General features: G+C 74.2%; 48 protein-coding genes and 2 riboswitches (2 of these 50 cut by a window edge). Of the genes, 18 read left to right on the top strand and 30 right to left on the bottom strand.

Features of this window, described 5'->3' with window-relative positions:
- The 5 genes in view from ACLFMI_RS09655 to ACLFMI_RS09635 are tightly spaced (at most 21 nt apart) and all read right to left on the bottom strand, a layout consistent with a single transcriptional unit that may run on beyond the window.
- Window positions 1-318 carry the start of a 5-oxoprolinase subunit B family protein gene (locus ACLFMI_RS09655; protein ID WP_410947421.1) on the bottom strand. It extends 555 nt beyond the left edge of the window, so 318 of the gene's 873 nt are visible here — the first part of the coding sequence; its start codon is at window positions 316-318; the stop codon falls past the left edge of the window.
- A complete protein-coding gene (locus ACLFMI_RS09650; RefSeq protein WP_410947420.1) occupies window positions 315-1,700 on the bottom strand; it encodes an acetyl-CoA carboxylase biotin carboxylase subunit in 1,386 nt (461 codons plus the stop codon). The genes ACLFMI_RS09655 and ACLFMI_RS09650 overlap by 4 nt, the downstream gene beginning before the upstream one ends.
- Before the next feature lie 10 nt (window positions 1,701-1,710).
- Window positions 1,711-1,956, bottom strand: a complete 246-nt coding sequence (locus ACLFMI_RS09645) for an acetyl-CoA carboxylase (RefSeq protein WP_410947419.1) — start codon at window positions 1,954-1,956, stop codon at window positions 1,711-1,713.
- Window positions 1,957-1,969: 13 nt separating this feature from the next.
- Window positions 1,970-2,692 carry a 5-oxoprolinase subunit PxpA gene (gene pxpA / locus ACLFMI_RS09640; RefSeq protein WP_410947418.1) on the bottom strand — a complete coding sequence of 241 codons (723 nt, stop codon included), beginning with the start codon at window positions 2,690-2,692 and terminating at the stop codon, window positions 1,970-1,972.
- A gap of 21 nt (window positions 2,693-2,713) precedes the next feature.
- Window positions 2,714-5,113 carry a xanthine dehydrogenase family protein molybdopterin-binding subunit gene (locus ACLFMI_RS09635; RefSeq protein ID WP_410947417.1) on the bottom strand — a complete coding sequence of 800 codons (2,400 nt, stop codon included), beginning with the start codon at window positions 5,111-5,113 and terminating at the stop codon, window positions 2,714-2,716.
- A gap of 124 nt (window positions 5,114-5,237) precedes the next feature.
- On the opposite strand from ACLFMI_RS09635, the gene ACLFMI_RS09630 reads away from it, so the two are divergent.
- Entirely contained in the window at window positions 5,238-6,791 is a 1,554-nt protein-coding gene (locus tag ACLFMI_RS09630) for a PucR family transcriptional regulator (RefSeq protein ID WP_410947416.1), read from the top strand.
- A gap of 149 nt (window positions 6,792-6,940) precedes the next feature.
- On the opposite strand, the gene ACLFMI_RS09625 is transcribed toward ACLFMI_RS09630, so the two are convergent.
- The 4 genes from ACLFMI_RS09625 to ACLFMI_RS09610 all read right to left on the bottom strand — a co-directional run bounded on the left by ACLFMI_RS09625 (window position 6,941) and on the right by ACLFMI_RS09610 (window position 11,931).
- A complete protein-coding gene (locus tag ACLFMI_RS09625; protein WP_410947415.1) occupies window positions 6,941-9,001 on the bottom strand; it encodes a serine/threonine-protein kinase in 2,061 nt (686 codons plus the stop codon).
- 144 nt (window positions 9,002-9,145) lie between these two features.
- Window positions 9,146-9,685 carry a MarR family winged helix-turn-helix transcriptional regulator gene (locus tag ACLFMI_RS09620; RefSeq protein ID WP_410947414.1) on the bottom strand — a complete coding sequence of 180 codons (540 nt, stop codon included), beginning with the start codon at window positions 9,683-9,685 and terminating at the stop codon, window positions 9,146-9,148.
- Window positions 9,686-9,737: 52 nt separating this feature from the next.
- Window positions 9,738-11,222: a glycosyltransferase family 39 protein gene (locus ACLFMI_RS09615; protein WP_410947413.1), complete on the bottom strand. Its 1,485-nt coding sequence runs from the start codon at window positions 11,220-11,222 to the stop codon at window positions 9,738-9,740.
- A gap of 16 nt (window positions 11,223-11,238) precedes the next feature.
- Window positions 11,239-11,931 carry a DUF3159 domain-containing protein gene (locus tag ACLFMI_RS09610; protein WP_410947412.1) on the bottom strand — a complete coding sequence of 231 codons (693 nt, stop codon included), beginning with the start codon at window positions 11,929-11,931 and terminating at the stop codon, window positions 11,239-11,241.
- A 199-nt stretch (window positions 11,932-12,130) separates the two neighbouring features.
- Here ACLFMI_RS09610 and ACLFMI_RS09605 point away from each other — a divergent pair, with 199 nt between their 5' ends.
- The 3 genes from ACLFMI_RS09605 (at window position 12,131) to ACLFMI_RS09595 (ending at window position 15,826) form a co-directional block, all read left to right on the top strand.
- The gene (locus ACLFMI_RS09605; RefSeq protein ID WP_410947411.1) at window positions 12,131-12,874 is read left to right on the top strand and encodes a helix-turn-helix domain-containing protein; all 744 of its coding nucleotides are present in this window, start codon (window positions 12,131-12,133) and stop codon (window positions 12,872-12,874) included.
- Between the two features lie 167 nt (window positions 12,875-13,041).
- On the top strand, window positions 13,042-14,910 hold the full coding sequence (gene asnB, locus ACLFMI_RS09600) for an asparagine synthase (glutamine-hydrolyzing) (RefSeq protein WP_410947410.1): 1,869 nt from the start codon (window positions 13,042-13,044) through the stop codon (window positions 14,908-14,910).
- Window positions 14,911-14,995: 85 nt separating this feature from the next.
- Window positions 14,996-15,826, top strand: coding sequence for a DUF427 domain-containing protein (locus ACLFMI_RS09595; protein WP_410947409.1), 831 nt, complete (start codon window positions 14,996-14,998; stop codon window positions 15,824-15,826).
- Between the two features lie 38 nt (window positions 15,827-15,864).
- Here ACLFMI_RS09595 and ACLFMI_RS09590 read toward each other — a convergent pair whose 3' ends face one another.
- The 3 genes from ACLFMI_RS09590 to coaA all read right to left on the bottom strand — a co-directional run bounded on the left by ACLFMI_RS09590 (window position 15,865) and on the right by coaA (window position 18,528).
- A complete protein-coding gene (locus ACLFMI_RS09590) occupies window positions 15,865-17,058 on the bottom strand; it encodes an erythromycin esterase family protein (RefSeq protein ID WP_410947408.1) in 1,194 nt (397 codons plus the stop codon).
- 3 nt (window positions 17,059-17,061) lie between these two features.
- Window positions 17,062-17,532 (bottom strand): MarR family winged helix-turn-helix transcriptional regulator, encoded by a 471-nt coding sequence (locus ACLFMI_RS09585; RefSeq protein WP_410947407.1) that lies wholly within the window; start codon window positions 17,530-17,532, stop codon window positions 17,062-17,064.
- 66 nt (window positions 17,533-17,598) lie between these two features.
- Complete coding sequence (coaA, locus tag ACLFMI_RS09580; RefSeq protein WP_410947546.1) at window positions 17,599-18,528, bottom strand: type I pantothenate kinase; 930 nt, start codon at window positions 18,526-18,528, stop codon at window positions 17,599-17,601.
- Window positions 18,529-18,833: 305 nt separating this feature from the next.
- On the opposite strand from coaA, the gene ACLFMI_RS09575 reads away from it, so the two are divergent.
- The 3 genes from ACLFMI_RS09575 to ACLFMI_RS09565 are packed head-to-tail and all read left to right on the top strand — an operon-like array spanning window position 18,834 to window position 22,119.
- Window positions 18,834-20,195, top strand: a complete 1,362-nt coding sequence (locus tag ACLFMI_RS09575) for a hemolysin family protein (RefSeq protein WP_410947406.1) — start codon at window positions 18,834-18,836, stop codon at window positions 20,193-20,195.
- Complete coding sequence (locus ACLFMI_RS09570; protein WP_410947405.1) at window positions 20,192-21,244, top strand: hemolysin family protein; 1,053 nt, start codon at window positions 20,192-20,194, stop codon at window positions 21,242-21,244. The genes ACLFMI_RS09575 and ACLFMI_RS09570 overlap by 4 nt, the downstream gene beginning before the upstream one ends.
- On the top strand, window positions 21,241-22,119 hold the full coding sequence (locus ACLFMI_RS09565; RefSeq protein ID WP_410947404.1) for a 3-methyladenine DNA glycosylase: 879 nt from the start codon (window positions 21,241-21,243) through the stop codon (window positions 22,117-22,119). The genes ACLFMI_RS09570 and ACLFMI_RS09565 overlap by 4 nt, the downstream gene beginning before the upstream one ends.
- A 111-nt stretch (window positions 22,120-22,230) precedes the next feature.
- Here the strand turns inward: ACLFMI_RS09565 and ACLFMI_RS09560 are convergent, their stop codons facing one another.
- Window positions 22,231-22,428: a hypothetical protein gene (locus tag ACLFMI_RS09560; RefSeq protein ID WP_410947403.1), complete on the bottom strand. Its 198-nt coding sequence runs from the start codon at window positions 22,426-22,428 to the stop codon at window positions 22,231-22,233.
- Between the two features lie 151 nt (window positions 22,429-22,579).
- On the bottom strand, window positions 22,580-24,355 hold the full coding sequence (locus ACLFMI_RS09555) for a P-loop domain-containing protein (RefSeq protein WP_410947402.1): 1,776 nt from the start codon (window positions 24,353-24,355) through the stop codon (window positions 22,580-22,582).
- A gap of 224 nt (window positions 24,356-24,579) precedes the next feature.
- Between ACLFMI_RS09555 and ACLFMI_RS09550 the strand changes: the two genes are divergently transcribed.
- Window positions 24,580-25,668 (top strand): DUF368 domain-containing protein, encoded by a 1,089-nt coding sequence (locus tag ACLFMI_RS09550; protein WP_410947401.1) that lies wholly within the window; start codon window positions 24,580-24,582, stop codon window positions 25,666-25,668.
- 287 nt (window positions 25,669-25,955) lie between these two features.
- Here the strand turns inward: ACLFMI_RS09550 and ACLFMI_RS09545 are convergent, their stop codons facing one another.
- From ACLFMI_RS09545 to ACLFMI_RS09535, 3 genes are all read right to left on the bottom strand, one after another.
- Complete coding sequence (locus ACLFMI_RS09545; RefSeq protein WP_410947400.1) at window positions 25,956-27,701, bottom strand: acyclic terpene utilization AtuA family protein; 1,746 nt, start codon at window positions 27,699-27,701, stop codon at window positions 25,956-25,958.
- A 94-nt stretch (window positions 27,702-27,795) separates the two neighbouring features.
- Complete coding sequence (locus tag ACLFMI_RS09540; RefSeq protein WP_410947399.1) at window positions 27,796-29,169, bottom strand: MFS transporter; 1,374 nt, start codon at window positions 29,167-29,169, stop codon at window positions 27,796-27,798.
- A 130-nt stretch (window positions 29,170-29,299) separates the two neighbouring features.
- A complete protein-coding gene (locus ACLFMI_RS09535; protein WP_410947398.1) occupies window positions 29,300-29,956 on the bottom strand; it encodes a TetR/AcrR family transcriptional regulator in 657 nt (218 codons plus the stop codon).
- 155 nt (window positions 29,957-30,111) lie between these two features.
- Between ACLFMI_RS09535 and ACLFMI_RS09530 the strand changes: the two genes are divergently transcribed.
- Together ACLFMI_RS09530 and ACLFMI_RS09525 are read left to right on the top strand one after the other, a co-directional pair.
- Window positions 30,112-31,056 (top strand): shikimate dehydrogenase, encoded by a 945-nt coding sequence (locus ACLFMI_RS09530; protein WP_410947397.1) that lies wholly within the window; start codon window positions 30,112-30,114, stop codon window positions 31,054-31,056.
- Window positions 31,046-32,986 (top strand): sugar phosphate isomerase/epimerase and 4-hydroxyphenylpyruvate domain-containing protein, encoded by a 1,941-nt coding sequence (locus ACLFMI_RS09525; protein WP_410947396.1) that lies wholly within the window; start codon window positions 31,046-31,048, stop codon window positions 32,984-32,986. The genes ACLFMI_RS09530 and ACLFMI_RS09525 overlap by 11 nt, the downstream gene beginning before the upstream one ends.
- Before the next feature lie 10 nt (window positions 32,987-32,996).
- Here the strand turns inward: ACLFMI_RS09525 and ACLFMI_RS09520 are convergent, their stop codons facing one another.
- Window positions 32,997-34,379 (bottom strand): chloride channel protein, encoded by a 1,383-nt coding sequence (locus tag ACLFMI_RS09520; RefSeq protein WP_410947395.1) that lies wholly within the window; start codon window positions 34,377-34,379, stop codon window positions 32,997-32,999.
- Between the two features lie 72 nt (window positions 34,380-34,451).
- The gene (gene gcvP / locus ACLFMI_RS09515) at window positions 34,452-37,343 is read right to left on the bottom strand and encodes an aminomethyl-transferring glycine dehydrogenase (RefSeq protein ID WP_410947394.1); all 2,892 of its coding nucleotides are present in this window, start codon (window positions 37,341-37,343) and stop codon (window positions 34,452-34,454) included.
- Between the two features lie 35 nt (window positions 37,344-37,378).
- Window positions 37,379-37,493, bottom strand: a riboswitch (glycine riboswitch).
- A riboswitch (glycine riboswitch) is annotated at window positions 37,494-37,590 on the bottom strand.
- An 82-nt stretch (window positions 37,591-37,672) separates the two neighbouring features.
- Between gcvP and ACLFMI_RS09510 the strand changes: the two genes are divergently transcribed.
- Window positions 37,673-37,969: a YiaA/YiaB family inner membrane protein gene (locus ACLFMI_RS09510; RefSeq protein ID WP_410947393.1), complete on the top strand. Its 297-nt coding sequence runs from the start codon at window positions 37,673-37,675 to the stop codon at window positions 37,967-37,969.
- A 34-nt stretch (window positions 37,970-38,003) separates the two neighbouring features.
- On the opposite strand, the gene ACLFMI_RS09505 is transcribed toward ACLFMI_RS09510, so the two are convergent.
- From ACLFMI_RS09505 to ACLFMI_RS09485, 5 genes are all read right to left on the bottom strand, one after another.
- Entirely contained in the window at window positions 38,004-38,627 is a 624-nt protein-coding gene (locus ACLFMI_RS09505; RefSeq protein WP_410947545.1) for a MerR family transcriptional regulator, read from the bottom strand.
- Between the two features lie 200 nt (window positions 38,628-38,827).
- Window positions 38,828-39,304, bottom strand: coding sequence for a bifunctional nuclease family protein (locus ACLFMI_RS09500; RefSeq protein ID WP_410947392.1), 477 nt, complete (start codon window positions 39,302-39,304; stop codon window positions 38,828-38,830).
- Window positions 39,305-39,575: 271 nt separating this feature from the next.
- Window positions 39,576-40,028: a glycogen accumulation regulator GarA gene (gene garA / locus ACLFMI_RS09495; protein ID WP_410947391.1), complete on the bottom strand. Its 453-nt coding sequence runs from the start codon at window positions 40,026-40,028 to the stop codon at window positions 39,576-39,578.
- Between the two features lie 163 nt (window positions 40,029-40,191).
- Window positions 40,192-40,584: a glycine cleavage system protein GcvH gene (gene gcvH / locus ACLFMI_RS09490; RefSeq protein WP_410947390.1), complete on the bottom strand. Its 393-nt coding sequence runs from the start codon at window positions 40,582-40,584 to the stop codon at window positions 40,192-40,194.
- Between the two features lie 9 nt (window positions 40,585-40,593).
- Window positions 40,594-41,322 carry a CDP-alcohol phosphatidyltransferase family protein gene (locus ACLFMI_RS09485; protein ID WP_410947389.1) on the bottom strand — a complete coding sequence of 243 codons (729 nt, stop codon included), beginning with the start codon at window positions 41,320-41,322 and terminating at the stop codon, window positions 40,594-40,596.
- A gap of 80 nt (window positions 41,323-41,402) precedes the next feature.
- On the opposite strand from ACLFMI_RS09485, the gene ACLFMI_RS09480 reads away from it, so the two are divergent.
- The 4 genes from ACLFMI_RS09480 to ACLFMI_RS09465 all read left to right on the top strand — a co-directional run bounded on the left by ACLFMI_RS09480 (window position 41,403) and on the right by ACLFMI_RS09465 (window position 45,372).
- A complete protein-coding gene (locus ACLFMI_RS09480) occupies window positions 41,403-41,939 on the top strand; it encodes an OsmC family protein (RefSeq protein ID WP_410947388.1) in 537 nt (178 codons plus the stop codon).
- A 387-nt stretch (window positions 41,940-42,326) separates the two neighbouring features.
- Window positions 42,327-43,217 carry an MEDS domain-containing protein gene (locus ACLFMI_RS09475; RefSeq protein WP_410947387.1) on the top strand — a complete coding sequence of 297 codons (891 nt, stop codon included), beginning with the start codon at window positions 42,327-42,329 and terminating at the stop codon, window positions 43,215-43,217.
- Window positions 43,218-43,264: 47 nt separating this feature from the next.
- The gene (locus ACLFMI_RS09470; RefSeq protein WP_410947386.1) at window positions 43,265-44,215 is read left to right on the top strand and encodes an ATP-binding protein; all 951 of its coding nucleotides are present in this window, start codon (window positions 43,265-43,267) and stop codon (window positions 44,213-44,215) included.
- 251 nt (window positions 44,216-44,466) lie between these two features.
- Window positions 44,467-45,372 (top strand): AfsR/SARP family transcriptional regulator, encoded by a 906-nt coding sequence (locus ACLFMI_RS09465; RefSeq protein WP_410947385.1) that lies wholly within the window; start codon window positions 44,467-44,469, stop codon window positions 45,370-45,372.
- Between the two features lie 97 nt (window positions 45,373-45,469).
- On the opposite strand, the gene ACLFMI_RS09460 is transcribed toward ACLFMI_RS09465, so the two are convergent.
- Together ACLFMI_RS09460 and fgd are read right to left on the bottom strand one after the other, a co-directional pair.
- On the bottom strand, window positions 45,470-46,258 hold the full coding sequence (locus ACLFMI_RS09460; protein WP_410947384.1) for an enoyl-CoA hydratase/isomerase family protein: 789 nt from the start codon (window positions 46,256-46,258) through the stop codon (window positions 45,470-45,472).
- Window positions 46,255-47,259 (bottom strand): glucose-6-phosphate dehydrogenase (coenzyme-F420), encoded by a 1,005-nt coding sequence (fgd, locus tag ACLFMI_RS09455; RefSeq protein ID WP_410947383.1) that lies wholly within the window; start codon window positions 47,257-47,259, stop codon window positions 46,255-46,257. Before fgd ends, ACLFMI_RS09460 begins: the two co-directional genes overlap by 4 nt.
- 314 nt (window positions 47,260-47,573) lie before the next feature.
- On the opposite strand from fgd, the gene recQ reads away from it, so the two are divergent.
- The 3 genes from recQ to ACLFMI_RS09440 all read left to right on the top strand — a co-directional run bounded on the left by recQ (window position 47,574) and on the right by ACLFMI_RS09440 (window position 51,137).
- On the top strand, window positions 47,574-49,382 hold the full coding sequence (gene recQ / locus ACLFMI_RS09450; protein ID WP_410947544.1) for a DNA helicase RecQ: 1,809 nt from the start codon (window positions 47,574-47,576) through the stop codon (window positions 49,380-49,382).
- Window positions 49,383-49,452: 70 nt separating this feature from the next.
- The gene (locus ACLFMI_RS09445) at window positions 49,453-50,034 is read left to right on the top strand and encodes a DinB family protein (RefSeq protein WP_410947382.1); all 582 of its coding nucleotides are present in this window, start codon (window positions 49,453-49,455) and stop codon (window positions 50,032-50,034) included.
- Between the two features lie 98 nt (window positions 50,035-50,132).
- Window positions 50,133-51,137, top strand: coding sequence for a fatty acid desaturase family protein (locus ACLFMI_RS09440; RefSeq protein WP_410947381.1), 1,005 nt, complete (start codon window positions 50,133-50,135; stop codon window positions 51,135-51,137).
- A 33-nt stretch (window positions 51,138-51,170) separates the two neighbouring features.
- Here the strand turns inward: ACLFMI_RS09440 and ACLFMI_RS09435 are convergent, their stop codons facing one another.
- The 4 genes from ACLFMI_RS09435 to ACLFMI_RS09420 all read right to left on the bottom strand — a co-directional run.
- Window positions 51,171-53,426 carry a HelD family protein gene (locus ACLFMI_RS09435; protein WP_410947543.1) on the bottom strand — a complete coding sequence of 752 codons (2,256 nt, stop codon included), beginning with the start codon at window positions 53,424-53,426 and terminating at the stop codon, window positions 51,171-51,173.
- Between the two features lie 268 nt (window positions 53,427-53,694).
- Window positions 53,695-56,067, bottom strand: a complete 2,373-nt coding sequence (locus tag ACLFMI_RS09430) for a glycoside hydrolase family 65 protein (RefSeq protein WP_410947380.1) — start codon at window positions 56,065-56,067, stop codon at window positions 53,695-53,697.
- Window positions 56,064-56,798: a beta-phosphoglucomutase family hydrolase gene (locus ACLFMI_RS09425; protein WP_410947379.1), complete on the bottom strand. Its 735-nt coding sequence runs from the start codon at window positions 56,796-56,798 to the stop codon at window positions 56,064-56,066. The genes ACLFMI_RS09430 and ACLFMI_RS09425 overlap by 4 nt, the downstream gene beginning before the upstream one ends.
- Before the next feature lie 81 nt (window positions 56,799-56,879).
- On the bottom strand, window positions 56,880-57,422 hold the final stretch of the coding sequence (locus ACLFMI_RS09420; protein WP_410947378.1) for an ATP-dependent DNA ligase. 1,020 nt of this gene lie beyond the right edge of the window; 543 of the gene's 1,563 nt are visible here — the last part of the coding sequence; the start codon falls outside the window, past its right edge — the gene reads right to left on this strand; its stop codon occupies window positions 56,880-56,882.

Here is a 57,422-nt window from a genome sequence, read left to right as displayed (position 1 = left end):
GGTCTCGGTGGTCCACGGGTCCTGGTAGAGCACCGGGATCTCGATCACCCGGCACGGCAGTGTGACACCGAGCGCGTCGCCGACCCGTCCCTCCAGCTCCTTGAGATGGGCGAGCAGGGCGTGCGGTTCGAGCACGTCGGGGTCGTAACGGATCTGGTAGGACGCGTTCGCCGGGCAGATCTCGAAGATCCCGTCCGGTCGCTCGTCGCGCAGCAGGTTGGTGATCGCGACGGCCTTGAAGTTGGCCTGCAGGCTCATCTCCTCGGCCAGCTCGACGAACACGAACTCGTCGCCGCCCCAGCTGTAGCGGGCGCTCATCCGGTCTCCCCTCGCGTGCTCAACCAGTGCTCCAACGTTGCGGTGTGGAAGTCCGCCGCCGCCACCCAGTCCTCGTCGACCAGCTCGCGCAGCAGCCCGGCGGTGGTCGGGATGCCGGAGACGGTGAACTCGTCCAGCGCGCGCCGCGAGCGCGCCAGCGCCTCGGTCCGGTCGGCACCCCAGACGACGACCTTGGCCAGCAGCGAGTCGTAGTACGGCGGCACCGTGCCGTCCGGTTCCAGCCAGGTGTCGCAGCGCACCCACGGGCCGGACGGCAGTGTCACCCGGCCGACGTTCCCGGGCTGGGGCAGGAAGTCCTTGGCCGGGTCCTCGGCGCAGACCCGGTACTCGATGGCGTGCCCGCGCCGCTCGATGTCGGTCTGGGCGTACCGCAGCGGCTCACCGCCCGCGATCCGGAGCTGCTCGGCGACCAGGTCGATGCCGGTGACCAGCTCGGTCGTCGGGTGCTCGACCTGGATGCGGGTGTTCATCTCGATGAAGAAGAACCCTCGGGGGGCTCCGCCCCCCGAGTCCCCCCCGACGGCATCGTCGTCCACCAGGAACTCGACGGTGCCGGCCGAGGTGTAGCCGACCTCCCGGCACAGGTTCACCGCGGCCGTCGTCATCGCCGCGCGGACCTGCTCCGGGATCCCCGGCGAGACCGCCTCCTCGACGACCTTCTGCCGGCGCCGCTGCAGCGAGCACTCCCGCTCGAACAGGTGGACGGCGTCGGCGCCGTCGCCGAGGACCTGGACCTCGACGTGCCGGGCGCGTTCGACGTAACGCTCCAGGTACATCGTCCCGTCACCGAACGCCTTCTGGGCCTCGGTCGAGGCCTGCCCGAACGCGGTGCGCAGCCCGTCCTCGTCGTGCACGACCCGGATCCCGCGCCCGCCGCCGCCGGCCGCGGCCTTGAGCATCACCGGGTAACCGATCCCGGACGCCGCCGACACCGCCTCGTCCACCCCGGACACCCCGCCCGGGGTGCCGGGGACGGTCGGGACCCCGGCCGCGCGGGCGATCTCGCGGGCGGCGACCTTGTCGCCCATCCGCTCGATCATCGACGCGGTCGGGCCGACGAAGGCCAGCCCCGCGGCGGCGACCGCGGCCGCGAACCCGGCCCGCTCGGACAGGAACCCGTAGCCGGGGTGCACCGCGTCGGCGCCGGTGTCCTTCGCCGCGGCCAGGATCGCGTCGGTGACCAGGTACGACTTCGACGCCGGCGACGGTCCGATCTCGACGGACTCGTCCGCGAGCCGGGTGTGCAGGGCCGCGCCGTCGGCCTTCGAGTGCACGGCGACCGTCGAGATCCCCAGGTCCCGGGCGGCCCGGATGATCCGGACCGCGATCTCCCCGCGGTTGGCGACGAGCAGCCGTCTCACCGTGCCGCCTTCACGGGGTCTCCACCACCGCCACCGGCTGGCCCGCGTCCACCTCGTCCTCGTCGGCGACGAGGAACTCGACGAGCGTGCCGGCGGCACCGGCCGGGATCTGGTGGAACGACTTCATGACCTCGACCAGGCCCACCGCCTGGTCGTCGGTGACGGCCGCGCCGTCCTCGGTGAACGGCGGGCTGTCGGGGTCGGGACGTCGGTAGAACACACCCGGGATCGGGGAGACGACCTCGTGTCGGGTCACCGGAACTCCTGTCTCAGTCGAGATGGGGCTTGAGGATGTCGTGGACCGCGCGAGCCAGGTCCACGGCGTTCGGGGTGTCGGAGTGCACGCAGACCGCGTCCGCGCGCACCGGGATCTCCCTGCCGTTCTCCGAGGTCGCCGTGCCCTCGGTGACCGCGCGCAGCGCGCCGGCCGCGGAGGTCACCGGGTCGAAGGCGTGGTGCTCCCGGGTGATGATCAGCGAGCCGTCGTCGCGGTAGTCCAGGTCGGCGTAGTACTCCGCGATGAAGCCCGCCGGCCGGTCGCCCCAGACCTCCTCGTGCACGGTGCCGGACAACCCCATCAGCGGCGCGCCGAACACGTCGGCGGCGTCGGCGATGGCGGCGGCGACCTCCTCGTCGCGCGAGGCCATGCCGTAGAGCGAGCCGTGCGCCTTGACGTGGTGCAGCTCCATGCCCTCGGCCCGCAGGAACCCGGACAGCGCTCCGATCTGGTAGACGACGGCCGCGGTCAGCTCCTCGCGGTCCATCTTCATCTCGCGCCGGCCGAAACCCTCCCGGTCGGGCAGCGACGGGTGCGCTCCGACCCGCACCCCGTGCCGCTTCGCGAGCCGGACGGTCCTCGTCATCACCCGCGGGTCCGACGCGTGGAACCCGCACGCCACGTTGGCGACGGTCACGAACGGCATCAGCCCCTCGTCGTCCCCGCAGTGGTAGATCGAGAACGACTCGCCCATGTCACAGTTGATGGCCACCATGTCGGCCTCCTCTCGGTGAACTCAGGCAGTCTGCCGCGAGGCCGCCGTGATCGCCCGCCACACGGCCTGCGGGGTCGCGGGCATGTCCACATGGCTCACACCGAGGTGGCTGACGGCGTCGATCACCGCGTTCACCACCGCCGGCGACGAGCCGATCGCGCCGGACTCGCCGATCCCCTTGACCCCCATCGGGTTGGTCGGCGACGGCGTGACCCGCTGCTCCAGCTCGAAGCTCGGCAGGTCGGTCGCCGACGGCACGGTGTAGGTGGCGAGGTTCGCCGCGGTGGGCTGGCCCTCGGCGTCGAAGGTGGCGTGCTCGTAGAGCGCCTGCCCGATGCCCTGGGCGATCCCGCCGTGCAGCTGGCCCTCGACGATCGTCGGGTTCACCACCAGCCCGCAGTCGTCCACGGCGACGTAGCGGCGGATCCGGGTGTGCCCGGTCTCGACGTCGACCTCGGTGACGCAGATGTGCGTCCCGAACGGCCAGGTGAAGTTCGGCGGGTCGAACGCCGAGTCGGCGGTCAGGTTCGGCTCCATGCCGTCCGGCAGGTTCGCCGCCAGCGACGCCGCCCCGGCCACCTCCTGGATGGTCACCGACGGCCCGGCGGTACCGGCGACCCGGAACCTCCCGCCCTCGAACTCCAGGTCCTTCTCGTCGGCTTCGAGCAGGTGCGCGGCGATCAGCATCGCCTTGTCCAGCACCTTCCCGGCGGCCAGGTGCACCGCGGTGCCGCCGACGGCGAGGCTGCGCGAGCCGTAGGTGTCCCGGCCGAACGGGGCGATCAGGGTGTCGCCGTGCAGCACCTCGACGTCGTCGGGGTGCACGCCGAGCCGGTCCGCGACGATCTGCGACCAGGCGGTCTCGTGCCCCTGGCCGTGCGGGGAGGTCCCGGTGACGACCTCGACCTTGCCGGAGGTGGTCATCCGGACGGATGCCTGCTCCCAGCCGCCGGACTGCAGCCGGACCCCGGCCGCGACCTTCGACGGCGACAGCCCGCCGGACTCGGTGAAGTTGCCGATCCCGATCCCGATCTGGACCGGGTCCCGTGCGTCCCGGCGCCGCTGCTGCTCGGCGCGCAGCTCCGGATAGCCGACCAGGTCCATCGCCGCCCGCATGCACGCCTCGTAGTCACCGGAGTCGTACTGGACGCCGGAGGGCACGGTGCGCGGTTCGAGGAACTTCGGGTGCAGGTTGCGCAGCCGTACCTCGGCGGCGTCCATGCCCAGCGCGCGGGCCAGGTCGTCCATGATCCGTTCGTGGCCGTAGGCCGCCTCGGAGCGGCCGGCGCCGCGGTAGGCGTCGGTCGGGGTGAGGTTGGTGAAGGCGCCCCGGCAGGTGAACGAGTAGCTGCCGAAGTCGTAGAGCCCGCAGAAGGTGAAGGCACCGAACACCGCGATGCCCGGGGTGAGCAGCTGCAGGTAGGCGCCCATGTCGGCGAGCAGCTCGACCTTCATCCCGAGGATCCGGCCGTCCCTGGTGGCCGCCACCGAGACGTCCTGGACCTGGCCGCGGCCGTGCGTGGTGGCCTGGTGGTGCTCCGAGCGGGTCTCGGTCCACTTGATCGGCCGGTTCAGCCGCCGGGCCAGGACCAGCGCGAGGTACTCCTCGGCGTAGACGTTGAGCTTGGCGCCGAAGCCGCCGCCGACGTCCGGGGCGATCACCCGGATCTTCGTGTCGGCGATCCCGGTGACCGCCGCCAGCAGGTCCCGGACGAAGTGCGGCACCTGGGTGGCGGTGTACATCGTGAACCCGCCGCCGACCGGGTCCGGCACGCAGACCACCGCGCGCGGCTCCATCGGCGAGGGGATCAGTCGCTGCTGCAGGTACTGCCCGGACACGACGACGTCGGCCTCGGCGAACGCGGCGTCCACGTCGCCGGTGGCCAGCGGCCAGGTGTAGCAGTGGTTGGTGCCCAGCTCGTCGTGCACCAGCGGGGCGCCCTCGACCAGCGCGTCCGCGACGTCGACGACCGCGGGCAGCGTCTCGTAGTCGACCTCGACCAGGTCGGCGGCGTCCCGCGCGGCCGCGGCGCTGTCGGCGAGCACCACCGCGACGCCGTCCCCGACGTGGTTGACCTCGATCGTCGCCAGCGGGCGGTGGTCGGGGACCTTGATGTCCTCGGTGACCGGCCAGCCGCACGGGATGCCCGCCAGGAACTCGCCGTCGACGTCGGCCCCGGTGAGGACCGCGGTGACCCCCGGGTGCGCGCGTGCCGCGGCGGTGTCGATCCCGGTGATCCGGGCGTGCGGGTGCGGGCTGCGGACCATCGCCAGGTGCAGCGTGCCGGCGGGTGTGATGTCCCCGGTCCAGCTCCCGCGTCCGGTCAGCAGCGCCGGGTCCTCCTTGCGCGGCAGGCTCGTTCCGACGTACCTCGGCGCGGTGCGCGTGCCCGGGCTCGCGCTCCCCTCGGTGACGCTCACGCCTTCTCCCCTCGACCGACCACATGCGTGCCGCACAGCGTGATCGGGACCACTTCACTGCGGTAGTGTCCCATCTGGCAGGTTCGTGGACCGGAACACGCCGGACTGTCGATTCCGCGGAGGGATGCCCGTGCCGCTCACGCTGCGAGAACTCTGCGCGGACCGCACTCTCGGGCTCCGGATCGTGTCGTCCTCCGCAGATCTGGAACGGCCGCTCGACTGGGTGCACTCCAGCGAGCTCGACGATCCGACGCCGTATCTCGACGGCGGCGAGCTGCTGCTCACCACGGGGATCGGCCCGCACGCCGGTGCCGGCCCGGAGGGCTACGTCGGCCGGCTCGCCCGGCACGGGCTGGCCGGGCTCGGGTTCGGCACCGGGCTGGGCTATGACGAGATCCCGGACGCCGTCGTCGCGGCCTGCGGCCGGGCCGGCCTGCCGCTGCTCGAGGTGCCGGAGCGGACCCCGTTCCTGGCGCTGACCAAGGTGGTCGCCGCGGCGAGGGCCGCGGACCGCTACGCCGAGGTCGTGCGTACCGACGAGGCCCGCCGCGCGCTCACCGCGGCCGCGCTGGCGGGCGGGATCTCGGCCGCGGGCCCGGCCGGGACGACCCGGCGCGGCACCGGCGGCACCGGCAAGGTGCTGGCCGCACTGGCCGAGAGGCTGGACGCCTGGGTGCTGATCTCGGACGGCGACGACCGGGTTCCCTACGCCGCGCCGCGCTCGGCGGCCCGACGCGCGGCCGGGCTGGCCCGGGAGATCGGCACGGTCCGCGACCATCCCGGCCGGTCCAGCGTCAGCGTGTCCGACGGGGGCGGCCAGGTGGTGCTGCAGCCGGTGCGGCTTCTGGGACCCGCGGTGCTGGTGGTCGGGCGGGACGCGCCGTTCAGCCCGGTGGACCGCCAGCTGATCGGCTTCGCGGTGTCGGTCCTGAGCCTCTCGCACGCCCGCTCGGCCGCCGTCGGATCGGCCGAGCGACGGCTGCGCGCCGCGCTGCTGCGTACCCTGCTCACCGTGCCCGGCCGCGGGGCCGAGCAGGTCGTCGCCGACACCTGGGGCCCGCCGCCGGACGGCCCGGTGGTGGTGGTCGCGTTCGGCGGACGGGGGTCCGGACCCCGCTGCGCGGCGCTGCTGGAGACGCTGGGCCGCGGCGCGCCCGGCTTCCACGCCGAGCTCGAGCAGCAGGTGCTCGCGGTCGTGGCCGCGGACGGCGTGGACGCCGTGCTGGCGCCGGCGGCCCGGCACCACGACGTCCGCGCCGGGGTGTCCGACCCGGCACCGATGGCCGAGCTGGCCCGGGCACGGCGCGAGGCGGACCGGGCCCTCGACGCCGCGGACCGCCGGGACCGCCCGGTCGTCCGGTTCGCCGACCTGGCGGGCGGTGGGCTCGCCGCGCTGGTCGCACCCGACGACGCCGCCGCGTTCGCCGGGTCCGTGCTCGGCCCGCTGCTCCGGCACGACGCCGAGCGGCACGGGGACCTGGTGAACTCGCTGCGCGAGTGGTTGGCCCGGCACGGGCAGTGGGACCCGGCCGCCACCCGGCTCGGCGTGCACCGGCACACCCTGCGATCCCGGATCGCCAAGGCCGCGGCCCTGCTGGACCGCGACCTGGACTCCCCCGGCGTCCGTGCCGAGCTGTGGTTCGCCCTGCACACCCGGGACACCGGCCCGTCGTCCTGAGCCCGGTCGGCGAGGCGCCCCGGCATGTCCCGATCCGGGTTGTCCCGAGGGGCACCCTCGTCTCTGCCCGTGCCCCGAAGGTGCCCCTCGCGGCCGCCCCGGCACCGGCCGCCTCGGCATCGGCGGCGGGGCCTAGTGGACCGCGCGGGTCACTGCCGGTCGAACATCGCGGTCACGGGGCCGTCGGTGCGGTAGCCGTGCCGCTGCAGCCAGCCGTCCAGCTTGGACTGGATCGCGGGCAGGTCGGAGCGCCGGGCGGGGTCGGTGCGCAGGGCCTGCTTGAGCAGCGACAGGTGCGCGGTCCGGGACGGCAGGTGGGTCAGCTTCGCCCCGGACGCGGCGGCCCGCAGCCCTGCTACGGCGTCCGCGGACTCCCCGCGGGGCGGGTGCCCGCTCAGCGCGAACGACACCGCCGCGGCCAGCTGCCACGCATCCGACGACGGCGAGGCCGGCTTGCCCGCCGCCGACTCCGGGGCCAGGTAGTCGGGGGTCCCGAGCACGTACCCCGTCTGGGTCAGGGTGGAGTCGCCCTGCTTGCGGGCGATCCCGAAGTCGATCAGGTGCGGGTGCCCCTGCGGGTCGACGACGATGTTGCCGGGCTTGATGTCGCGGTGCAGCACGCCGGTCCGGTGCGCGGTGTCCAGGGCCCCGGCGATCCCGGTCCAGATCCGGGCCGCGGAGATGTCGTCCACCGTGCCGCGCTCGCCGACGAGCTGGCCCAGCGACATCCCGTCGACGTACTGCATGACGATCACCAGGCCGTCCATCCCCTGCAGGCCGGGGTCGGCCGAGGCGTGCAGCAGGTCGTAGACCTGCACGCAGCAGGGATGGCGGATCGAGCCGAGCGCGGCCGCCTCGCGGCGGATCCGCTCCTCGGTCTCCGCGTCGGCGGCGTGCGCCGACTTCACCGCGACGGTATGCCCGAGCTTCGCGTCGTGGGCCAGCCAGACGCCGCCGAACCCGCCGGCGCCGAGCCGGCGCAGCAGCCGGAACCGCGGCCCGCGTCCGGCGGGCGGCCCGGGCACCGCGACGGCGGTGGGACGGCGCGGCGGTCCGGGGGTCCCGGCCGAGGGCGGGCCCGGGTGCAGCGGGCCCGCTGCCGGATGCGCGGCGGGCCCGGTCGGTGGGCGTCCGACCGGGCGGCCGAACGCACCCGGGGGCGCACCGGGCGGGGCCCCTGGCGGGCCGGCGCGGTGTCCGGACGGTGGGCCCTGGTAGCCGGAGGGGGCGCGCCCGGCGCCGGCCGGCGGTAGCGCCCCGAACGACGCGTACGGCGCAGCCGCCGCGGAGCGGGCCGGGTCGGCGTCGCGCCGGGTCAGGTCCACCGGGGCCTCCGGCTCGCGCGCGGCGAACCGCCGGGAGAGCCGGTCGGCGACGCTCGGGGTGGCGGTGGCGCCGCCCGCCGCCACCCCGTGGCCGGTCCCGCGCCCGGCACGCGACGACCCGGTCCCGGCCGGGGTCCCGCGGGACGGCGCGGCGGCCCGCGATGCCTGCCGGCCGGCGCGGATCTCCTCGATCCGGGCCCGCGACGGCGGCGGCACCATCGGCACCAGGATCACCCCGGCCAGGCCCGCGCCGAGGATGCCCACCCAGAGGTGCTCGGCGGTGCCGGCCGGCACCGCGGCGGTCAGCACGATCAGCGCGAACAGCGGGAGCCAGAAGAACTTGGCGGGCCAGCGCGGCCCGCGGCGCAGCGCCGTGCGGGCCTGCACCGCCACCAGGGCGACGGCCAGCAACGGGACGATCCCGAGCAGCAGCACCGCGGTGACCGAGGTGACGACGTCGCCGCCGATCGACCCGGCGACGCTCCCGCGGCCCAGGTAGCTGCTCTGGGTACCGACGGCCGAGCAGGTCGTGACCCGGATCGAGTCGCCCTGCGCGGCGCTGAGCCCTGGGACGGTGTCGCCGGCGGTCGCGGCGGCGAACGTGCCGCCCGCACCGACGAACACCGCCAGCGGCAGCAGCCCGGCGCACAGCACGCCGAGGCCCCCGATCAGCACCGACTCCGCGGCGCCGTAGCCCGACGACGAGCCGGACCCGATCCGGCGGCGCAGCACCGCGACCGCCAGCGCGCCGGCGGTCGGTAGCAGCCCGGCGAGCACGCCGAGGCCGGTGACCGACCAGGCCCAGTCGCCGGGGCAGACGTCCGGGATCCCGAGGCCGCGGATCCCGGCCAGGAGCCCCGCGACGAGAGCGACCAGCGCGTCCACGCCCGCACCTCCCCCCACCGGACCGTCAACGCCGGCCGCCCGGCACGGGCGGCCCCGCCCACTATGGCATCAGCCCGGTGACGGTCCGTGCCACCGGTCTCGGCCCGGGCGGCTCCGTCCGGGAGTGCCCGGCGACGGGGCCGGTCAGCGCAGGAACACGTCCAGGTCGGTGTTGAACCGGTCCAGCAACCCGGCCAGCGCCTCCCGGTCGGTCTCCGACCAGTGCGCGATCACGTCGCGCAGCGGGGCCAGCCGGGCGACCCGGACCTGCTCGCGAGCGACCGCCCCGGCCGGGGTCAGCTCGACGCTGACCGACCGCGGGTCGGCGGCGTGCGGGGACACCTCCACCAGGCCCGCCCGGGACAGCCGCGACACCTGCCGGCTCGCGGTCGGCTTGCTGACGCCCAGCTTGCCGGTCAGCGCCGTCAGCGAGAGCGCGCCCTCGTCGTCGAGCAGCATCAGGACCGGGTAGGTGTAGCGGTCCACGGCGTCGCTGGGGCCGTAGCCGTTGGCCCACACCGACTCCATCGTGCGCCGCACGAGCAGGGTGATCTGCTTCTCCAGCGAGTGCAGCGACGCCTCGGCCGGGTCGGTGGGGCCGGCCACTCGCGGGGCCGTCGCGACACCGCCGGTGGTGGCCGAGGTCGCCTCGTCGTCAATCGGGCTAATCGGACGTTCTGCCATGTTTCGATGGTACATGCGTTGTGAAGTGCAACGTTTCGATCCGCAAGGTGGCTCAGCGAGCCGCCGTCGTGACCGGGAGATCGCGCAGCGCCGTCCGGATCTCCGTCCACGGCGCTTTCCGCCCGGTGAGTAGCCAGATCGTCGTCGACTCGGGGACCAGGCCCCCGTAGGTGCCCAGCGGTGTGCCCGCCGCGACCGTGGTCACCGGCCGGATCCCGGTGAACCACGGGCGCAGCCGGCCGGGATCGCCGACGAGCAGCATGCGGTCCTGGTGCTCCGGCGGCGGCGCGAACCAGCCGTAGGCCCGGTTCGTGCCGGCCGCGGCAGGCAACCCCAGTTCCGGGTCGGCGGCGTCGAGGTAGGTCGCGTAGACGTACGGGTTCGCGCCGAGGGCGGTGCGGTCGCGGTCCCCGGGCGGCAGCTCGCGGTAGGCACGGGCGGTCTCGGTGGCCAGGGCGTCGCCGAACGCCGGTGACGCCAGCACGACCGACGATCCCAGACCGGCCAGGGCCAGTGCCGTACCGAGCGCGACGACCGGCCACGCGGCCCGGGCCCGGCCGGCCTCGCGGCGGTGCTGAAGCGCCACCGCGCCGATCGCGACACCGACGCCGTAGAGCGGCGTCAGGTAGTAGTGCCGGCCGGAGCTGACCAGCACGGCCACCGCCAGTACCGCGAACGTCACGGCGAGGAAGCGGTGGGAACGCCAGCGCGGGGCGCGGCAGAGCGCGACCAGCCCGTAGCCGGTCAGGCCGAGCGTCACCGGCCCGGTGACGGCCAGCCCGTGCAGCGCGACGAGCACCGGGCCGCCGTAGATCAGCCCGTTCTCGGCCGACACCACGCCTGCCATCGCGAGCTGGGGCCAGCCGTGCGCGGCCTGCCACACCAGGGTCGGCGCGGCGATCAGCAGGGCGACGACCGCCCCGGCCCAGAGGGCCGGCCTGCGCAGCAGCCCGCGCGGCCCCACCAGCGCGACCGCGGCGACGAGCACGAGCGCCAGTGCCAGCACCTGGAACCGGACCTGTGCGGTGACGCCGACGACCACCCCGAGCACGAGCAGCAGCCGGTCGTCGGGGATCCGGAGCCGGCGCAGCAGCAGCCAGAAGATCACCGACCACAGCGCGGGTTCCAGCGAGTACGGGGTCAGCCAGTGCCCGAACTGCGCGGCGGCCACGCAGGTGCCCTGCCCGAGCGCGGCCAGCGTCTGGGCGCGGGGGTCCCCGCCGATCTCGCGGGCCATCAGCGCGGCCAGCACGACCGCACCGGCGCTCGCCAGGACCGCCGGCACGGCCAGCACGACCTGCGAACCCGGCGCGATCGTGTCGGCGAGCAGGGCCAGCAGCGGCGTCCCCGGCGGCTGGTCCACCGCGCCCCAGTCCAGGTGGTGCCGGCCGATGGCCAGCATCAGGTCCTCGTCGAACCAGCGCCGCGGCACCGCTGCCAGCAGGAGGTGCACGCATGCGACGGTCCCGGCGACGATCGTCACCGGGACCGCGGCGAACCGGGGAACGGTCCGCCCGTCGCTCTCGTCGATCAGCACGGGACAGGTCTACCGGTCAGGCCTGCGGGACGAGCCGCTTGGTGCTCCGCCGGAAGGCCCAGACGACGACCAGTGCGGCCAGTACCGTCAGCGGCGTCCCCATGGCGATCTTGGCGAACGCCAGCCAGCCGGTGGAGTCGACCAGGTAGAGCCACTCCTTGACCACGAACCGGGCCCCGAACACGAGCGCCGCGGCGAGCGTGGCGATGTCGTGTGCGCGCAGCACCGCCTTGTCCGCCCGCCAGTCGTGCGTGCCGCCGTGCACCAGGTTCCACGCCAGCCCGCTCAGCGGCCGGCGGACCAGCACCGAACCGAAGGTGACGACGAACCCGGCCAGCGCCGCCCAGATCCCGATCAGGAAGAAGTCCTTCGCCGAGCCGGTCCAGGCGACGATGCCCGCGGCGACCGCGATGCCGAGCAGCCCGCCGATCGCCGAGGAGAAGCGCTCCCCGCGCAGCAGCCGGAACCCGGTCAGCGCCAGCGCGACGGCGATCGAGACCCCGATCGTCATGGCGAGCGAGAGGAACGCGTGAGCCGCCACGAACACGACGACCGGGACGGTCGAGTACACGAACCCGGCCGGCCCGCCCATCTGGTCGAGCACGCTCGGTTTCGGGTCGGTGGTCGGCAGGGGCCCGGGCGGGGTCTCCTCGTCGTGCCCGGCCCGGTCGTGGTGGCGCCGGTGCTGGTTCTGGTCCGTCACGGTCATTCCGTCCTCCGGGGTCGTGTGGGCGTCTGACGCAAGGAGAAGCCGTGCCGCAGCGGCACACTCAACCCCGCTGTGACCGAGGCCACCCGAGTGGCGCTCATCCGGGGTCGCCGAGCGATCCGGATCACGTCCGCACGACGCTGCGCCGGGCGGCTACGGCAGACTCCGGTCCGGCGCGCAGTCGAGGAGAGGGACGGTCGTGGCCTGGAGTACCCGCGAGATCGCCGAACTGGCCGGCACCAGCCTGCGGGCGGTGCGGCACTACCACGAGGTCGGCCTCCTCCCCGAGCCCGAGCGGCGCGCCAACGGCTACAAGCAGTACGGCGTCAGCCACCTCGTCCGGCTGCTGCGGATCACCCGGCTGACCGACCTCGGCTTCTCGCTGTCCCAGATCGCCGCCATGGGCGACGACGACGATCACCCGGAGGAGGCCCTGCGCACCCTCGACGCCGAACTGGCCGGCACCATCGAGCGCCTCCAGCGGGCCCGGGTCGAGCTCGGCCAGATCCTGCAGCAGACCCTGCCGACCGACCTCCCGGCCGATTTCGCCCCGGCCACGGTCGACGCGGAGCTGTCCGAGGCCGACCGCTCGCTGATCGTCGTCATGAGCCGGGTGCTCGGGCCGCAGCGGCTGCAGGACTACGCGAACATGCTGCGGAACCTGCCACCCGACCCGGCCGCCGGCGAGTTCGACGCGCTGCCCGCCGACGCCGACGAGCGGACCCGCGAGGACCTCGCCGCACGCATGGGGCCCTACATCCGGGCGCTGCTCGAGTCGCACCCGGGCCTGACCGACCCGCACACCGACGCGCCGCGCGGTGAGCGCTTCGTCGCGGAGACGATCGGCACCGCGTTGCGGGAGCTCTACAACCCGGCCCAGCTCGACGTCATGCGACGCGCGTACGCGGTGCTCGAGCAGCAGGCCGAGCCCGGCCCGGCCTGACCGGCGCCCTCCGGTCCGGCGGCGGCGGTGGTCGAGGTCACCCCGTCGTCGGCCGGTCGAATCGGACCTCCTGTCATGTTTCGCAGTGCTAACGGTTGCATGCTGCAACATTCCGGAGTGCAATCCGGTAACACGATCTTCATCGACGACGAGGAGGCGATGCCCCCGTGTGCGGCATCTGCGGCTGGATCGACTACCGGCACGACCTGGGGGCCGACGAGCACGTCCGGACCCTGGCCACGATGAACGACACGATGGCCTGCCGGGGCCCCGACCAGCAGGGCGTCTGGGCGCAGGGCCCGGCGGCCCTCTGCCACCGGCGGCTCGCGGTGATCGACATCGAGGGCGGGCGGCAGCCGATGTCCCTCGACGACGACGGTGCCCCGCCGTTGCGGATGGTGTATTCGGGTGAGACGTACAACTTCCGCGAGCTCCGGGAGGAGCTCGCGGCCGCCGGGCACCGGTTCCGCACCTCCAGCGACACCGAGGTGGTCCTGCGCGCGCACCGCGAGTGGGGCCGGAAGGACCCGCGTGACGTGGCCCGCCGCCTGAACGGCATGTTCGCCTACGCGCTGTGGGACGACGCCGCCCACGAGCTCGTGCTGGTCCGGGACCGGCTCGGGATCAAGCCGCTCTACTACTACCCCACCCCGCACGGCGTGCTGTTCGGCTCCGAGCCCAAGGCGATCCTGGCCAATCCGGAGGCCGACCGGACCGTCGACGCCGAGGGGTTGCGCCGGGCGCTGGCCTTCGTCGCCGACCCGGCCAACGCGGTGTTCCGCGGGATGCGCGAGGTCCCGCCGGGCTGCGTGGTGCGGATCGGCCGGGACGGCCACCGCGAGGAGCGCTACTGGCAGCTGACCGACACCGGGCACTCCGACGACGTCGACACCACCGTCGGGCACGTCCGCGAGCTGCTCACCGACACCGTGCAGCGCCAGCTGATCGCCGACGTCCCGCTGTGCACGCTGCTCTCCGGCGGGCTGGACTCCTCCGCGCTCACCGCACTGGCCGCGAAGCACGTGACCGGAACCGTGCGGTCGTTCGCGGTCGACTTCGCCGGCTACGCCGAGAACTTCACCGCCGACGACGCCCGCGGCACCCCGGACACGCCGTACGTGCACGAGGTGGCCGAGTACGTCGGCACCCACCACCGCGACATCGTCCTGCGGACCGAGGACATGATGGACCCGGCGGTGCGCGCGGCGGCCCTGCACGCCCGCGACCTGCCGGCAGGCATCGGCGACATGGACACGTCGTTGTACCTGCTGTTCCAGGCCGTGCGGCGGGAGTCGACGGTGGCACTGTCCGGGGAGTCGGCCGACGAGGTGTTCGGCGGGTACCGCGACTTCCACGACGCCGACACCGTCGCCGCGGACACCTTCCCGTGGCTGGCCGGGCGGATGATGAACCACGACCACCGCGATCCCGGCCCGTTCGACCGGTCGCTGTGGAGCAAGCTGGACGTGCCCGGTTACGTCGAGGACCAGTACCGAGCCGCGCTGGCCGAGGTCCCGGAGCTCACCGGCCCCGCGGCCGACGATCCGCACGAGCGCCGGATGCGCGAGATCTGCTACCTCTACCTGACCAGGTGGCTGCCGGTGCTGCTGGACCGCAAGGACCGGATGAGCATGGCCGTCGGGCTCGAGGTGCGGGTGCCGTTCTGCGACCACCGGCTCGTCGAGTACGTGTTCGGCACGCCGTGGGCGCAGAAGAACTTCGACGGCCGGGAGAAGTCGCTGCTGCGGCACGCGACCAAGGACCTGCTGCCCGACTCGGTGGTGCAGCGGGTGAAGAGCCCGTACCCGTCCACCCAGGACGAGAGCTACGCGGCGTCGCTGCGCGACCGGGTCGCCGCGATCCTCGCCGACGGCGACGACGCCCCGGTCGCGCCGCTGGTGGACCGGGAGGCGGTGCGCCGGCGGCTGGAGGCCCCGTCGGGCACGGAGAACCAGATGGGTGCTCGGATGGAGCTGGAGCGGATCATCGACCTGAACAGCTGGGTCCGTGACTACGACGTCGAGCTGGCGGTCTGACCCGCACCGGGCCGGACCCGCCGGGTTCTGGTTCGGTGGAGACCGGACCAGGGCCGCACGAGTCCGGCCCGGAAGGGACACCACCATGGGACTGACCCGTACCGACGGACCGCTCTCGTCGTACGCGCCGTCGACCGTCAACTACGCGATCGACGGGCCGCCGCACAAGCTGCTGATGCATCCCTTCCCGCGACGGGTGCGGGCCGAGTTCGCCGGGCGGACCGTGCTCGACACCCGGCGCGGGCAGCTGGTGCACGAGTCGAACCTGCTCCCGGTGCTCTACGCTCCCGAGGAGGACATCGACACCTCGCTGCTGGTCGACAGCGAGCACACCACGCACTGCCCGTTCAAGGGCGACGCGCGCTACCGGTCGCTGCAGGCCGAGGGCCGGAGCGGCGAGAACGCCGTCTGGAGCTACCCCGAGCCGGTCCCCGCGGCGGGCTGGCTGCGCGGGCTCGCCGCGCTCTACTGGAATGCCGCCGACGCCTGGTACGACGAGGACGAGCAGGTGTTCGCGCACCTCACCGACCCCTTCACCCGGGTCGACGTCCGGCCCACGCACCGGCACGTCATGATCACCCACACCGCCGCGGACGGCGCGACGACCGTGCTGGCCGAATCCCGCGAGCCGCGGGTGCTGTCCGAGACCGGGCTGAAGAACCGCTGGTACCTGCCCCGCACCGACGTCACGGTGAACCTGTCCCCCAGCGACACCCGGACCCGGTGCCCGTACAAGGGCGAGGCGGTCTACGAGCACGCGGACCTGCCCGGCGGCACCCGGGTCGCCGACGCGTTCTGGCACTACCCGGACCCGCTGCCCGAGTCGGCCCGGATCGCCGGGCTGCTCTCGGTCACCGACGGCGAGCGCGACGACGGCTCCGGGGTCTCGGTCACCGTGGACGGCGAACCGGCCTGACCCACGCCCGGGTCACGGGCCGGGGCACCGGGTAGGGCTCACGGCCGGCTGTGGGCCACCTCGGCGCGCAGCCGGTCGGCCGCGCCGGGCTCGGGCGAGACCGTGCGGACATGCAGCACCGCGTCGAACGCGGCGGCCTCGGTGGGCACGGTCAGGTGCTGGAACGCCTTGGTCGTCGCCCCGTCCGTCGTGCCCGGCGGCAGCCGCCGCAGGTCGGTGAGGTGCAGCGGGCCGAACCCGTCCAGCACGTGGTCCAGGGATCCGGGTGCGGCCCGCGGGGCGGGCACCACGACCGCGTCCTGCGGGACGAGCTGCTCGTCCGGGTCGCCGCGCAGCTCGATCACCTGGCCGCCGGCGAACGTCGTCCCGACGACCACGAGGTCGCCGCCGAGTCGCGGCGCCAGCAGCGTCCCGAGCGACGGCGCGCCGAACACCGGCAGGCGCTGCACGTGCCCGTCGTGCGCGGCCACGACGACGCGGGCCTGCGGGCCCAGCTCGTCGAGCAGGCCGAGCACGGTGTCGGCCATCAGCTCGTCACGCGGGTTGGAGCCCGGGGCGATCACCGGCCCCCCGGTCAGCCAGTCGATCACCAGCCCGGCCCCGCGGGCGCACCGCAGCGCGACCGGGTCCCCCGCGGCGCGGACGGGCAGCGCCCGGATCCCGGCGACCAGCCGGTCCCGCTCGGCGGGCACGAGCGCCCGGAACCGGCGCAGCGCCCGCGACCGCGGGCACGTCGGCTCCCGGTCACCGAGCGTGGCCAGCGCGCGCAGCTCGCCGTCCCCGGGCTGCGGTGGTGCCCGGTCCAGGCACTCCCGGACGGCCGGGCCGGGATCGGTGCCGGAGCCGGGCAGGTCCATGCCTGCCACCCGCACCCCGGATCGCCCGCGCAGCCACGCCAGCTGGGTGCGGGTGGGCTCGTTGTCGCCGAGCCCGTGGCCCACCGCGTGCACGCCGAGCTCGGTGAGATCGCCCGGGCCGCCGGCGACCCACCGGTCCAGCGTGAGGCCCTCGGCGTAGCCGGACTCCAGCACGAGCGCGCCGAACCCGAGCCGCTGCACCAGGAACCGGGTCATCCGGTCGCGGGCCAGCAGGAACTCGTGCGCCAGGTGCGCGCCCTCGCCCAGGCAGACCACCCGCGCGTCGCCGACGATCCGGGCCAGCGGCTCCAGGTCGGAGTCGTCCGGGTCCGCCGGATCCAGCGTCCGCAGCGCGGCCACGGCCTCCGGCGGCACGCCTCAGTCCTCGTCGGGGATGAGCAGCGCCTCGAGTGCAGGCAGGGCCGCCTCCAGGGCGTCGCGCTGGGCGCCGTCGAGGCGGTCCAGCCTGCGCGCGATCAGCGCGGTGCGGTGGCTGCGGACCTCGCGCAGCCGCCGCCGCCCGGCGTCCGAGACGGTGATCAGGACGCCGCGCGCGTCCCCCGGGTCCGGCGCCCGCTGCACCAACCCGGCCTCGTCCAGTGCGGAGAGCACCCGGGACATGGTCGGTGCCGTGACACCCTCGCGGTGGGCCAGCTCGGAGAGCCGCAGCGGCCCCAGCTGCTCCACCGTGACCAGGGTGGACAGTTGCAGGGGCGGCAGCGACTCGCTGTCGTCGATCCGGATCCGGCGGTTCAGCCGCCCGACGGCGAGCCGCAGCCGGGCCGCGAGCTCGTCTTCCCGCGTCTCGAACCGCCCGGTCACGGTGCCGGTACCGGAGTTGCCACCCATCCGCACATCGTGCCAAACGATCGTCGAATCACCCATGCCGCCCGGCGCGTGTCACAGGCAGGATCGTCACAGCTTGCGCAGCCGCACCCGCGTGACGTTGTGGTCCGCGCCCTTGGTCAGCACCAGGCTGGCCCGGGACCGGGTGGGCAGGATGTTCTGCTCCAGGTTCGGCGCGTTGATCTGCGCCCAGATCGTCTCGGCCCGGGCCACCGCGGAGTCGTGGTCCAGCTCGGCGTAGCGCCGGAAGTAGGACTGCGGGTCCCGGAACGCCGTCTCGCGCAGCCGCAGGAACCGCTCCACGTACCAGCGGCGGACGTCGGCGGTGGCGGCGTCGACGTAGACCGAGAAGTCGATGAAGTCGGACACGGTCAGCGCCCCGGCCACGGCGGGCTGCAGCACGTTCAGCCCCTCGATGATCAGGATGTCCGGTCGCCGGACGACCTGCTCCTCGTCCGGGAGGATGTCGTAGACCAGGTGCGAGTAGACCGGCGCGGTCACCTCGGGGCGCCCGCCCTTGATCTCGGAGACGAACCGCAACAGCTTGCGCCGGTCGTAGGACTCCGGGAAGCCCTTGCGGTCCATCAGACCGCGGCGCGCCAGCTCGGCGTTCGGGTACAGGAACCCGTCGGTGGTGACCAGCTCGACGTTCGGGTGCTCCGGCGAGCGGGCCAGCAGCAACCGCAGCAGCCGGGCGGTGGTCGACTTCCCGACCGACACCGACCCGGCGATACCGATCACGAACGGGGTTCGCGCGTTCGCCCCGCCGAGGAACCGCCGGTAGGCCCGGTAGAGTCGGCCTCCCTCCTCGACGTGCAGGTTCAGCAGCCGCGACAGCGGCAGGTAGACCTGGCGGACCTCGTCGAGGTCGACGAAGTCACCGAAGCTGCGCAGCTGCTCGAGCTCCTCGGCCGAGAGCGGGACCCGGGTCGAGGACGCCAGCTGCGACCAGGACCGGCGGTCGAAGTCCACGAACGGTGACGCGCTGCCCTTCGCCAGGGCCGACGGCCTGCGGCCGCCGTACTGCGGCGACGACGGCAGCGGGACGGCGCTCACCGGGCCACCGAGGGCAGTGCGGACCCGGGTGCCCCCGGATCGTGGCCCGGGGGCGGGGACGGGGGCGTCGGCGCCGTGGTCATGGCTGACCAACCTAGCCCCCGTACCCGGTCGCGTACCGGGTGACATCGCTCGCATCCGGCCGGGGCACGCTCGCCGAGCGGGATCGCGCCGCGGGCGTATCGTCGTGCACCGTCCCGCGGGCCACTGTGCGCCCGAACGCGACCGATCCAGGAGAAGTCCGTCCGGTGACCGTCCTGTTCTCGCTGCTCGGACTGCTCGCGGTCGTCGCGCTGACGCTGGGCACCGCGATCTCGGTGGCCTCCGAGTTCTCGCTGACCGCGCTGGAACGCACCCGGATCGACGCCGCCGTCGCCCGCAGCGACGACCGCCGCACCCGCTCGGTGCAGCGCGCACACGGCACCCTGTCGTTCCAGCTCTCCGGCTGCCAGCTGGGCATCACCGCGACCACGCTGGCCACCGGCTACATCGCCGAGCCGGCGATCGCCGAGCTGATCCGGCCGGTGCTGGAGACCCTCGGGCTGACCGGCGGGCTGGCCTCGGGTACCGCGACCGTGCTGTCCCTGGTGGTGGCGACCGCGGTGTCGATGACCTTCGGCGAGCTGGTCCCCAAGAACCTCGCCATCGCCCACCCGATGGGTGTCGCGCGGTCGGTGGTGTGGCTGCAGGCCGGTTTCGCCTCGGCCTTCCGCTGGCTGATCGCCGCCCTGAACGCCACCGCGAACGCGATCGTGCGCAGGCTGGGCATCGAGCCCGCCGAGGAGCTGCGCTCGGCCCGCTCCCCCACCGAGCTGAGCTCGCTGGTCCGCTCCAGCGCGGAGAGCGGCAGCCTCGAGCCGGGGACCGCCCGGCTGCTGGAGCGCTCGCTGCGGTTCACCGACCGGGTCGCCGACGACCTGATGACCCCGCGGGTGCGGGTGGAGACCGTCGACGCCGACGACACCGTCACCGACCTGGTCGCGCTGGCCCGCCGCTCCGGGTTCTCCCGGTTCCCGGTCGTCGACGGCGACCCGGACGTCCCGCTCGGGCTGGTGCACGTCAAGCAGGCGTTCGACGTGCCGGCCGCTGACCGGGCGTCGACACCGGTGCGCGACCTCGCCCGGCCGGTCGAGACCGTGCCCGGTTCGCTCGACGGTGACCAGCTGATGACCCGGCTGCGGTCCGCGGGACTGCAGTCCGCCCTCGTCGTCGACGAGTACGGCGGCACCGCCGGCCTGGTGACGATGGAGGACCTGGTCGAGGAGATCGTCGGCGACGTCCGCGACGAGCACGACCGCGCCGAGCAGAACCGGGTCCGCATGCTCGGGCCCGGGGTGTGGGCGCTGTCCGGGCTGATGCGCCCGGACGAGGTCATCGAGACGGTCGGCTTCCGGATGCCGCACGGCGACTACGAGACCCTGGCCGGACTCGTCGTGGCCCGGCTCGGCCGGATCCCGGACGTCGGGGACGAGATCGTCGTCGACGGCTGGTGGCTGACCGTGCTCAGCCGGGACCGGAACCGGGTCGCCGAGCTGCGGGTCTCCCGGGACGCCCCGCCGGGCCGATCCGGCCGGGCGGCCGTCCTGGCCGGCCAGGAGGTGAACGCGTGAGTACCGACCTGCTCTCGCTGCTGGCCGCGGTCGCGCTGCTCGGGCTGAACGCGTTCTTCGTGGGCGCCGAGTTCGCCCTGATCTCGGCCCGCAAGGACCGGTTGGAGGCGCTGACCGAGGGCGGCTCGGCCGGGGCACGGACGGTGCTGGGCGCCTCCGCGGACCTGTCCCGGATGCTCGCCGCCTCGCAGCTCGGCATCACGATCGCCTCGCTGCTGCTCGGCCGGCTCGGCGAGCCCGCCGTCGCGCACCTGATCGACGGTCCGCTGACGGCCCTCGGGATCCCGGAGGCGGTGACCCACCCGATCGCGTTCGCGCTGTCGCTGGTGGTCGTGGTGATCGCGCACATGCTGCTCGGCGAGATGGTCCCGAAGAACATCTCGATCGCCGGGCCGGAGCGCGCGGCGATCCTGCTGGTACCCGCGTTCCTGGTCTGGACCCGGGTGGCGAAGCCCTTCATCGACCTGTTCAACGTCGCGGCCAATGCCACGCTGCGGCTGCTGCGGGTCACGCCGAAGGACGAGCTGGAGACCGCCTTCACCCCCCGCGAGCTGTCCGAGATGATCGACGACTCGCGCCGCGAGGGCCTGCTCGACGACGAGGAGTCGTCCCGGATCGCGCGCACCCTCGGCTCGGTCGAGTCGACCGTCGCCGAGGTGGTGATCCCGCTCTCCGACGTCGTCTCGCTGGACCGGAGCCCGACCGTGGACGCGCTCACCGCCGCCGTCGGGCGGACCGGGTACTCGCGGTTCCCGATCCGCGGCGCCGGGGAGCGGCTGACCGGGTACCTGCACGTCAAGGACGCGCTCGACCTCGCCGACGCCGGCAGCGCGTCGATCCCGCCGCAGCGGATCCGCAGCCTGCCCACGGTCGGGACGGACGCCCGGCTGGGTGAGGCGATGTCGATCCTGCGCGGGGCGCGGGCGCACCTCGCCCGCGCGGTCGACGGCGCGGGTCGTACCGTCGGCGTCGTGATGATGGAGGACGTGACCGAGGCGTTCGTCGGGACCGTCCGGGACGCGACGCACGCGCCCGGGACCCCGGCGTGACCGCAGCCGGTCCCGGCGTCCTCGCCGCGGTGGACTGGCAGGAGCGGGCGGCCGCGCACCGGGACCGGGTCCGGGCCTGGACCGCTCCGCACCGGGAGCGCCGCCGGCGCGGCGAGAAGCACCCGGTGTGGGATTTCCTGTTCACGTACTACCCGCACCGGCCGGCCCAGCTGGAGCGCTGGGACCCCGGCCCCGGGGTGCGGCTGGTCGGCGGTGATCTCGCCCCGTTCCTGGACCGGCCCGGTTACCTCCGCGACGGCGACGGCGTCCGGTTCGACCCGGCCGCGGCCCCGGACCGGCTGCGCAGCACGGCCGGGTTCGTGCACCGGCTGCTGGACGCGACCCGCTCCCGGGCACCCCGGCTGGGCTGCTTCGGGCTGCACGAGTGGGCGATGGTCTACCGCACCGACCGGCCCCGGCACGCCGTCGGGCTGCGGCTGGGCGGCGCCGGCACCGACGCCGTCGTCGAGTCGATGCCGATCGGCTGCAGCCACTACGACGCCTACCGGTTCTTCACCGACGCCGCCGCGCCGCGCAACGCGCTGCGGCCCACCCGGGAGACGCAGGTCGAGCACGAGCAGCCGGGCTGCCTGCACGCGACGATGGATCTCTACAAGTGGGCCTACAAGCTCGTCCCGGCGGTGCCGGCGGAGCTCGTCGCGGACTGCTTCGCGCTCGCCGCGGACACCCGCGAGCTGGACATGCGGGCCAGCCCCTACGACCTGGCCGACCACGGCTTCTCCCCGGTGCCGATCGAGACCCCCGCCGGCCGCGCCGCCTACGCCCGCGCCCAGGCAGGCTTCGCCGAGCGCGCCGCCCCGCTCCGCGACCGCCTGATCGCCCTGGCCGCCACCCTGGCCCCCGCCGCTCCCTGACAGGCGCCCCGCCGGCTCCCATGCCCCCATCCGCGGGCGGCGACGGGTACGTCAGGCTTTCCCGATCATGGCGGGACGACCGTGGTGTGCCGCTCGGCGGTCCGCCGGCCGTCAGACGTCGTGGAGCTGGTCCAGGACGCCGTTGCGGGCGGACGCGACGAGGTCGGCGAACTGGTCGGTGCTCATCCGGATCCGCTGCCCGAAGTCGTCGGTGATCACGATGCGCCTCTCCGGCACGGCGGCCTCGTCGACGTAGAGCTCGGGGCAGCCGCAGTTGCAGCTGCCGCAGAAGGTGGCGATGTGACGCACGCGGGGGCTCCCCTCGTCGGTGGCGCGCGGGCGGACACCCGCACCGCCGGCAGTGGTCGGCGGTGCGGGCTGCCCGGTTCCCGACGTCACCCGTCCAGGCGCGCCGGACCGGCCGGTCCGGCGCCCGGGGACTGGGGCGCCCGGGGACTGGTCAGTCCGGAGCGCTCCCCCGCTGGCTCGTGACCCGGGCGCTGCGCAGTCGGTTCAGCGCCGCGGCGACCTCGTGCCGGCGCGGAACGGCGAAGTCGGCGAGCGACCCGTGCGCGATCGCGGCCGCACCCCCGCGTTCCACGTCGGTATCGAACCGATCCAGAGCCTCGCCGAGGGTGACTCCGTCCAGCGCGAGATGGTTGAGCGCGAGCCCGACCCCGGTGGTCTGCGATGGGTCGGCCAGCTGGGACACCGCGGACAGGTCGATGTCGTCGCCGCCGAAGGTGAGACGGCCACGACCACGGGCGGTGGTCTTCCGCCGCCCGCGCACCTCGGGGTCGACACTCGCGGGGTCGAACACCCGGCGGCCGAACCCCGGGAACGGGGTGTCGTCGTCCTCGGGCAGCGTCCCGGCGAGCTGGCGGGCGCGGGCGGTGATGTCGGAGACCTGGTAGTCCTGCAGCAGGATCACCGTGTCGGCCCGGTCCAGGTAGTCGCCGGAGCCGCCCATCACCAGCACCGTCGACACGCCCCGGCCGCGGTGCAGTGGCCGTACCCGGTCCACGAACGGCACCAGCGGCTCGGCCTCGATCAGCTCCCGCATCCGGGCGTCGCGGATCATCACGTTCGTCGCCGAGGTGTCCTCGTCGATCAGCAGCACGTCCGCGCCGGACTCGAGCGCCTCGATCGTCGACGCCGCCTGCGAGGTCGACCCGGACGCCGACTCGGTCGAGAAGTCCTCGGTCGGCTTGCCCGACGGCAGTCCGGACACGAACGCCCGCACGTCCACCCGCTGCACCGAGCGCTCGTCCTCGGCCCGGACGGCGACGGCGTCCGGGCGCGCCACGACGAGCTCGCGCCCGTCCCCGGGGACGTGGTCGTAGACGCCGGTCTCCACGGCACGCAGCAGCGTGGACTTGCCGTGGTACCCGCCGCCGACGATCAGCGTGACGCCCTCCGGGACCCCCATCCCGGTCACCTCGCCGCGGTGCGGCACCGGCAGCGTCACCCGCAGCGACTCCGGCGACGCGAACGGCACGCCGTCACGCAGCCTCCGGTCGTCCACACCGGACGCTCGCGGGAGCACGGCGCCGTCCGCCACGAACGCGACGAGCCCGTTGTCGCGCAACGCGTCCCGCAGCGCACCGGCGTCCTCGACGGTGTCCACGAACTCGTTCGCCGCGTCCTGGTCGGCGCGCTCCCAGGTCAGGGCCGCGTGCACGGCGGCGGGCAGGTCGTCGGTCAGGGTCCGCGCCGCGGCGTGCCCGGCGATCCGGCGTCCGTGCCCGGGGAACGGGGCGCCGAGCTCGACGGTCACAGTCCCGGCTGCATCACCGCTGCGCTCGATCCGGATCGCGCTGCGGTCGAGGACCTCCTGCCCACCGGCGTCGACGGTCACCGGAGTGTCACGCAGGGCGGTCCGCAGCGCGCGCAGCAGGAAGCCACCGAGCGCGCGGGCCCGCACCGGGGAGCGATACAGGTCGGCGGGCAGGTCCGCGGTGGCCGGCGGGACGGTCACCCGCAGCCGGGACGGCGGCGCGAACGGGTCGGCCTGGACCTTGCGGATCTCGAGCTCGACGCCGTCCATCGACCAGCGCCCGGCGAGGCCCTTGTAGGCGCCGTAGCTCGCGCCGTCGAGGCCGTGCAGCCGGGAGCCGAGCTCGTGACCGTCTCCCCGGATGCCGGACGGGGGCGGCCCGTCGTCGCGGCGCGGGCCGCCCCGACGGGGCGGACCGCCCGACCGGGAGCCGGGACGGGAGCGGTGCGGTCGGGTCATGCGATCCTCTCGACGGGTGCGGACCGTTCCACGGTAGGTACCCGTCCCCCGGGCCCCGAACCCCGTGCCCACCCCGGCCGGCCCGCGCGGCGCCGCCGGTCAGTGTGCCCGGAAGTCCGGCCGGCAGACGTCCGGGTCGTGGTTGCGTACGTTCACCACTCGCAGCGTGGCCCCGGTCGTCCCGCCGGGGTGGCCGGAACGGGCAGTCGGTACCGTTCGCCGACGTGTTGTCGCGTATGTCCGGAATCCATCTCGCCCGCGGGGCCGCGATCGGTGTCGTCGAGACCATCCCGGGGGTCAGCGGCGGGACGATGGCCCTCGTCGTCGGCATCTACGAGCGGCTGATCGCCCAGGCCGGGCACCTGGTGGGTGCCGTGCGTGCGCTGCTGCCCGGCGGTGGCGACGCCCGTCCGCGGGAGGAGCTGCGCCGCCTCGACTGGGGCCTGCTGGTGCCGGTCGTGGTGGGCATGCTGCTCGCCGTGGTGCTGGCCTCGCAGGTGCTCCCCGACCTCATCGAGGGCTACCCGGTCGGGGCGCGGGCGGTGTTCTTCGGGATGGTCGCGGCGTCGGTCGCGGTGCCGCTACGGATCACCGGGATGCTGCGCGGGGCGCGGGAGTGGACCCTCGTCGTCGCCGCGTTCGCGGGGACGTTCCTGGTCAGCGGCCTGCCCCCGGCCGCAGGCGACGGACGCCCGCCGTACCTGCTGATCGCGATCGCCGCCGCGATCGCGATCAGCGCCCTGGTCCTCCCCGGGTTCTCCGGCTCGTTCCTGCTGCTGGTCTTCGGCCTCTACGAGCCGACGCTGCGTGCGGTGCGCGACTTCGACCTCGCCTACATCGCGGTGTTCGGGCTCGGCGCGGTCGTCGGGCTCGCCATGTTCGTCTCGCTGCTGCAGTGGCTGCTGGAGCACCACCGCCGCACCCTCATGGTGGTCGTGGCGGGGGTGCTGCTCGGGGCGCTGCGTGCGCTCTGGCCCTGGCAGGACGACGCCCGCAGCATCCTCACCCCCGACCCGGGCTGGTACGCGATGCTCGTCCCGGCGCTCCTGGGCGCGGCGCTCGTCGCCGGGATCATGATGCTGGAGCGGCGCCTGGAGGGCGGCACCGCCGCCGCGGCCCCGGGAGACGGCGTCGATCAGGTCGGCGACGACCACTCCCCCGATGCACCGGCCACCGAGGCGGGGCCGTTCACGCACGGCGTCGACGCCCGGACGGAGCGACTGCGCCCGCAGGCCCCGCTCGAGCCGGACACCGACGACGCGACCCGCCCGCTGCCCCGGGTGGACCCGCACCCCCGGCAACCCGATTCCTGATCCGGTACCTGATCACGGCCGCGGCAGCCACTCCGGGCGGCTCGACCCTCGCGGCACCAGCACGGTCCGGTACTCCCCCGGCGTCGCCGATCCGGCGCAGCGTGATCGGGGAGCTCCCGGCGACCGCGGCGTGCTGTGCGGTGTCCCGCCACTCCACCGGCCTGCGGACCATCGGCATGACGATCCCGGCGGCCGCCCCGGCCTCCTCCAGCTCGGCCGCGTCCCATCGGCGGATCGCGGCGGTGTGTCGTCGATGCTCACCGCATCGATGCTCGCCCCGTCGACGGTCACCGCGGCCCCGGCACGTGCTTGGCCCGCAGGTACTCCCCCACCGACTTGCCGATCTGGTCCACCCGCAGGTTCGCCGAGCCGCCGGAGCCGAGCAGCCCGGTCAGCACCAGGTGCACCGCTCGCAGGTGCGGGAACTCGTGCCGGACGATCGCCCCGCCGGCCTCCGGGAGCAGTTCCTTGGCCCGTGCGGTGGTCAGCGTCGCGCGCAGCCAGTCCCAGTGCTCGGGACCCGGTGCCCAGACGCCGACGTTGGCGTTGCCGCCCTTGTCCCCGGCCCGGGCGAAGGTCAGCGTGCCGAGCTCGACCGGCTCGCCGTCCGGGACCGGGAGGTCCGGTTCCGGGTGCACCGGCTGGGCCAGCTCGTCCGGCGTCGCGGTGCGGGCCGAGCGCGGCGCCTCGACCCGGGTGCCGTCGTCGAGGACGGCGTGGTGCTCGAGCAGCGCCGAGTCCAGCAGCGCAGGCCAGTACTCGATCCGCGGCCACGGCTCGGCGGCCCTCGGGGCGTGCCCGTCGTGGTGGAAGCCGGGGAAACCCTGCAGGTAGAGCGACCCGACGGCCGGCGCGAACCGGCGCAGTGGTTCCGCATCGCGGGCCGTGGCGATCACCCTGATCGGGACCGTGGCCGCCCACTGGGTCGCCGGGTCCTCCGCGGCGACGCCGAGCGGGGTGACGTCGAGCTGGTCGACGTGGCCCTCCAGCTGCGTGCGGAGCTGGGCGCGCAGCAGCTCCACCTTCCCCGCCACGTCCGGGGCGGTGCAGAACAGCATCGTGGAGATCTCGTAGCCGATCGGCGCGAACACCGCGACCTTCGCCGTCGGCGGTGGCGGGGACCCGGTGACCGGCCCGATCGCGACCCGGTCCGGACCCTCCTGGGAGAGCTGCACGGAGTCCAGGTGCACGGTGGCGTCCGGGTTGAGGTAGCGCGGGCCCTGGATCTCGTAGAGCAGCTGCGCGGTGACGGTGTCGACAGTGACCGTGCCGCCGTCCGCGGCGTGCTTGGTGATGACCGAGGAGCCGTCGGCGGCGATCTCGGCGATCGGGAAGCCGGGGCGCAGCATGCCCGGCACGTCACGGAAGCCGGAGAAGTTCCCGCCGGTGGCGTGCGCGCCGCACTCGATCACGTGCCCGGCGGTGACGGCGCCGGCCAGCGCGTCGTGGTCGTCCGGGGTCCAGCCGTGCCACCAGGCCGCCGGGCCCGCGGTGAGCGAGGCGTCGGTGACCCGCCCGGTCACCACGATGTCCGCGCCGGCCGCCAGCGCGGTGGCGATCCCGAACCCGCCGAGGTAGGCGTTGGCCGCGATCGGCTCGACGCCCCAGTCCTTGAGCGGGGCTCCGGTGTCGAGGTGCTCCATCCCGTGGCCGTCGGCATGGAAGTCGGCGAGCCGCTCGAACACCCCGTCCCCGGCGACGTGTGCGACGCGCAGGTGCACCCCGGCGTCGGCGATCCGGCGCCGGAGCTCGTCGGCCATTCCCGCCGGGTCGAGCCCGCCGGCGTTGGTGACGACCCGGATCCCGCGCCGGGCGATCTCCGGCAGGTGCGGGGTGAGCTGGTCGAGGGCGTAGGCGACATGACCCGGCTTCCCTCGCCGCGCGGAGGCGGCGAGCGCGGCGAGGGTGATCTCGGCGAGGTAGTCGCCCATGAGGACGTCGACCGGGTCACCGGCCATCGCCTCGTCGACGGCGGTGTACCGGTCGCCGAGGTAGCCGGACACGTTGCCGATCCGCAGTGATCGAGTAGCCATGGTCGGCACGCTACGACCGTCCGTACCGAGCTGACCAGGAGCGCGCCGCGCCCACCCGCCGCGTCCCGGCGCCGGGCGGCGCGGGAACGCAGCCTCAGACCCCGGCCGAGGTCCGCCGGTGGTCCTGGACCGTCTCGATGTCGGTCAGGCTCAGATGCGCGGTCTCCCGGGCACTGAACGCCGAGCCGGCCGCGAGCAGACAGATCACCGCGCCGAAGACGGCGACCGGGACCCAGCCCGAGGCGGCATCACCGGCGAGCGCGGCAGCGATGGTCGGCGCGAACCCGCCCAGCGCGAACCCGATCTGAGTGCCGACGGCGGTGCCGGTCAGCCGGACCTTCGCCGGGAACATCTCGCCGTAGAACGCCGGCCACACCCCGTTCGCGGCGCTGTAGACCACACCGGACAGCAGGATGCCGGCAGCGAAGACGAGCACCAGCATGCCGGTGGTGATCGACCACAGGTAGACGGCCAGCATCGCCGCGCTGCCCAGCGCGCCGAAGATGAACACCGGGCGACGGCCGATCCGGTCGGCCAGGGTGGCGAACAGCGGGAGCGCGGCCAGCGCGACGACGTTCGCGGCGACGACGACCCACAGCATGGTCGAGCGCTCCAGCCCGACCGTGTTCACGGCGAACGACAGTGCGTACACCGTCATCAGGGTGCTGACCGATGCGACGGTCGCGGCCAGGCACACCCGCAGCAGGTTCGGCCAGTGTCCCCGCACCAGTGCGGCGACCGGCAGCTGGTCCTTCTTCGACGGCGCCGGCGCACCGTCCGCGGCGGTGGTCTCGGCGATCTCCCGGGCGAACACCGGCGTCTCGTGCAGCGTGCGGCGGATCAGGAAACCCACGATCAGCACCAGCACGCTGGCCCAGAACGGCACCCGCCAGCCCCAGCTCAGCAGCGCGTCCTCGGGCAGCAGGGCGACGGGCAGGAACACCGCCGTGGCGAGGATCTGACCACCCTGGGTCCCGGAGAGGGTGAAGCTGGTGAAGAACGCCCGCCGGTCCTGGGGCGAGTGCTCCAGTGTCATCGAGTTCGCCCCGGCCTGCTCACCACCGGCCGAGAGCCCCTGCAGCAGTCGGCAGACGACCAACAGCACCGGGGCGAGCGGGCCGACCTGGTCGTAGGACGGCAGCAGGCCGATGGCCAGCGTCGCGATGCCCATCATCACCAGCGTCGCGACCAGGACCTTCTTCCGGCCCAGCCGGTCGCCGATGTGCCCGAACACGACCGCGCCGAGCGGGCGGGCGATGTAGGCGACGCCGAAGGTGGCCAGCGACAGCAGGGTCCCGGACACGGCGCTGGAGTCGGGGAAGAACACCTGGTTGAACACCAGTGCCGCGGCCGTGCCGTAGATGAAGAAGTCGTAGTACTCGAGGGCGCTGCCGGTCCAGGCGGCCAGCGCGGCCCTGGTCGGCTGTGCGGTCGGCGCCACGGTGGCGTCGGACGGACTGGAGCTCACGGGTCACTCCCGGCGTGTGCGTCGTTGCAGGCACGGCGCGGACATACGAGCCGCACTTTATGTACCAACTAGTTACGTACCGTATGGTGAGTTGAGGCCTGGTCGCTGTCAAGCCCTGACGGCGCGGGGTTCAGATCCGGCCGACGTGCGCGGTCAGGTACTCCACGACGAGGTCCCCGACCATCGTCCGGTAGTGCTCGCGCCGGGCCGGGTCCAGCAGGTCCCGGTCGAAGATCGCGGAGAAGGTGTACCGGTTCGCCACCCGGAACACACAGAAGCTGCTGATCAGCATGTGCACGTCGAGCGCGTCGACGTCCTCCCGGAACAGACCCGCGTCGCGCCCGCGATCCAGGATGCCGCCGAGCACGTCGACGGCAGGACCCGCCAGCCCGGACAGCACCGGCGAGGTCCGCAGATGCTCCGCGTGATGGACGTTCTCGATCGCCACCAGCCGGATGAAGTCCGGGTGCGCCTCGTGATGGTCGAACGTCAACTCCGCCACCGCACGCACCGCCCGCGCCGGGCTCAGGTCCGCAACCTTCAGGTCCTGCTCCAGCGCCCGGATGCCCACGTACGCCCGCTCGAGGACGGCCAGGTAGAGCCCCTGCTTCGAGCCGAAGTAGTAGTACAGCATCCGCTTGGTGGTGCGGGTCCGGGCGGCGATCTCGTCCACCCGAGCGCCGGCGAACCCGCGCTCGGCGAACTCGGCGGTCGCCTCGTCCAGGATGTCCGCGCGGGTCCGCTCGGGGTCGCGCTGTCGGCCGTTCTCCACCGGTACCGCCGCCATCGCCGTCACCTCCGCCGTCGTGCGTCCCGGCCGGCGTGTGCGGGTGGGCCGGCCGCCGCGGACTGTACGCAGGACCGGCACCCGCAGGGCTGGCAGCACCACCCGTCGTCCGGTACAACTAACCGTACGGTACATACAGTCTCCGAGGAGGGCCCGTGCAGCGCAGCCAGACCCCGGCCGTCGTCCGCGAGCCGGTCGACCGGGAGGACGTCCCGCCCGGCACCGTCCGGACCGGGCTGATCGGCGCGGGCATCGGCCCGTCGTTCTCCCCTGCCCTGCACGAGCGCGAGGCCCACGCGCTCGGTCTCCCGCTGCGCTACCGGCGCTGGGACACCGACCGGCTCGGCGCCGAGCCCGGCGACGTCGGCGAGCTCCTCGGCGCTGCCCGCACCCGCGGCTACGCCGGGCTGAACATCACGCACCCGTGCAAGCAGCTCGTCCTCGGCCACCTCGACCGGCTCTCCCCGGACGCCGCCGCGATCGGCGCCGTCAACACCGTGGTGATCGGCGAGGACGGCGGTCTGACCGGCCACAACACCGACTGGACCGGGTTCCGGGACGGCCTGGCGGACGGCCTGGCCGGGACGGCGCCGGGCCGGGTGGTGCTGCTCGGCGCCGGCGGTGCGGGCGCCGCGGCCGGGTACGCGCTGGCCCGGTGCGGGGTGCGCGAGCTCGACGTCGTCGACATCGACCCCGCCCGGGCGGCCGCCCTCGCGGCGTCGCTGCGGCCGCACGCCGGGGCCGGCACCCGGATCGACGGTCACGCCCGCACCGCGCTCGCGGGCCTGCTCCCCCGCGCCGACGGGCTGGTGCACGCCACCCCGGTCGGGATGGCCGAACACCCGGGCCTGCCCTGCGACGCCGGGCTGCTCGCCGACCTGCCCTGGGTCGCCGAGATCGTCTACCGGCCGCTGGACACCGCGCTGCTGCGCGCGGCCCGGGAGGCCGGGTGCCGCACCGTGGACGGCGGCCGGATGGCCGTGCACCAGGCCGCCGAGGCGTTCCGGCTGTTCACCGGGCGGACCCCGGACCCGGACCGGATGCTGGCCCATCTGGCCGAGCTGATCGCCACCGAGCAGGAGGACGGCCGTGTCGCCTGAGCCGGCCCCCCGGCTGTCCGTCGCCACGGTCTGCCTGTCCGGCACACTGGAGGACAAGCTCGATGCGGCGGCCACCGCCGGCTTCGACGGCGTCGAGATCTTCGCCCCGGACCTGATCGCCGACCCGCTGTCCCCCGCCGAGATCGGCGACCGCTGCCGCGCTCTCGGGCTCTCGGTGGACCTCTACCAGCCGCTGCGCGACGTCGACTCGACGGACCCGGACCGGTTCGCGGCCAACCTGCGCCGCGCCGAGGCCGGCTTCGACGTCATGGCCGGGCTCGGCGCCGACACCGTCCTGATGTGTTCCTCGGTCGCCCCGGACGCCGTCGCCGACACCGACCGGCTCGCCGAGCAGCTGCACGCCCTCGCCGGGCGCGCCGGGGAGCGCGGGATCCGGATCGCCTACGAGGCGCTGGCCTGGGGCCGGCACGTGGACACCTGGGACGCCTCGTGGGATGCGGTACGCACCGCCGACCATCCCGCCCTCGGGCTGTGCCTGGACTCGTTCCACGTGCTCGCTCGCGGCTCCGACCCGGGGCCGATCGCCGACGTCCCGGGCGACAAGCTGTTCTTCGTCCAGCTCGCCGACGCCCGCGAGCTGTCGATGGACGTGCTGTCCTGGAGCCGCCACCACCGGCTGTTCCCCGGGCAGGGCGGCTTCGACCTGCCGGGGTTCCTCGCGCCCGTCCTGGCGGCGGGCTACAGCGGCCCGCTGTCGCTCGAGGTGTTCAACGACGTGTTCCGCCAGGCCGACCCGCTCCGCACCGCCGTCGACGCCCGTCGCTCGCTGCTCGCGCTCGCCGAGGCCACCGCGCTGCCCGTCGCCCCGCTCGGAACCGCCGGCACGGTGCACGGGAACACGGCCACGCCGCCCGCGCGCACCGCTCCGGCGGGGACCCGCCGCGGTGTCGGCACCGATCCGGTGGCCGTCCCGCCGCCGGAGCTCGCCGGGCCGGCGTTCGTCGAGCTGCACGGGGGTCCGGAGCTCGGACCGGTGCTGCGCGGCCTCGGCTTCAGCCGCACCGGCGTGCACCGCACCAAGCAGGTCGAGCGGTACGAGCAGGGCGGCACCCGGCTGCTGGTCAACGCGGCCGGCGACGGGCCCACCGCGGTCGCCGCGATCGGTGTCGAGTCGGCCGACCCGGGCGCCTCGGCCCGGCGCGCCTCCCGGCTGTGCGCACCGCCGCTGCCGCGGACCACCGGGCCCGGCGAGGCCGACCTCGCCGAGATCCCCGCCCCGGACGGCACCTCGATGTTCTTCTGCCGGACCGCCGACGACGGCGGCGCCCCGGTCTGGTCGCACGACTTCGTCGCCGTCGACGAGCCGCCCGTCCCCGGCGCCGGGATCACCGGGATCGACCACGTCGGGCTCACCCAGCCCTACGACGCGTTCGACGAGGCGGTGCTGTTCCACCGGTCCGTGCTCGGCCTGGACACGATCGCCGACGGCCAGTTCGCCGCCCCGTTCGGGCTGGTCCGCAGCCGCGCCCTGGCCGACGGTGCCCGCCGCGTCCGGCTCGCGCTGACCGTGTCGCTCCTGCGCCGCGGCGAGTGGAGCCCGGCCGTCGCGGACCCGCAGTACGTCGCACTGGCCACCGACGACGTCCTCGCCACCGCGGCCGCCGCGCGCGCCGCCGGCGTCCCGCTGCTGCCGATACCGGCCAACTACCACGACGACCTCGCCGCCCGGCTGGAACTGCCCGCCGCGACGATGGCCAGGTACCGGGAGTTCGGCGTGCTGCACGAACGCGACGCCGACGGTGACCTGCTGCAGGTCTGCACCGAGCTGCTCGGCGGACGGCTGTTCCTGGCCCTGGTCCAGCGCACCGGAACCCACGACGGCCACGGCTGGGCCGACGCCCCGGTCCGGATGGCCGCACACCGCCGCTCCCGGCTCGCCCACCAGCACCGTCGCGTCGTGGAGCCGTGATGCGTGTGGGTCAGGTGGCCTGCTCGGCGTCCGGCCGGGCGGCGAGCCGGGCGGAGTAGATCGAGTAGCCGTCCAGCCACCGGGCCGTCGCGGTGGCCAGGAACGTCGCGGCCACCAGCGGGACCATGATCCCGAACCCGGTGTGGGTGAGCTCCAGGACCATGAGCAGCCCGGCCAGCGGCGCCTGCATCCCGGCCCCGATCAACGCGGCCGCGCCGACCAGGGCGTAGGCGCCGACCGGCGCGCCTGGCCACAGCAGCGACCAGGCCGTGCCCAGGAACGCACCGAGCACCGCACCGGTGCTCAGCACCGGGGTGAACAGCCCGCCGGACGCGCCGCTGCCCAGGCACAGCGCCGTCACCAGCGGTTTCAGCAGCGCGAGCGCGCCGAACAGCAGCAGTGCCCCGGTCCCGGCGAACGCCTGCTCGGCCATGTCGGCGCCGTTGCCGTAGAGCTGCGGGAACGCCAGCCCCAGCACGGCCAGCACCCCGAACGCGACGAGCGGTGCGAGGATCCGCCACCAGCTCCGGGACGGCTGGGACCAGGACACCAGCCCGACCAGCCGGACGAACGCCGTCGCCGCGACGCCGAGCAGCGGCCCGGCCAGCAGCGCCCAGACCAGCAGCGGCGCGGACAGCTCGAACGCGGGCAGGTCCGGGTAGATCGGCAGCGGTGGCAGGTACACCCACGCGACGAGCGTGGCGACGCCCGAGCAGGCCAGCGCGGGCAGCACCACCGGCAGCCGCAGCGTCCCGACCAGCACCTCCGCGGTGAACAGTGCCCCGGCCAGCGGGACGTTGTAGACGCACGCCAGCCCGGCCCCGGCACCGCAGGCGACCAGCAGCCGCCGTTGCTCGGTGCTCAGCCCGCCCCACCCGGCGAGCACGCTGCCGCACACCCCGCCCATCAGCTTCGGCGCGGCCTCCCGGCCGAGCGAGGCCCCGAGCCCGACCACGATCTCGGAGAGCACCGAGGTCCCGGCACTGCGCCGGACGCCGAGCCGGGCGTCCCCGGTCCAGATCGCATCGTCGACGTCGGTGCGGCCGGGCACGTGGCTGCGCAGCAGGTACCAGCCGAGCCCCGCGACGACGCCCGCGACCAGCAACGGCAGCACCCGCCCCAGCGCGTCGGTGCGCTCGACGGCGGCCTGGAAGTCCTCCGCCGCACCGGGACCGTAGGCCAGCTCCGCGACCGCGAACAGCAACGCCATCAGCAGCGACCCGAGGACCCCGGCCCCGGCGCCGGTCGCCACCAGCAGCAGCCAGAACCGGGCGGTGAGCGGGACGTCCTCGTCCCCGGTGACGTTCGGCTGGTCCATGGCCCCGCGCTTGGACCCGATCCGGGTACGCAACAGCGGGGGCGGGACACGGCGGCGCTCGCTCTCCCGTGGCACGCCGCCATGATCCCCCGCCCGGGCAGCCCCACCGGACCCGGTGGGGGGAGATCCGGTGGGGCGGGCGGTGGATCAGGCGAACGCCTCCGGCGGCGGGCAGGAGCAGACCAGGTTCCGGTCGCCGTGCGCGCCGTCGATCCGGCGCACCGGCGGCCACACCTTGCGGTCGTGCACCCCGGGCACCGCCCCGGTCGGGTAGGCCGCCAGCTCCCGCGGGTACGGGTGCTCCCACTTGTCGTCGGCCAGGCAGGCGGCCGTGTGCGGGGCGTTGCGCAGCGGGTTGTCGTCCGCGGGCCACTCCCCGGCCGCGACCCGGTCGATCTCCCGGCGGATCGCGATCATCGCCTGCACGAAGCGCTCGATCTCCGGCAGGTCCTCGGACTCGGTCGGCTCCACCATCAACGTCCCGGCCACCGGGAACGACATGGTCGGCGCGTGGATGCCGTGGTCGATCAGCCGCTTGGCGACGTCGTCGACGGTCACCCCGGTGTCCTTGGTGATCTTCCGCAGGTCGAGGATGCACTCGTGGGCGACCGACCCGTCGGCGCCCGAGTAGAGCACCGGGAAGTGCTCGCCCAGCCGCCGCGCGACGTAGTTCGCCGCCGCGACCGCGGTGAGGGTGGCGCGGCGCATCCCGTCCACGCCCATCATCCGGATGTACGCCCAGGAGATCGGCAGCACGCCCGGCGAGCCGTACGGGGCCGCGGACACCGGCCCCACCCCGCCCTCGCCGCGTGGGGTCCGGCCGGGCAGGAACGGCGCCAGGTGCTCGGCCACCGCGACCGGCCCGACGCCGGGCCCGCCGCCGCCGTGCGGGATGCAGAACGTCTTGTGCAGGTTCAGGTGGCTGACGTCGCCGCCGAACACCCCCGGCCGGGCCACCCCGACCAGCGCGTTCAGGTTCGCGCCGTCCACGTAGACCTGCCCGCCTGCGTCGTGCACGGCGCCGCAGACCTCCCGCACCTGCGCCTCGTAGACGCCGTGCGTGGACGGGTAGGTGATCATCAGTGCGGCCAGCCGGGAGCCGCGCTCGGCGATCTTCGCGCGCAGGTCGTCGAGGTCGACGTTGCCACGAGGGTCGGTGCCGACCACGACCACCCGCATCCCGGCCATGATCGCCGAGGCGGCGTTGGTGCCGTGTGCGGACGCCGGGATCAGGCAGACGTCGCGCTCGTCCTCGCCCCGGGAGCGGTGGTAGGCGGCGATCGCCAGCAGGCCGGACAGCTCGCCCTGGCTGCCCGCGTTCGGCTGCAGCGACACCGCGTGGTAACCGGTCAGCTCGGCCAGCCAGCGCTCCAGCTGGTCGATCAGCTCCCGGGAGCCTGCGGTGTCGGACTCCGGCGCGAACGGGTGCAGGTCGGCGAACTGCGGCCAGGTCACCGCCTCCATCTCGGCGGCGGCGTTGAGCTTCATCGTGCAGGAGCCGAGCGGGATCATCGCGCGGTCCAGCGCCAGGTCGGCGTCGGCGAGCCGGCGCAGCCAGCGCATCAGCGCGGTCTCCGACCGGTACTCGTGGAACATCGGGTGGCTCAGGTACCCGCTGGTCCGTCCGAGTGACGACGGCAGGGCGTCACCGGTCGCGGAGTCCAGCTCCGCGACGTCGGGCGCGTCCACCCCGAACGCCGCCCACACCGCCTGCAGGTGCGCCACGGTGGTGATCTCCGAGGTCGACACGCCGACCTCGTCGTCGGAGATCCGGCGCAGCGCGATCCCGGCGTCGTGCGCGGCGGAGACGACGGCGTCGGCCCGGCCGGGCACGCGCAGCGCGAGCGTGTCGAAGAAGTGCTCGTGCACGACCTGCACGCCGCCGGCCCGCAGCCCGGCGGCCAGCACCGCCGCCATCCGGTGCGTGCGCCGCGCGATCCCGTGCAGGCCCTCCGGACCGTGGTGCACCGCGTAGCACGCGGCCATCACGGCCAGCAGCACCTGCGCGGTGCAGATGTTGGAGGTCGCCTTCTCCCGGCGGATGTGCTGCTCGCGGGTCTGTAGCGCCAGCCGCAGCGCGTAGTTGCCGTCGGCGTCCCGGGAGACCCCGACCAGCCGGCCCGGGAGCTGGCGGGCGTGCCGCTGCCCGACGGACAGGTACGCGGCGTGCGGGCCGCCGAAGCCGAGCGGTACGCCGAACCGCTGGGTGGACCCGACCGCGGCGTCCGCGCCGAACTCACCGGGCGGGGTGAGCAGCGTCAGCGCCAGCAGGTCGGCGGCCACGGCGACCAGGGCACCGCGCTCGTGCGCGTCCGCGATCAGCGACGACGGGTCGGCGATCCGGCCCGAGGCGCCCGGGTAGGACAGCAGCACCCCGAAGAACTCGCCGTCCGGGAGCCCGCCGGAGAGGTCGGTGACCACGAGCTCGATGCCCAGCGGCTCGGCCCGGGTGCGCAGCACGTCCAGGGTCTGCGGCAGCGTGTCGGCGTCGACGACGAACCGGGGGCTCTTCGAGCGCCCGGACCGGCGCAGCAGGGTCATCGCCTCGCCGGCCGCGGTGGCCTCGTCGAGCAGCGACGCGCCGGCGACGTCCAGCCCGGTCAGGTCGGCCACCATCGTCTGGAAGGCCAGCAACGCCTCCAGCCGTCCCTGGCTGATCTCCGGCTGGTAGGGCGTGTACGCGGTGTACCAGGCCGGGTTCTCCAGCACGTTGCGCCGGATCACCGACGGCGTGCGGGTGCCGTGGTAGCCGAGTCCGATCATCGGGACGGTGACGGTGTTCCGCTCCGACAGCGACCGCAGCTCGTCGAGCATCTCGGCCTCACCGACCGGGGCCGGCAGCGTGGAGTCGACCGGCTCGGCGTCGCGGATGCTGTCCGGCAACGCGCGGGCGGCGAGCGTCTCGAGGGAGTCGATGCCGAGCGCGTCGAGCATGCTCGCCAGCTCGTCCGGGCGTGGGCCGACGTGCCGGTCGGCGAACGGCACCCCAGTCTCCAGCTCGGAGAGGGTGGGTCGGGCGTCCTGCGGGGTCGGGCTCATGGCGCCTCCAGGGCAGGGCGGGGTGGGCGGTCAGGCCCCTCCCCTCTGTCCGTGCCCGCACCCGGGCGCCTGAGAGATTCACCCGAGGCTTCAGGCTTTCCCCGTCGGCGGACGGACTCCCCGTGGTGGTCCGTCGCTTTCCAGAGGCGTCTGCGCCGCACGGTCCTGGGTGCCTGAGAGGTTCCGGGAAGGGATTTGCTCCTTCGGCGCCCGGCCGTTGTCACCGGGACTCTCCCGTGCGGAATCAACGACTACCGGGGACAGGGTACCGGTCGAGCTGCGTAGTTCCACGGCACGCGGGCCGAAATCCGCCCGCCAGACTTCCGGTCATGTCGAACAACAGCAGCACCACGACGCCGGCCACCACCGCCGCGTTCCACATGCAGGCGGTCCTGTCCTTCGGCGTGTCGCTGGCCGCCGTCGTCATCGGGACGGTCTACCTCCCGGTCGACGGGTGGGTGAAGGCGTTCCTGGCGATCGCCGTCCTGTACGCGATCACCTCGGCGTTCACCCTGGCCAAGTGCGTCCGGGACAAGCAGGAGAGCCTGACCGTGGTCAACCGGGTCGACCAGGCCAGGATGGAGAAGCTCCTCGCCGAGCACGACCCGTTCCGCGCCGCCGCGTGACGTGCGGGTCCGGGACGACGCCCGGCGGCGTCGGTCAGGAGATGGCGCGCCGGGCGCGGCGGCGGGAGAGCTCGTCCTCGGGGGCGTCCTCGACGGTGCCGCCGTCGGCGCGCTCGGCGGGGAAGTCCTTGATCACACCGCTGATCTCGCGCATCGCGCCGGAGACGGCGATCCCGAACACGCCCTGGCCGCCCTGCAGCAGGTCCACGACCTCCTCCGGGGAGGTGCACTCGTACACCGTGGTGCCGTCCGAGAACAGGGTGATACCGGCCAGGTCCCGGATCCCGCGGCGCCGCAGGTGCTCGACGGCGATCCGGATGTTCTGCAGCGACACCCCGGCGTCCAGCAGCCGCTTCACGATCTTCAGGACGAGCATGTCCTTGAAGGAGTACAGCCGCTGGCTGCCGCTCCCGGCGGCGTTCCGGATCGACGGTGCGACGAGCCCGGTCCGGGCCCAGTAGTCCAGCTGCCGGTAGGTGATCCCGACGACCTGGCAGGCGGTGGGGCCGCGGAAGCCGACCAGGGCGTCCGCCACCCCCTCCAGCCCATCACCGACGAGCGGATCCGGGAACAGCTCTCCCTGTCCCGGCCCCTCGGGTGGTGTCTGCACCGCGCGGTCTCCCTCGCCTCGGCCGAACCGCCTCGTCCCGCGCGGCATACCACGCCGGTGGAACTCCACGGCTGTCATCAGTGGAGACGACGGTATGCCTGCCCGGCGGGCCGGTCAACGCGGCTCGCCGACCCCGACGTACCGGACGGCGCCCAACCCCGCACCCGGGACACGCGTGATCGCGCCGAACGGCCTCTGACGTCGCCGGGCGGCGGGAACGCGCGCCGGGCGCGTGGGTGGCTGACGGGTCAGCCCGGCTGGGCCCCGCGGAAGTCCTCCGGCGAGACGGAGTCGAGGAACTCGCGGAACTTCTCGACCTCGTCCTCCTGCTCGTCCGGGATGACCAGGCCGGCCTCGGCCAGCACGCTCTCGTCGGCGTGCACCGGCACCCCGGTCCGCAGCGCGAGTGCGATCGAGTCGCTCGGCCGCGCGGACACCGTCACGCCGCCGTCGAAGATCAGCTCGGCGTAGAAGGTGCCCTCCTGCAGGTCGGTCACCCGCACCTGCTCGAGACGCCGGCCCAGTGCCCCGATCACGTCCTTCAGGAGGTCGTGGGTCAGCGGGCGGGCCGGCTTCACACCCTGCTGCTCCAACGCGATCGCGGTGGCCTCCACCGACCCGATCCAGATCGGGAGGTAGCGGTCGCCGCTGGTCTCGCGGAGCAACAGGATCGGCTGGTTCGCCGGGAGTTCGACCCGGACGCCCACGACGCGCATCTCGCTCATCAGCCCGCCTCCCCGGCCCTGTCGGGCCTGTCGGCCGGCACGGGCGGGGCCACTCGAGCCTCGCTCCCGGCCGTCCTGATCGCCTTGCTCGCCCTGGTCTGGGTGGTCACGCTCGCTCCCGCCACCGACACGTTCCGACGCTACACGGGAGGCGGCCCACACGCCCGCCTCCGGACGGGGAGTGACCGCGTCCGTTCGACGATCGTCACACCGCCGTCTCCGGCGGCGTGTCGGCTCGACAAGTGGGCGCGGAGCTCCCCGGCCGCCCTGGTCAGCCCGGGACGCCGGGCTCGCGCGGCCCGGTCAGGAAGACCAGCCGGAACTTGCCGATCTGCACCTCGTCGCCGTTGGCCAGCACCGCGGTGTCCACCGGCTCGCGGTTGACGTAGGTGCCGTTCAGGCTGCCCACGTCGACCACCACGAACTCGCCGGCATCCCGGCGGAACTCCGCGTGCCGCCGGGAGACGGTGACGTCGTCGAGGAAGATGTCGCTGTCCGGGTGCCGGCCCGCGCTGGTGGTCGGCACGTCCAGCAGGAAGCGCGAGCCGGCGTTCGGACCACGCCGGACGACCAGCAGGGCCGACCCGGCGGGCAGCCCGTCGACGCCGGACACCTGCGGGTCCTGGGCGGGCTGCTCGACGTCGGCGAGGAAGTCCGCCCGGAAGACCGAGGTGGTCTCCGGTGCGCGCTCCGGGGGCACGTCGCGCGGGTCGTTCGTGGTCACCTCGAGGTCTCCTCCTGTCGGACGCGGCCCCGGACGGCGTCCGGGCGGTGAGGGTTCGTGGGCCGGTGTCGCGGTACCGGGGAGATGAAACTACCCGGAGGGACGGCCCGGCGATACGGAGGGCACCGCCGGTCCCGGCGCGGTGCGACGGGCGGTCCGGGGGTCAGGAGCCGTCGGCCAACTGGCGGTAGGCCTCGGCGTCGAGCAGGCCGTCGAGGGCGGCGCCGTCGGCCAGCTTGATCCCGACGATCCAACCCTCCTCGTACGGCGCCGAATTGATCAGCTCGGGGTTGGCCTCGAGCGCCTCGTTCACCGCGACGACCTCGCCGGCGACCGGGGCGTAGATGTCCGAGACCGACTTGGTCGACTCGACCTCGCCCATCGCGTCCCCCACGCCGACGGTGTCGCCGACCGTCGGGAGTTGGACGAACACCACGTCCCCGAGCTGGGACTGGGCATGGTCGGTGATGCCGATCCGCACCACCCCGTCCCCGGTCTCGCGCACCCACTCGTGCGCTTCGGTGTAGATCAGGTCCGACGGAATCTCCGAGCTCACGCGGCGAGCCTAGTACCCCTCGCGCGGATGATCGGAAGGGGTCCACGCCGGGGCGGCCGGACCGGTCGGACGACGCATCGCGCGGCCGAACTGGGCCAGGTAGAGCAGCCCGCTCCACAGGTAGAGCGCCACCCCCCAGACGGCGAACGCGTGCGCGATCACTCGCACCACCGCCTCGCCGGTCGCGGGCCCGTCGCCGAGCAGCAGCAGCGGGAACGCGTAGAGCAGGACGAAGGTCGCGGCCTTGCCGAGGTAGGCGACCTCGAACGGGCCGTAGCCGCGGCGGCGCAGGACGAAGACGCAGATCGCCAGGACGACGTCACGGCCGACCAGAACGGCCACCACCCACCACGGCACGATCTCCCGGAACGCCAGCCCGACCAGCGCGGCCAGGATGTAGAGCCGGTCCACCGCCGGGTCGAGCATCTCGCCGAACCGGCTGTACTGGTTCAGCACCCGGGCGAGCTTGCCGTCCAGCCAGTCGGTGAACCCGCCGATCGCCAGCACCGTTACGGCCCAGGCATCGGCCTCCGGCCCGAGCATCAGCCAGAGGAACAGCGGCACTCCGAGCAGCCGCAGCATGCTCAGCGCGTTCGGCACCGTGAGCACCCGGTCGTCGCCGGTGGGCGGGCCCGCGACGTCCCGGGCGGCGTCCCGCACCGTGTCGCGCACGGTGTCCTTCGCGTCCCGGACGGTCTCCCGGGCCGCACTCCCGGTGCCGCGGACGGGCCTCGTCACGTCCTCGCCGCCGCCCACCCGGGCAGCCTAACCCGGCGCCCGGGGTGTGCTCGACGCCGTCGCGGGGTGAGGATGGGGCCGTGACCGACACGAACACAGCGACCGACACGAACACAGCCGCACTGCGGGACAAGCAGGCCCCGCTCAAGCAGCAGTACTCCGACGACCCGGAGTCGGCCGTCGTCACCTTGAAGGCGGACGGCGAGCTGGACGGTTCCGGCGTCGCGTGCAAGGTGAGCACCGGGCAGGCCATGGCAGAGGCCGGCCTGCACCCGGCCACCGGCGGCGACGGCACCCAGCTGTGCTCGGGCGACATGCTCCTCGAGGCACTCGTCGCCTGCGCCGGGGTGACCCTTCGGGCCGTCGCCACCTCGCTGGAGCTGCCGGTCTCGGGCAGCGTCCGGGCCGAGGGCGACCTCGACTTCCGCGGCACGCTCGGTGTCGCCAAGGACGCCCCGGTCGGGTTCCGCGACATCCGCCTGACCTTCGACCTGGACACCGGTGACGCCGAGCAGGACAAGATCGACACCTTGATCAAGCTGACCGAGCGCTACTGCGTCGTGCTCCAGACGATCCAGGGCAGCGCCGCGACGTCGGTGGCGGTCACCACCCGCTGAACCACCCGCACCATCCGGCACGAGACCGCGCACATTCGCACGGGGTTTCGTCGTTCACACGGGATCGGATCCCGGGTGAACGCAGGGAACCCGTGCGGATGACGCGACTTGGTCATCAGTCGTCGCCCGCCCGGCTCGCCCGTCGAGTCGGCTCCGCCGGATCTCGCTACCGACCGTCCGGCCCTGGTCACCCTGCGCCGAACGGCGTGCACCTCTCGCCCCGATAGCCCGACCCCCGCCGGTGGCGGGCCGCTCGTCGCGTGTCACGGTCGGTTCGGCGCCCGGTCGGCGTCCGGGTGTCGGGAACGATGTTGGGACGTCCGTACGGTGGTCGGCGACCAGGCAGTCGACCCAGCAGGCCCGCGCGGCCGCCGCGGCAGGTGACACGTGACCAAGCAGGCGGGCGAGATCTCGCCCGGCGACCACGTGTGCGCGATCCCGGACAGCACCGAGCACCTCGGGGAGCTCGCCTCCGACTTCGTGGCCCGCGGGCTGACCGGTGGCTCGAAGATCCTCTACTTCGACGACGACGGCGCGGCGGACCGGCTGCTCCGCCGGCTCGACGAGGACGGCGTCGACGTCGAGGAGCCGTTGCGCCGCAACCAGCTCGAGATCCGCCCGCCGGAGGCCACCCGGCAGACCTTCGCGCTCTCGCTGCGCGAGATCCACGCCGGGGTCAGCGGCGAGGTGGAGCGCTCGGTGCAGGACGGCTGGGCCGGCATGCGGCTGACCGGTCAGATGCACGGCACCCTGGCGCCGGGCGCGTCGGCCACGCTGCCCGAGTACGACGGCCTGCTCGCCCGGCTGATCCGGGAGAACCGGCAGACCCTCAGCGCACTGTGCACCTACGACCAGGCACACTTCCCGGCCGAGCAGATCGAGATCATGAAGGCCCTGCACCGGGACCACATCCGGCCCGCCCGCGCCTACGACGACGGCCTGCTGCGGATCGTGCGCCTCGACGCGGCGCACGCGCGGCTCGCAGGCGAGGTCGACCACAGCAACCGACCCAAGATCACGTCACTGCTGTACGCGGCGCTGGACGCCGCGCTGCGCTCCCCAGAGGGGTCCACCGACATCGGGCTGGACATGGCCTCGGTCCGGTTCGTCGACGTCGCCACCGCCACCGCGCTGGTGCACGCGGCCGAGGGGTTCCCGGCCACGCACCGCCTGGTGCTGCACCGCGTCCGGCCCCGGGTGCAGCGGATCCTGGACCGCTGCGGCGCCGCGTTCTCCCCCCAGCTGATCTTCGACGACCGCCCGCCCGGGTCCGGCTGAGGGCCCTCTCCCCCACCCGGTTCCCTCCCGCCCGATGGAGCCCGCCGATGCAGATCAACGCCGCGCCGCGTCGCGGGTTCGCACACGCCCTGGTGCATGCCGACGACGCCGACGAGCTCGTCACCCGGACCATGCCGTTCGTCGCGGCCGCGGCCGAGGACGCCGGCGCGCGGGTCGCGCTGGCGGTCTCCGAGCCGGCGGCGGAGCTGTTCCGGGCCGAGCAGGGCGGGATCGGCGCCGGGGCGGGCACGCTCACCACGCTCACCCGCGCGGCCCGCGGGTCCGGCCAGACGGTCGCCGCCTGGCGGGCGCGGGAGCTGCGCGCGCTGTGCTCGTCCGGGCGGCCGGTGGTCGTGGTCACCGAGCACGACCCCGAGCTCGACGGCGACGACGGCGGGTTCTGGATCGAGCTCGAAGCAGCCCTCAACATCTCGCTGGACGGGCTCCCGATCACCCAGATCTGCGCCTACCCGCGGATCCCGCTGCACGGCGCGATCGCGGACGCCGCGCTGGCCAACCACCCGCTGCGGGTGCGCGGGCAGGAGATGCTGCCCAATCCCGAGCACCGCCCGCCCGCCGAGGTGCTCGCCCGGATGGCGATCGCCCCGCCGCACCTGCTCGGCCCGCCGGATCTGCAGCTGAGCTACAACACCTTCGAGCTGTCCCGGGTCCGGGACGCCGTGGAGGAGGCCGCGCAGGCGTCCCGGCTGGACCGGGTCCGCGTCGAGGACATGGTGCAGGCGGTGAACGAGGTCGCCACCAACGCCGTCGAGCACGGTTCGCCGGAGGCCGGCCTGGCCGTGTGGACCGGGTCCGGCGAGCTGGTCTGCGAGGTGCACGACACCGGAGCGATCACGCTCCCGCTGATCGGGCTCGCGCCGCCACACCCGTCGCAGTCGCGCGGGCGCGGGACCTGGATCGCCCGGCAGCTCTGCGACAGCCTGCACGTCTGGCGGGCCGGGGACGGCACGCACGTGCGGCTGCTCGCCCACGCCTGACCCGCTTCACCGGGATCTCACACCCGTTCCGGTCCGGAACCGACCCGCATCTGACGCTGCGAGCCCGGCTCGGCTATCCTCGACCCCGGACACCGCACGGAGACGCTGCTCGCCGTCCGTGCCGGTGCGGTTTCGTCGTGCCCCACTCCGCGTCCCGCGGCCTCCCGCCCGGGTGGCGCGCCGGGTCGGCGCCGGACCGTCAGCGGGCCCGTACGCACGCCAGGACCGAACTATCGACCCGGGGAAACGGCATGTCCGACGATCACTGTCGATCCAGCGCATCCAGCTCGACCAGCGGTGAGTCGCCCACCCACCCTGCACCACCCGTCCCGCACGTCCGGGTGCTCGGTGCCTTCAGCCTGCGCACCGGCGACCAGCCGGTCCCGCTGCCGGTGGACTCCCGGCGCCTGGTCGCCTACCTGGCCGTGCACCCCCGGCCGCAGCCGACCGCGGCCCTGGCCGCCGACCTGTGGCCCGGCGTCGACCCGGCCCCGGCCGCCCGGCTGCTCGACGAGGCCGTCGCCGGCGTCGACGTGCCCGGCCTGCTCGCCGCCGACGACCTCGGCCGGCTGCACCTCGACGACGCGGTGACCGTGGACCTGGCCGAGGCGATGCTGCTGGTCCGCGGGCTCTCCGCGGGCAGCACCGACAGCGTGCTGGTCACCGTCCGCGAGATCGGCTGCCCGGAGACCCGGCTGCTCGAGGCGGACGTCCTGCCGTCCTGGACCGCACCGTGGATCGCGGTCGAGCGCGAGCGGTTCCGGCAGCTGCGGCTCTCCGCGATGGAGGGGCTCTCGGCCACCCTGACCGCCGCCGACCGGCACGACGACGCCGTCGCCGTCGCCCGCCGCGCCGTCAGCGGCGCGCCGAGCCGGGAGCGGTCCCGCCGGGCGCTGGTCGAGGCGCTGCTCGCGGGCGGGCACGTCGCGGACGCGCTGGCCGAGCACGAGGAGTTCCAGCGCCTGCTGCGCAACAGCGTCGGCGCGACCGCGGACTCCGAGCTCGACCGGCTGCTCGCCCCGCTGGACTCCGGCTGGCCGCTCGGCCCGGGCCTGCACCGCCCGGTCCAGCGCTGGGGCGTCGGGATGCCCGGGTCGCGTGCCGGGCACCGCCCCGGCCGCCGCCTCGCCGCCGGCGCCCCCGCCAGCGGCCGCTGACCCTCACCCCACCTCGCGTTGTGGAGCCCTCACGCGAGACCCGTACCCGTCCCGTCGCGTCGAGGCTCCGCAACGCGGGGTTGGGTGTGGGTCGGGGTCAGTGGAAGTGGGGGCGGCGCTTCTCGCCGAAGGCGGCCAGGCCTTCGACGCCCTCGGGACCGGCGGCGCAGGTCGCGATCGAGTCGGCCTCGGCGTCGAGCTGGGAATCCAGCTTCGACTCCCAGGTCCGGCCGAGCAGGCCGCGGATCCGGCCCAGCGCCGCGGTCGGGCCCTGGGCCAGCCGGTCCGCGAGCGCTCCGGCCGCGTCGGCGACGGCGTCGTCGTCCACCACCTCGGTCAGCAGGCCCAGCTCGGCGAGCGTGCCGGCGTCGAGCACCTCGTCGGTGAGCAGGATCCGCCTGGCCCGCGCGGCCCCGACCAGGCGCGGGAGCATCCAGGTCATGCCGCCGTCCGGGGAGAACCCGATGCCCGGGTAGGCGGGCCGCATCCGGGTCGAGCTCCCGCCGACGGCGAGGTCGCAGGCCAGCGCCACGCTCATCCCCGCGCCGGCCGCCCAGCCGCGCACCGCGGCGACGGTCGGCACCGGGCTGTTCACCAGCGGGCGCTGCAACCCGTGGAAGATCTCGGCGACCTCGTGCACGAACGCGCCACGGTCCTGTGCCGCGGCGAAGTCCCGGACGTTGCCACCGGTGCAGAAGTTCTCGCCGTCGCCGTGCACGAGCACCGCACCGACGCCGTCGGGGTCGGCCGGGTCCTGCCCGGCCAGCGCCGTGAGCGCCCCGGTGACCTCCCGCATCAGCTCGCCGTCCAGCGCGCCGTGCCGTCCGGTGGAGATCCGGCAGCGCAGGACCCGGCCGTCCCGCTCGACCGCGCTCACCGCCGTCATCCCAGCTTCCGCAGCTCGGGAAGCACGTCCTCGGAGAACTGGGTGAGGAACCGCTTCTGGTCGTTGCCGGGCCCGTGCACCACCAGGTGGTTCAGCCCGGCGTCGAGGTAGGGCCGGATCTGCTCGACCGCCTCACCCGGGTCGGACGCGACGATCCAGCGCTTCGTGATCTGCTCGATCGGCAGCTCGTCGGCCAGGCGCTCCATCTCCTGCGACGAGTCCACCGAGTTCTTCTGCTCGGCGCTGAGCGAGAGCGGCGCCCAGAACCGGCAGTTCTCCCGTGCCGCCTCCGGGTCGCGGTCGTAGCTGATCTTGATCTCGATCATCTTGTCGATCCCGCCGGCGTCCCGGTCCTCCTTGGCCGCCCCCTCCTCGACGCCTGGGAGGAGCTTGTCGGTGTAGAGCTCCATCCCCTTGCCGGAGGTGCAGATGAAGCCGTCGCCGTGGCGGCCGGCGTAGCGGGCGACCATCGGGCCGCCGGCCGCGATGTAGACCGGCACCGGACGCTCCGGCTTGTCGTAGATCGTCGCGTCGACCAGCGTGTAGTAGTCGCCCTCGACGCTCACCGAGTCCTCGGTCCACAGCGAGCGCATCAGCCGGACCGACTCGCGGAGCCGGGCGAACCGCTCCTTGAACTCCGGCCACTCCCGCCCGGAGACGGCGACCTCGTTCAGCGCCTCACCGGTGCCGGCGCCCAGGGCGATCCGATCCCCGGTGAGCAGGGCCATCGTCGCGAACGTCTGGGCCAGCACCGCCGGGTTGTAGCGGAACGTCGGCGTGAGCACCGACGTGCCGATCTGCACCCGGTTCGTCCGCTCCCCCACCGCCGCCATCCACGGCAACGCCGCGGGGGCGTGTCCCCCGGTGTGCCGCCAGGGCAGGAAGTGGTCCGAGGCCCAGACGCTGTCCAGGCCCACCTCCTCGGCGAGTACCGCGTACTCGACGAGGTCGCGCGGGCCGAACTGCTCGGCCGACGCCTTGTATCCGATCTTGAGATCCACGAGAGGTTCCTTACCGCGTGCCGGGCGCGCGTACGGGGCGGCGCGCCGAGGTCCTCCTGTGTTGCTACACCTCTACGGGCTCGCGCGCAGCCCCGCCCGCACACCGGTCCCGGTCCGCGGGATCCCGGCGGGGCCGGACGTGGGCGACTCGTACGATCGACCCCGTGGCCGACCCGGACGAGATCCCGCTCCCGCCCGAGCCGGACGACGACCACGGCGCCGAACCGCCGCCCGAGGATCTCCCCGACCCCTCCGAGGCCGCCCCGCCGCCGTCGTTCCGCAGCTCGGACCCGCCGAACCCGGATCCGCACAGCGTGCTGCGCCGGGTCTTCGGCTACGACGGGTTCCGCGGCGACCAGCAGGCGGTCGTCGAGCACGTCACCGGCGGCGGTGACGCGCTGGTGCTGATGCCGACCGGTGGCGGGAAGTCGCTGTGCTACCAGGTCCCGGCGCTCGCCCGGTCCGGCACCGGTGTCGTGATCTCCCCGCTGATCGCGCTGATGCAGGACCAGGTCGACGCGCTGCAGGCGCTCGGCGTGCGCGCCGGGTTCCTCAACTCAACCCAGGACGGCGACGAGCGGCGGCTCACCGAGCAGCGGTTCCTGGCCGGCGAGCTGGACCTGCTCTACCTGGCCCCGGAACGACTGCGGGTGGAGTCCTGCCTCCGGCTGCTCGAACGCGGCACGATCGCGCTGTTCGCGATCGACGAGGCGCACTGCGTCGCGCAGTGGGGCCACGACTTCCGGCCGGACTACCTGCTGCTCTCCGAGCTGCACCCGCGCTGGCCGGACGTGCCGCGGATCGCGCTGACCGCCACCGCCACCGACGCCACCCGCACCGAGATCGCCGAGCGGCTGCAGCTGACCGAGGCGAAGCACTTCGTCGCCAGCTTCGACCGGCCGAACATCCAGTACCGGATCGCGCCCAAGAACGAACCGCGCCGCCAGCTGCTGGATCTGCTGCGCTCCGAGCACCCCGGGGACGCCGGGATCGTCTACTGCCTGTCCCGCAAGTCGGTGGAGCAGACGGCCGAGTTCCTCAGCGGCCAGGGGATCACCGCGCTGCCCTACCACGCGGGCCTGGACGCCTCGCTGCGCCGCCGCAACCAGGCCCGCTTCCTGCGCGAGGACGGGATCGTGATGGTCGCGACGATCGCGTTCGGGATGGGCATCGACAAGCCCGACGTGCGGTTCGTCGCGCACCTGGACCTGCCGAAGTCGGTCGAGGGTTACTACCAGGAGACCGGCCGCGCCGGCCGGGACGGCGAGCCGTCGACGGCCTGGCTGGCCTACGGCCTGGCCGACGTCGTCCAGCAGCGAAAGATGATCGACGACTCGGAGGGCGACGCCGCGCACAAGCGCCGGCTCGCGATGCACCTGGACGCGATGCTCGCGCTCTGCGAGACCACCGAGTGCCGCCGGGCGCAGCTGCTGCGGTACTTCGGGCAGGAGCTCGGCAAGCCCGCCTGCGGCAACTGCGACACCTGCCTGGCGCCGGTGTCGTCCTGGGACGGGACGGTGGCCGCGCAGAAGGTGCTCTCCACCGTCTGGCGGCTCAAGAACGAGCGCCGGCAGAGCTTCGGCGCGGTGCACGTGATCGACATCCTGCTCGGCAAGCGGACCCCGAAGGTCGAGCAGTTCTCGCACGACGAGCTGTCCGTGTTCGGCGTCGGCTCCGACCTGACCGAGCCGCAGTGGCGCAGCGTGATCCGCCAGCTGGTCGCGCGCCGGCTGCTGGCCGTCGGCGGCGCGCACTCGACGCTGGTGTTCACCGACGAGTCCCCGGCCGTGATGCGCGGCGAGCAGCCGCTGACCCTGCGCACCGAGCCGGAGCGCGCCGCCCGCGGCTCCCGGTCGCGGTCCGGCTCCAAGGCGCCCGTGGCCGAGCTGTCCGCGGACGCGGCCCCGGTGTTCGAACGGCTGCGGGCCTGGCGCGCCGCCGCCGCGAAGGAACAGGGCGTGCCCGCCTACGTGATCTTCCACGACGCGACGCTGCGCGAGATCGCGGCCCGCTCGCCGGGCGACCGGGCCGCGCTGGGCACCATCTCCGGGATCGGCGAGGGCAAGCTCGCCCGCTACGGCGACGACGTGCTCGCCGTCGTGCACGAGGGCGCCGAGGGGTGACCCGGCCGCTGATCGGGTGCCCCGGCGTCGCGGACCGTGGTCGTCCGCATCGGCTCGTAGCCTGCCCGGCATGACGCGACCTGGCACCACGATGGACTGGAACCTCGAGCTCCGCGAGCAGCTCACCTTCCACTGGGAGCGCCACCTGCGCCCCCGCATGGAGGGCCTCACCGACGACGAGTACTTCTGGGAACCGGTCGAGGGCACCTGGAGCGTGCGGCCCCGGGGCTCCTCGGCCACCCCGCCCGGGGCGGGCGGCGGGGACCTGGTGATCGACTTCGCCTTTCCCGAGCCCGACCCGCCGCCGGTCACGACGATCGCCTGGCGGCTCGGGCACCTGATCGTCGGGGTGTTCCGGATGCGGGTGCACAGCCACTTCGGCGGCCCGGCGACCGACTACTTCACGCACCACTACGCCGGCACCGCCGCCGGGGCGCTGGCCCAGCTGGACGACGGCTACCGCCGCTGGGTGGACGGCGTCGCCGGGCTCGGCACGGTGGGTCTGTCCCGGCCGTGCGGCCCCGCCGAGGGCCCCTACGCCGAGGCGCCGCTGGCGACGCTGGTGCTGCACATCCACCGCGAGATCCTCCACCACGGCGCCGAGATCGCGCTGCTGCGGGACCTGTACCGTGCCGGTGCGGCCAGGGCGTGACCGCGGTCGTACCCGGTACGGCACTGGTGCAGGCCCCCGGTTGTGGCCGGGTGCTCGTCGGCTTCCCGGCCGTCCGGCGTCGGGCCAGCATCGGCACCATGACCACCTCCGTCAGCCGCAACGACTTCGCGGACCTCGCCCGGCGCGTCTCGGACGCCGGCCTGACCGATCGCCGGCCCGGCTACTACGTGCTGCGGTTCGCCCTGGTGGCCGCGGGCTACCTCGGTGCGTGGTGCGGGGTGGTCGCACTCGGCGACTCCTGGTGGCAGATCGCGGTCGCCGCGTTCCTGGCCGTCGTGTCCGGGCAGGTGGCCCTGCTCGCGCACGACGTCGCGCACCGCCAGGTGTTCCGTGGCCGCCGCGCATCCATGATCGCCGGACGGATCCTGGGCAACCTCGGCATCGGCATGTCCTACAGCTGGTGGATGGACAAGCACACCCGGCACCACGCGAACCCGAACCACGCCGAGCGGGATCCGGACGTCGAGCCGGAACTGCTGGTGTGGTCGCCCGATCAGGCCCGTGCCAGCAGCGGCCTGACGCGGTGGTTCGGCCGGTACCAGGCGTGGCTGTTCTTCCCGGCGCTGCTGCTGGAGGGCTTCTACCTGCACTACGCCGGGTTCCGCGCCTGCCTGGACCGCGACACCCGCGGGCGGGGCACCGAGGCGACACTGCTGATCGCCCACGTGCTGCTCTACGTGGCGCTGGTGTTCGGCGTGCTGCCGTTCGGCAAGGCCGTGGTGTTCGTGCTGGCCCACCAGATGCTGTGGGGCCTCTACATGGGCGCCACGTTCGCCCCGAACCACAAGGGGATGCCGATGCGCAGCGGCGACGAGCCGGAGGACTTCCTCCGCCGCCAGGTGCTGACCTCGCGCAACATCTCCGGCGGCCGGCTGGTCGACATCGCCTACGGCGGGCTGAACCACCAGATCGAGCACCACCTGTTCCCGGCCATGCCCTCGGCGAACCTGCGCCGCGCCCAACCGATCGTGGCCGCCTACTGCGCCGAGATCGACGTCCCGTACCTGCGCACCGGTCTGGTCGACTCCTACGTCCGGACGGTGCGCTCGCTGCACGAGGCCGGGGCGCCGCTGCGCGGCTGACCCACCCGTTCCGCGGCGGCCCGCCCGGCCGGGCTACTGCCGGCCGATCCGCTTCAGCACCGGCGGCAGCTCGCCCGAGTGCAGCACCCCGAGCCGCCGGGTGGCCCGGGTCAGCGCGACGTAGAGGTCGCCCTGCCCACGCGGCGACTCGTCGAGCATCTCCTGCGGCTCGACGACCAGCACGGCGTCGAACTCGAGCCCCTTCGCCGCCGTCACCGGCAGCACCACCACCCGCTCGTCGAGGTCCTCGCGGTCGGCGTCGGTGCCGACCAGGCCGGCCCCGGCGAGCGCGGCCCGCAGCTCCTCGACCCGGGCGGACGGCGTGAGCACCGCGGTCCGGCCGTCGCCGACGGCATCGCGCTCGCCGGCGACCCGCTCGGCCAGTACCCGGTCCCGGTCCCGGCCGGTGGGCAGTGCCGCCGCCCAGGGCGGCACCCCGGTCGAGCGCACCGACGACGGCGGCTGCAGCGACGGGTCGATCTCGGCGAGCACGTCGTCGGCGACGTCGGCGATCTCGGCGGGCGTCCGGTAGTTCACGGTCAGCTGCTCCAGCCGCCAGCGGCGGGCCACGAACGGCGAGAGCACCTCGTCCCAGGAACCCGCGCCACCCCGGTCACCGGTCTGCGCGATGTCCCCGACCAGGGTCATGGACCGGGCGGGCGCCCGGCGCATCACCATCCGCCAGGCCATCGCGGACAGCTCCTGCGCCTCGTCGACGATCACGTGGCCGTAGGTCCACTCCCGGTCCGCGGCGGCGCGCTCGGCCGTGGAGTCGTAGCGCTGCACCTGCATCCGCTCGGCCAGCCGGTCGGCGTCGATGATGTCGGTCGCGCGCAGCAGCTCCGGGTCGAGGTCCTCCTCCAGGTCCAGCACGTCCAGCACGCCCTGGGCGTACTCGACCTCCTCGCGCAGCGCGGCCGCCTCGGCGGCGGCCTGCGCGGCGCCGTCGTCGCCGAGCAGCTCGGCGGCCTCGTCCAGCAGGGCCACGTCGGCCGCGGTCCATCGCAGGCCGTAGGGGGTCTCGGCGTCCGGGGCGGGGCGCTCCAGCAGCACGCGCTCCGCCGCGGGGATCCGGCGGGCGACCTGGTTGAGCCGCTTGCGGTCGGCGAACAGGTCGGTGAGCAGCTGCTCCGCCGACAGCGTCGGCCAGAACTCCTCGAGGTGCTTCTGGATCTCCGGCGACGACGACAGCTCGTCCCGGATGTCGTCGACGTCGCGGCGGTCCAGCAGCTCGGCGCCGACCCGGCGCGCGACCTGCTCGGCCAGCAGCCGCAGCAACTCCTTCCGGAAGACCCGGCGGGCCTCGTTGTGCGGCTTGCGGGAGCGCCGGGCGCGGGTCCGGGCCTGGGCGACCGTGTCCCGGTCCAGCACCACGAGCTGCTGCTCGACCTCCAGCTCGATCGGCTTGCGCGGCACCTGCTGGCGGTCCCGCACCGCCGCCGTGACGACCGGAGCCATCTCCGCGCGCCCCTTGAGCTCCGCGGTCGCCGGGTCCTCCGCGCGCCGGGCGTCCAGCCCGGGGTAGAGCTGCGCGGCCGTGCCGAGCACCACCGAGGTCTCCCCCAGCGACGGCAGCACCTGCCCGATGTAGCGCAGGAACGTCGGGTTCGGCCCGACGACGAGCACGCCGCGCCGGGCGAGCCGGTCCCGGTGGGTGTAGAGCAGGTACGCGGCGCGGTGCAGGGCGACCGCGGTCTTGCCGGTACCGGGACCGCCCTGCACCACCAGCACCCCGGACGGCTTGGACCGGATGATCCGGTCCTGCTCGCCCTGGATGGTCGCGACGATGTCGCCCATCCGCCCGGTCCGTGCCTCGGACACCGCGGCCAGCAGCGCGGCCTCGCTGGTCAGCCCGGAGCCGGCGCGGGCCTTCTCGTCGTCGTCCATCTCGGCGAGGTTGAGCGGCTCGTCGTCGATCGCGACGACCTCGCGCAGCCGGGTCCGCAGGTGCCGGCGCCGGCGCATCCCCTCCGGGTTCGCCGCGGTCGCGGTGTAGAACGGGCGCGCCGCCGGGGCGCGCCAGTCCATCAGCAGCGGCTCGTACTCGTTCTGCTCGTCGAGCAGCCCGATCCGGCCGACGTAGCGGGTCTCCCCGCTGTCGGTGTCGAGGCGGCCGAACGCGAGACCGTGCTCGGCGGCGCGCAGGGCGGCCAGCCGGTCGGTGAGCAGCGCGGCGGCCGCGTCACGCTGGGTCAGCGCCTGCGGGGTACCGACCGTCTCGTCACGCAGGGTGTCGGCCAGCCGCTTCGCGGTGTCCCGGCGGCGATCCTCGAGCTGCTCGTAGAGCATGCCCACATAGGACTTCTCGCGGGCGAGCTCACGGTCGGCGGCGGAGGCGGTACCGGCCTCGGAGCCGGACGGGGCGGGTTCGGGCACGGCGCGGGCTTCCTCCACCGAGGGGGCGAACACGTACGCACCGTCTGACGGCGCGACGCTCCAACCTACCAGCGCGCGCCCCCTCGCGTTCTGGAGCCGTACGGCCGCTCAGCAGCGGGTCGCGGCAGCAGGACGGCTCCACGACGCGGGTGTGGGAGGTGGGGTGGGGCCGGGTGCAGGGTCAGCCGCGGGGGCGGGGGGCGCGGCCGGGCGGTTGCTCCACGGGCTCCACCCAGGTCGGTGTGGGCAGCGGGACCGTGACCGGCTCCTCGCCGAGCGCGACCGGCTCGTCGTGGTGCCGAAACCGCATCGGCGCGCCGTCGAGCAGCTGGTACTCGACCTCGTCGGGGGTGATCTGCACCCGGATCCGGCGGCCCTGCCACTTCAGCCCGAACGCCACCCGGGACAGCGACGCCGGCAGCGCAGGCGCGAACGACAGGCCGTCGGCCTCGCTGCGCATCCCGCCGAAGCCGAGCACGACCGCGGTCCAGGTGCCCGCCATCGAGGCGACGTGCATCCCGTGGTCGGTGTTGCCGGCCAGGTCCTGCAGGTCCACCAGCGCGGCCTCGGCCAGGTACTGGTAGGCCAGGTCCAGGTGCCCGGTGCGCGCCGCGATCACCGACTGGGTGCACGCCGACAGCGACGAGTCCCGCACGGTGATGCCCTCGTAGTAGGCGAAGTTGCGGCGCCGCTGCTCCTCGGTGAACGCGTCCGGGAAGAACTGCATCGCCAGCACCAGGTCGGCCTGCTTGATCACCTGCTTGCGGTACAGGTCGAAGTACGGGAAGTTCAGCAGCAGCGGGTACCGCTCGGCCGGGGTGCCCTCGAAGTTCCACCGCTGGTGGTCGGTGAAGCCCTCGGACTGCGGGTGCACGCCGAGCCGCTCGTCGAACGGGATCAGCGTCGCGCTCGCCGCGTCCCGCCAGGAGGCGATCTCCTCCGAGTCCACACCCAGCCGGGCCGCCGAGCGCGGGTGCTTGGCCGCGACCTCGGCCGCGTAGCGCAGGTTCCGCTGCGCCATCAGGTTGGTGTAGACGTTGTTGTCGGCGATCGCCGAGTACTCGTCCGGGCCGGTCACGCCGTCGATCCGGAAGTTGCCGGACGAGTCGTGGTGGCCCAGCGAGCGCCACAGCCGGGCCGTGGCGACCAGCAGCTCCAGGCCGACCTCCAGCTCGAACTGGGTGTCGCCGGTGGCCAGCACGTGCCGCCGCACCGCGTCGGCGATGTCGGCGTTGATGTGGAACGCCGCGGTGCCGGCCGGCCAGTAGCCCGAGCACTCGTGCCCGCCGATGGTGCGCCACGGGAACGCCGCGCCCTCCAGGCCGAGGGTCTCGGCCCGCTCGAAGGCCTGCGGCAGGATCGAGCGCCGCCAGCGCAGTGCGTCCGCGGCCGCGTCCGGCGCGATGAACGACAGCGCCTGCAGGCAGAACGTCTCGGTGTCCCAGAAGGTGTGCCCGTCGTAGCCGTCGCCGGTCAGCCCCTTCGCGCCGATGCAGCGGCGCTCGGCCCGGGCCCCGGCCTGCAGCACGTGGAAGGTGGCGAGCCGGACCGCCTGCTGGAGCTCGGCGTCGCCGTCGATCTCGACGTCGGCGGTGGCCCAGAAGTCGTCCAGGTACTCGCGCTGCTCGCGCACGAGGCCGTCCCAGCCGGTGTAGCGGGCGGCCGCGATCGCCGCCCGGACCTGGTCGTAGACCGCGGGCAGGCTGCGCCGCGACGACCAGCCGTAGGACAGGTACTTGACCACCCGCAGCGTCTCGCCCGGCTTGACCTTGGCGATGATCGTGGTGCGGGCCAGGTCCTCGTTGGCGTCGGTGCTGACCTCGATCCCCTCGGGGCCGCTGACCTCGTGCTCCATCGCCGCCCCGGCGCGCAGCCCCGACTGGCGGGTCCGGTGCACCAGGGTGGCGCCGGCGTCCCCGGCGCGGGACTGCTCGGGTTCGAGGACGTTGTCCAGCGCGGTGTCCAGCCGCGGGTCGCCGCCGTCGCGGCCGGGCAGCTGCTCGTTCGCGACGAGCTCGGACTGCAGCACCAGCAGCGCGCCCTCGCCGTTGTCGTCGTCACCGGCGTGCACGACCTCGACCTCGTAGGAGATCGCCGCGACCGCACGCTGGGTCAGCGACACCAGCCGGGTGGAGCGCACCTTCACCGCGCGCCCGGCCGGGGACTCCCACTCGACCTCGCGGTGCAGCGTGCCCGCCCGCATGTCCAGCACCCGCTCGTGCCGGGAGAGCGCGCCGTACCGCAGGTCGAACGGCTCGTCGTCGACCAGCAGCCGGAGCAGCTTCCCGTTGGTGACGTTGACGATCGTCTGCCCGGACTCGGGGTAGCCGTAACCGGCCTCGGCGTAGGGCAGCGGGCGCACCTCGTAGAACGAGTTGAGGTAGGTCCCCGGCAGCGCGTGCGGCTCCCCCTCGTCGAGGTTGCCGCGCAGGCCGACGTGCCCGTTGGACAGGGCGAACACCGACTCGGTCTGGCCCATCGCGCCGAGGTCGAGGCGCGGCTCGCGGATCACCCACGGCTCGACGGTGAAGGTGGGCAGGTGCTCGGGCTTCACGAACGCTCCAGCAGGTCGGCGAGATCGGTGACGACGACGGTCGCGCCGTGCGCGCGCAACGCGTCGGCCTGGTCCAGTCGGTCGACGCCGACGACGGCGCCGAACTCCCCGGCGTGCCCGGCCGCCACGCCGGCCAGCGCGTCCTCGAACACCACCGCGGCCGCGCGGTCCACGCCGAGGTCCGCCACGGCGGCCAGGAAGGTGTCCGGCGCGGGCTTGCCGGGCAGCCCGCGCTCCCGGGCGACGGCGCCGTCCACCCGGTGGTCGATGAAGGTCTCCAGCCCGGTGGCCCGCAGGATCTGCCCGGCGTTCGCGGACGACGAGACCACCGCGGTCCCCAGGCCGGCGTCCCGGACCGCCTGCAGGTACCGGCGGGAGCCGGGGTAGACGTCCACGCCGTCGGTGCGGATGCGCACCTGCACCAGCTCGTTCTTGCGGGTGGACAGGCCCCACAGGGTCGGGGCGTCCGCCGGGTCGTCCGGGTCGCCCTCGGGCAGCTCGATCCCGCGGGCGGCGAGGAAGCTGCGGGTACCCTCCAGCCGGGGCTTGCCGTCGACGTAGGGGCCGTAGTCGGCCTGCACGTCGAACGGGGTGAACGCGTCCCCGTCCCGGGAGCGCAGGAACTCGTCGAACATCTGCTTCCAGGCCGCGGCGTGCACGCTCGCGGTGTCGGTCAGCACACCGTCGAGGTCGAACAGGCAGGCGCGTGTGCCCTCGGGGAGCCCCAGCATGGCGCGCACGCTATCCGGATCGGTGCAGCCCCGTCGCGCCCGGGGCGGGCCCGCGACGACGGTCACCACCGGCTCCGTGGCTCAGCTCGCGTCCGGCGCGGCCAGCGGCAGCGTCAGCAGGACGAGCGGGTCGGCAGCGGTGTCCGGACGGTCACCCGGCCGGGTCTCGACGGTGCAGACCGCGCCCGGCCCGAGCCGGACCTGCACTGCTCCCCCGCCCGGGTGCGGCTCGATCCGTTCCTGCACCGCCCGGCGCACCGCCGCGAGCACCGCCAGCGGGGGGACCGGGCTCGCCGGGTCGGTACCGGTGTCGCCCGGCTCGTCGACCTCGGCGGCCAGCCGGGCGCCGAACCGGGTCCGCTCGATCTGCAGGTAGGCGCGCACCGCGGCCAGCTCCTCGTCCAGCCGGATCGCGGCTTCCTCCGCGCGGTCCGCGGCCCGGGACAGGTCGGCGAACCCGAGCAGCAGCTCGCGGGCCCGCGGCGGATCGGTCCGGACCAGGGACGCGATCGTGTTCAGCGTGTTGTAGACGAAGTGCTGCTCCAGCCGCCGGGACAGCGGCCCGTGCCAGGGTCCGGCCGGGACGTCCGGGGTGGTGGGGGCGGCCGTACCACGGGCCGGAGC

Source organism: Pseudonocardia nantongensis (genome assembly GCF_046546495.1).
In the GTDB taxonomy this organism is placed as follows: domain Bacteria; phylum Actinomycetota; class Actinomycetes; order Mycobacteriales; family Pseudonocardiaceae; genus Pseudonocardia; species Pseudonocardia nantongensis.
This window is presented reverse-complemented; position numbering and strand designations above follow the sequence as displayed.

Excerpts from the sequence above, each read along its gene's own strand:
- ACLFMI_RS09445 (WP_410947382.1), top strand. The coding sequence starts at position 49,453 with ATGACGCGACCTGGCACCACGATGGACTGGAACCTCGAGCTCCGCGAG.
- ACLFMI_RS09470 (WP_410947386.1), top strand. The coding sequence starts at position 43,265 with ATGCAGATCAACGCCGCGCCGCGTCGCGGGTTCGCACACGCCCTGGTG.
- ACLFMI_RS09620 (WP_410947414.1), bottom strand. The coding sequence starts at position 9,685 with ATGGCAGAACGTCCGATTAGCCCGATTGACGACGAGGCGACCTCGGCC.
- ACLFMI_RS09610 (WP_410947412.1), bottom strand. The coding sequence starts at position 11,931 with ATGACCGTGACGGACCAGAACCAGCACCGGCGCCACCACGACCGGGCC.
- ACLFMI_RS09435 (WP_410947543.1), bottom strand. The coding sequence starts at position 53,426 with ATGCTCTACGAGCAGCTCGAGGATCGCCGCCGGGACACCGCGAAGCGG.
- ACLFMI_RS09425 (WP_410947379.1), bottom strand. The coding sequence starts at position 56,798 with ATGCTGGGGCTCCCCGAGGGCACACGCGCCTGCCTGTTCGACCTCGAC.
- ACLFMI_RS09555 (WP_410947402.1), bottom strand. The coding sequence starts at position 24,355 with ATGACCCGACCGCACCGCTCCCGTCCCGGCTCCCGGTCGGGCGGTCCG.
- ACLFMI_RS09545 (WP_410947400.1), bottom strand. The coding sequence starts at position 27,701 with ATGGCTACTCGATCACTGCGGATCGGCAACGTGTCCGGCTACCTCGGC.
- ACLFMI_RS09535 (WP_410947398.1), bottom strand. The coding sequence starts at position 29,956 with ATGGCGGCGGTACCGGTGGAGAACGGCCGACAGCGCGACCCCGAGCGG.
- ACLFMI_RS09585 (WP_410947407.1), bottom strand. The coding sequence starts at position 17,532 with ATGGGTGGCAACTCCGGTACCGGCACCGTGACCGGGCGGTTCGAGACG.
- ACLFMI_RS09465 (WP_410947385.1), top strand. The coding sequence starts at position 44,467 with ATGTCCGACGATCACTGTCGATCCAGCGCATCCAGCTCGACCAGCGGT.
- ACLFMI_RS09460 (WP_410947384.1), bottom strand. The coding sequence starts at position 46,258 with ATGACGGCGGTGAGCGCGGTCGAGCGGGACGGCCGGGTCCTGCGCTGC.
- pxpA (WP_410947418.1), bottom strand. The coding sequence starts at position 2,692 with ATGGTGGCCATCAACTGTGACATGGGCGAGTCGTTCTCGATCTACCAC.
- ACLFMI_RS09440 (WP_410947381.1), top strand. The coding sequence starts at position 50,133 with ATGACCACCTCCGTCAGCCGCAACGACTTCGCGGACCTCGCCCGGCGC.
- ACLFMI_RS09510 (WP_410947393.1), top strand. The coding sequence starts at position 37,673 with ATGTCGAACAACAGCAGCACCACGACGCCGGCCACCACCGCCGCGTTC.
- ACLFMI_RS09505 (WP_410947545.1), bottom strand. The coding sequence starts at position 38,627 with ATGCCGCGCGGGACGAGGCGGTTCGGCCGAGGCGAGGGAGACCGCGCG.
- gcvP (WP_410947394.1), bottom strand. The coding sequence starts at position 37,343 with ATGAGCCCGACCCCGCAGGACGCCCGACCCACCCTCTCCGAGCTGGAG.
- ACLFMI_RS09630 (WP_410947416.1), top strand. The coding sequence starts at position 5,238 with ATGCCCGTGCCGCTCACGCTGCGAGAACTCTGCGCGGACCGCACTCTC.
- ACLFMI_RS09595 (WP_410947409.1), top strand. The coding sequence starts at position 14,996 with ATGGGACTGACCCGTACCGACGGACCGCTCTCGTCGTACGCGCCGTCG.
- ACLFMI_RS09500 (WP_410947392.1), bottom strand. The coding sequence starts at position 39,304 with ATGAGCGAGATGCGCGTCGTGGGCGTCCGGGTCGAACTCCCGGCGAAC.